The organism is Shewanella electrica, assembly GCF_022321485.1.
GTDB classification, from domain to species: domain Bacteria; phylum Pseudomonadota; class Gammaproteobacteria; order Enterobacterales; family Shewanellaceae; genus Shewanella; species Shewanella electrica.
Map to the genome: position 1 here is coordinate 1 of NZ_JAKOGG010000008.1, position 57,671 is coordinate 57,671.

Annotated in this window: 46 protein-coding genes (1 of these 46 running past the window's edge); 24 read left to right on the forward strand and 22 right to left on the reverse strand. The window is 50.8% G+C overall.

Going from position 1 to position 57,671, the window contains the following annotated elements; genetic code table 11:
• Nucleotides 1-678: 678 nt before the first annotated feature.
• Entirely contained in the window at nucleotides 679-3,018 is a 2,340-nt protein-coding gene (locus tag L9G74_RS12205) for a putative bifunctional diguanylate cyclase/phosphodiesterase (RefSeq protein ID WP_238896691.1), read from the forward strand.
• On the opposite strand, the gene L9G74_RS12210 is transcribed toward L9G74_RS12205, so the two are convergent.
• Nucleotides 2,992-3,936 carry an alpha/beta fold hydrolase gene (locus tag L9G74_RS12210; RefSeq protein WP_238896692.1) on the reverse strand — a complete coding sequence of 315 codons (945 nt, stop codon included), beginning with the start codon at nucleotides 3,934-3,936 and terminating at the stop codon, nucleotides 2,992-2,994. The genes L9G74_RS12205 and L9G74_RS12210 overlap by 27 nt on opposite strands.
• A 254-nt stretch (nucleotides 3,937-4,190) precedes the next feature.
• On the opposite strand from L9G74_RS12210, the gene add reads away from it, so the two are divergent.
• Entirely contained in the window at nucleotides 4,191-5,186 is a 996-nt protein-coding gene (gene add / locus L9G74_RS12215) for an adenosine deaminase (RefSeq protein ID WP_238896693.1), read from the forward strand.
• A gap of 70 nt (nucleotides 5,187-5,256) precedes the next feature.
• Here add and hemN read toward each other — a convergent pair whose 3' ends face one another.
• The 5 genes from hemN to L9G74_RS12240 all read right to left on the reverse strand — a co-directional run bounded on the left by hemN (nucleotide 5,257) and on the right by L9G74_RS12240 (nucleotide 9,586).
• Entirely contained in the window at nucleotides 5,257-6,633 is a 1,377-nt protein-coding gene (gene hemN / locus L9G74_RS12220; protein ID WP_275297392.1) for an oxygen-independent coproporphyrinogen III oxidase, read from the reverse strand.
• A 194-nt stretch (nucleotides 6,634-6,827) separates the two neighbouring features.
• Nucleotides 6,828-7,295, reverse strand: coding sequence for a DUF2489 domain-containing protein (locus tag L9G74_RS12225; protein WP_238896695.1), 468 nt, complete (start codon nucleotides 7,293-7,295; stop codon nucleotides 6,828-6,830).
• Between the two features lie 9 nt (nucleotides 7,296-7,304).
• The gene (gene yihI / locus L9G74_RS12230; RefSeq protein ID WP_238896696.1) at nucleotides 7,305-7,844 is read right to left on the reverse strand and encodes a Der GTPase-activating protein YihI; all 540 of its coding nucleotides are present in this window, start codon (nucleotides 7,842-7,844) and stop codon (nucleotides 7,305-7,307) included.
• 92 nt (nucleotides 7,845-7,936) lie between these two features.
• Nucleotides 7,937-8,575 (reverse strand): class I SAM-dependent methyltransferase, encoded by a 639-nt coding sequence (locus L9G74_RS12235; protein WP_238896697.1) that lies wholly within the window; start codon nucleotides 8,573-8,575, stop codon nucleotides 7,937-7,939.
• 387 nt (nucleotides 8,576-8,962) lie between these two features.
• Nucleotides 8,963-9,586, reverse strand: a complete 624-nt coding sequence (locus L9G74_RS12240) for a c-type cytochrome (protein WP_238896698.1) — start codon at nucleotides 9,584-9,586, stop codon at nucleotides 8,963-8,965.
• A 135-nt stretch (nucleotides 9,587-9,721) separates the two neighbouring features.
• On the opposite strand from L9G74_RS12240, the gene yihA reads away from it, so the two are divergent.
• Nucleotides 9,722-10,375: a ribosome biogenesis GTP-binding protein YihA/YsxC gene (gene yihA / locus L9G74_RS12245; protein WP_238896699.1), complete on the forward strand. Its 654-nt coding sequence runs from the start codon at nucleotides 9,722-9,724 to the stop codon at nucleotides 10,373-10,375.
• A gap of 504 nt (nucleotides 10,376-10,879) precedes the next feature.
• Here the strand turns inward: yihA and polA are convergent.
• Nucleotides 10,880-13,639, reverse strand: a complete 2,760-nt coding sequence (gene polA / locus L9G74_RS12250) for a DNA polymerase I (protein ID WP_238896700.1) — start codon at nucleotides 13,637-13,639, stop codon at nucleotides 10,880-10,882.
• 386 nt (nucleotides 13,640-14,025) lie between these two features.
• Between polA and elbB the strand changes: the two genes are divergently transcribed.
• A complete protein-coding gene (elbB, locus tag L9G74_RS12255) occupies nucleotides 14,026-14,679 on the forward strand; it encodes an isoprenoid biosynthesis glyoxalase ElbB (RefSeq protein WP_238896701.1) in 654 nt (217 codons plus the stop codon).
• A 73-nt stretch (nucleotides 14,680-14,752) separates the two neighbouring features.
• On the opposite strand, the gene L9G74_RS12260 is transcribed toward elbB, so the two are convergent.
• From L9G74_RS12260 to L9G74_RS12285, 6 genes are all read right to left on the reverse strand, one after another.
• The gene (locus L9G74_RS12260; protein WP_238896702.1) at nucleotides 14,753-16,495 is read right to left on the reverse strand and encodes a M1 family metallopeptidase; all 1,743 of its coding nucleotides are present in this window, start codon (nucleotides 16,493-16,495) and stop codon (nucleotides 14,753-14,755) included.
• Nucleotides 16,496-16,613: 118 nt separating this feature from the next.
• Nucleotides 16,614-17,444 (reverse strand): rhomboid family intramembrane serine protease GlpG, encoded by an 831-nt coding sequence (gene glpG / locus L9G74_RS12265; RefSeq protein WP_238896703.1) that lies wholly within the window; start codon nucleotides 17,442-17,444, stop codon nucleotides 16,614-16,616.
• A complete protein-coding gene (gene glpE / locus L9G74_RS12270; protein ID WP_238896704.1) occupies nucleotides 17,437-17,745 on the reverse strand; it encodes a thiosulfate sulfurtransferase GlpE in 309 nt (102 codons plus the stop codon). The genes glpG and glpE overlap by 8 nt, the downstream gene beginning before the upstream one ends.
• A gap of 105 nt (nucleotides 17,746-17,850) precedes the next feature.
• A complete protein-coding gene (gene tdh, locus L9G74_RS12275) occupies nucleotides 17,851-18,876 on the reverse strand; it encodes an L-threonine 3-dehydrogenase (protein ID WP_238896705.1) in 1,026 nt (341 codons plus the stop codon).
• 20 nt (nucleotides 18,877-18,896) lie between these two features.
• Nucleotides 18,897-20,090, reverse strand: a complete 1,194-nt coding sequence (locus tag L9G74_RS12280) for a glycine C-acetyltransferase (RefSeq protein WP_238896706.1) — start codon at nucleotides 20,088-20,090, stop codon at nucleotides 18,897-18,899.
• 162 nt (nucleotides 20,091-20,252) lie between these two features.
• Nucleotides 20,253-20,891 carry a TetR/AcrR family transcriptional regulator gene (locus tag L9G74_RS12285; RefSeq protein WP_238896707.1) on the reverse strand — a complete coding sequence of 213 codons (639 nt, stop codon included), beginning with the start codon at nucleotides 20,889-20,891 and terminating at the stop codon, nucleotides 20,253-20,255.
• A 91-nt stretch (nucleotides 20,892-20,982) separates the two neighbouring features.
• Here L9G74_RS12285 and waaA point away from each other — a divergent pair, with 91 nt between their 5' ends.
• Nucleotides 20,983-22,257 carry a lipid IV(A) 3-deoxy-D-manno-octulosonic acid transferase gene (gene waaA / locus L9G74_RS12290; RefSeq protein ID WP_238896708.1) on the forward strand — a complete coding sequence of 425 codons (1,275 nt, stop codon included), beginning with the start codon at nucleotides 20,983-20,985 and terminating at the stop codon, nucleotides 22,255-22,257.
• Between the two features lie 3 nt (nucleotides 22,258-22,260).
• Here the strand turns inward: waaA and L9G74_RS12295 are convergent, their stop codons facing one another.
• Nucleotides 22,261-23,001 carry a 3-deoxy-D-manno-octulosonic acid kinase gene (locus L9G74_RS12295; protein WP_438944567.1) on the reverse strand — a complete coding sequence of 247 codons (741 nt, stop codon included), beginning with the start codon at nucleotides 22,999-23,001 and terminating at the stop codon, nucleotides 22,261-22,263.
• A 73-nt stretch (nucleotides 23,002-23,074) separates the two neighbouring features.
• On the opposite strand from L9G74_RS12295, the gene L9G74_RS12300 reads away from it, so the two are divergent.
• From L9G74_RS12300 to coaD, 6 genes are all read left to right on the forward strand, one after another.
• The gene (locus L9G74_RS12300) at nucleotides 23,075-24,121 is read left to right on the forward strand and encodes a glycosyltransferase family 9 protein (protein WP_238896710.1); all 1,047 of its coding nucleotides are present in this window, start codon (nucleotides 23,075-23,077) and stop codon (nucleotides 24,119-24,121) included.
• A 281-nt stretch (nucleotides 24,122-24,402) separates the two neighbouring features.
• Complete coding sequence (locus L9G74_RS12305; protein ID WP_238896711.1) at nucleotides 24,403-24,681, forward strand: hypothetical protein; 279 nt, start codon at nucleotides 24,403-24,405, stop codon at nucleotides 24,679-24,681.
• A gap of 66 nt (nucleotides 24,682-24,747) precedes the next feature.
• Nucleotides 24,748-25,404, forward strand: coding sequence for a YjbF family lipoprotein (locus tag L9G74_RS12310; RefSeq protein WP_238896712.1), 657 nt, complete (start codon nucleotides 24,748-24,750; stop codon nucleotides 25,402-25,404).
• The gene (locus tag L9G74_RS12315) at nucleotides 25,401-26,132 is read left to right on the forward strand and encodes a capsule biosynthesis GfcC family protein (protein WP_238896713.1); all 732 of its coding nucleotides are present in this window, start codon (nucleotides 25,401-25,403) and stop codon (nucleotides 26,130-26,132) included. The genes L9G74_RS12310 and L9G74_RS12315 overlap by 4 nt, the downstream gene beginning before the upstream one ends.
• 24 nt (nucleotides 26,133-26,156) lie before the next feature.
• Complete coding sequence (locus tag L9G74_RS12320) at nucleotides 26,157-28,250, forward strand: YjbH domain-containing protein (protein ID WP_238896714.1); 2,094 nt, start codon at nucleotides 26,157-26,159, stop codon at nucleotides 28,248-28,250.
• Nucleotides 28,251-28,402: 152 nt separating this feature from the next.
• Nucleotides 28,403-28,885, forward strand: coding sequence for a pantetheine-phosphate adenylyltransferase (gene coaD, locus L9G74_RS12325; RefSeq protein ID WP_238896715.1), 483 nt, complete (start codon nucleotides 28,403-28,405; stop codon nucleotides 28,883-28,885).
• 62 nt (nucleotides 28,886-28,947) lie between these two features.
• On the opposite strand, the gene L9G74_RS12330 is transcribed toward coaD, so the two are convergent.
• From L9G74_RS12330 to L9G74_RS12345, 4 genes are all read right to left on the reverse strand, one after another.
• Entirely contained in the window at nucleotides 28,948-29,112 is a 165-nt protein-coding gene (locus L9G74_RS12330) for a hypothetical protein (protein WP_238896716.1), read from the reverse strand.
• A 65-nt stretch (nucleotides 29,113-29,177) separates the two neighbouring features.
• The gene (locus L9G74_RS12335) at nucleotides 29,178-30,314 is read right to left on the reverse strand and encodes an ABC transporter permease (RefSeq protein WP_275297401.1); all 1,137 of its coding nucleotides are present in this window, start codon (nucleotides 30,312-30,314) and stop codon (nucleotides 29,178-29,180) included.
• Entirely contained in the window at nucleotides 30,311-31,045 is a 735-nt protein-coding gene (locus L9G74_RS12340; RefSeq protein WP_238896717.1) for an ABC transporter ATP-binding protein, read from the reverse strand. The genes L9G74_RS12335 and L9G74_RS12340 overlap by 4 nt, the downstream gene beginning before the upstream one ends.
• Nucleotides 31,045-32,520 carry an alpha/beta fold hydrolase gene (locus tag L9G74_RS12345; RefSeq protein WP_238896718.1) on the reverse strand — a complete coding sequence of 492 codons (1,476 nt, stop codon included), beginning with the start codon at nucleotides 32,518-32,520 and terminating at the stop codon, nucleotides 31,045-31,047. Before L9G74_RS12345 ends, L9G74_RS12340 begins: the two co-directional genes overlap by 1 nt.
• Before the next feature lie 524 nt (nucleotides 32,521-33,044).
• On the opposite strand from L9G74_RS12345, the gene L9G74_RS12350 reads away from it, so the two are divergent.
• From L9G74_RS12350 to L9G74_RS12390, 9 genes are all read left to right on the forward strand, one after another.
• A complete protein-coding gene (locus L9G74_RS12350) occupies nucleotides 33,045-34,499 on the forward strand; it encodes a circularly permuted type 2 ATP-grasp protein (protein WP_238896719.1) in 1,455 nt (484 codons plus the stop codon).
• A gap of 2 nt (nucleotides 34,500-34,501) precedes the next feature.
• The gene (locus tag L9G74_RS12355) at nucleotides 34,502-35,446 is read left to right on the forward strand and encodes an alpha-E domain-containing protein (RefSeq protein WP_238896720.1); all 945 of its coding nucleotides are present in this window, start codon (nucleotides 34,502-34,504) and stop codon (nucleotides 35,444-35,446) included.
• Nucleotides 35,443-38,787: a transglutaminase family protein gene (locus tag L9G74_RS12360; RefSeq protein ID WP_238896721.1), complete on the forward strand. Its 3,345-nt coding sequence runs from the start codon at nucleotides 35,443-35,445 to the stop codon at nucleotides 38,785-38,787. Before L9G74_RS12355 ends, L9G74_RS12360 begins: the two co-directional genes overlap by 4 nt.
• 23 nt (nucleotides 38,788-38,810) lie before the next feature.
• Nucleotides 38,811-41,381, forward strand: coding sequence for a circularly permuted type 2 ATP-grasp protein (locus tag L9G74_RS12365; protein ID WP_238896722.1), 2,571 nt, complete (start codon nucleotides 38,811-38,813; stop codon nucleotides 41,379-41,381).
• Complete coding sequence (locus tag L9G74_RS12370) at nucleotides 41,378-42,259, forward strand: transglutaminase family protein (RefSeq protein ID WP_238896723.1); 882 nt, start codon at nucleotides 41,378-41,380, stop codon at nucleotides 42,257-42,259. The genes L9G74_RS12365 and L9G74_RS12370 overlap by 4 nt, the downstream gene beginning before the upstream one ends.
• 286 nt (nucleotides 42,260-42,545) lie before the next feature.
• Nucleotides 42,546-44,333: an AMP-dependent synthetase/ligase gene (locus L9G74_RS12375; protein WP_238896724.1), complete on the forward strand. Its 1,788-nt coding sequence runs from the start codon at nucleotides 42,546-42,548 to the stop codon at nucleotides 44,331-44,333.
• A 519-nt stretch (nucleotides 44,334-44,852) separates the two neighbouring features.
• Nucleotides 44,853-45,806 (forward strand): TAXI family TRAP transporter solute-binding subunit, encoded by a 954-nt coding sequence (locus L9G74_RS12380; RefSeq protein ID WP_238896725.1) that lies wholly within the window; start codon nucleotides 44,853-44,855, stop codon nucleotides 45,804-45,806.
• 84 nt (nucleotides 45,807-45,890) lie between these two features.
• A complete protein-coding gene (locus L9G74_RS12385) occupies nucleotides 45,891-47,912 on the forward strand; it encodes a TRAP transporter permease (protein WP_238896726.1) in 2,022 nt (673 codons plus the stop codon).
• Complete coding sequence (locus L9G74_RS12390; protein ID WP_238896727.1) at nucleotides 47,912-48,343, forward strand: DUF1850 domain-containing protein; 432 nt, start codon at nucleotides 47,912-47,914, stop codon at nucleotides 48,341-48,343. Before L9G74_RS12385 ends, L9G74_RS12390 begins: the two co-directional genes overlap by 1 nt.
• A gap of 59 nt (nucleotides 48,344-48,402) precedes the next feature.
• On the opposite strand, the gene L9G74_RS12395 is transcribed toward L9G74_RS12390, so the two are convergent.
• The 3 genes from L9G74_RS12395 to mtnC all read right to left on the reverse strand — a co-directional run bounded on the left by L9G74_RS12395 (nucleotide 48,403) and on the right by mtnC (nucleotide 53,655).
• Entirely contained in the window at nucleotides 48,403-51,843 is a 3,441-nt protein-coding gene (locus L9G74_RS12395; protein ID WP_238896728.1) for a hypothetical protein, read from the reverse strand.
• 51 nt (nucleotides 51,844-51,894) lie between these two features.
• On the reverse strand, nucleotides 51,895-52,824 hold the full coding sequence (gene pbpG / locus L9G74_RS12400; protein WP_275297407.1) for a D-alanyl-D-alanine endopeptidase: 930 nt from the start codon (nucleotides 52,822-52,824) through the stop codon (nucleotides 51,895-51,897).
• A 150-nt stretch (nucleotides 52,825-52,974) separates the two neighbouring features.
• Complete coding sequence (gene mtnC, locus L9G74_RS12405; protein WP_238896730.1) at nucleotides 52,975-53,655, reverse strand: acireductone synthase; 681 nt, start codon at nucleotides 53,653-53,655, stop codon at nucleotides 52,975-52,977.
• Nucleotides 53,656-53,911: 256 nt separating this feature from the next.
• On the opposite strand from mtnC, the gene L9G74_RS12410 reads away from it, so the two are divergent.
• Together L9G74_RS12410 and L9G74_RS12415 are read left to right on the forward strand one after the other, a co-directional pair.
• Nucleotides 53,912-54,373 (forward strand): (2Fe-2S)-binding protein, encoded by a 462-nt coding sequence (locus L9G74_RS12410; protein WP_238896731.1) that lies wholly within the window; start codon nucleotides 53,912-53,914, stop codon nucleotides 54,371-54,373.
• 11 nt (nucleotides 54,374-54,384) lie between these two features.
• Complete coding sequence (locus tag L9G74_RS12415) at nucleotides 54,385-56,556, forward strand: xanthine dehydrogenase family protein molybdopterin-binding subunit (RefSeq protein WP_238896732.1); 2,172 nt, start codon at nucleotides 54,385-54,387, stop codon at nucleotides 56,554-56,556.
• A gap of 48 nt (nucleotides 56,557-56,604) precedes the next feature.
• Here the strand turns inward: L9G74_RS12415 and L9G74_RS12420 are convergent, their stop codons facing one another.
• Nucleotides 56,605-56,769, reverse strand: coding sequence for a hypothetical protein (locus tag L9G74_RS12420; RefSeq protein ID WP_238896733.1), 165 nt, complete (start codon nucleotides 56,767-56,769; stop codon nucleotides 56,605-56,607).
• Nucleotides 56,770-57,040: 271 nt separating this feature from the next.
• Between L9G74_RS12420 and L9G74_RS12425 the strand changes: the two genes are divergently transcribed.
• Nucleotides 57,041-57,403 carry a hypothetical protein gene (locus L9G74_RS12425; RefSeq protein ID WP_238896734.1) on the forward strand — a complete coding sequence of 121 codons (363 nt, stop codon included), beginning with the start codon at nucleotides 57,041-57,043 and terminating at the stop codon, nucleotides 57,401-57,403.
• A 70-nt stretch (nucleotides 57,404-57,473) separates the two neighbouring features.
• Nucleotides 57,474-57,671, forward strand: the 5' portion of a protein-coding gene (locus L9G74_RS12430) for a DUF2057 family protein (RefSeq protein WP_238896735.1). The gene runs 243 nt beyond the window's last position; 198 of the gene's 441 nt are visible here — the first part of the coding sequence; the start codon lies at nucleotides 57,474-57,476; its stop codon lies off the right edge, out of view.

A 57,671-nucleotide genomic window follows, 5' to 3' on the forward strand; every position in this document is an offset into this window, starting at 1 on the left:
AGAAGTGAAACACAATCGCGCCGATGGTAGTGTGGGGCTTCCCCATGTGAGAGTAGGTCATCGCCAGACGCCTAATTAGAAGAGGCCACCCAAGCGGGTGGCCTTTTTGCTTTTGAATTTATTTACATGGGGAAGCCCACCTTTGTGTGTGGCTCCGAGACGTCGGACCGCCCCATGTGAGAGTAGGTCATTGTTGTAGTGGAGCATAACGACACGACACCTCACCTGCCTTGTCTAAAACCCGCACTGCCCGCTGTAAAAATAACCAGCAAAGACAAATAGCCCCTTGGCACGTTGTGCCCACCTTCGCTGTAGGTGTATCTATCAATAATTGATGTTTTTATTGAGGCTGAGTTCGCTGTCGCGTAGATCACTAGATGCTTTGCATGTTGGCTACGATGAGGGGTATGGAGAGATGCGACAGAGATCATCCTTAGCCACTAAAACATGATTACAGATATTCTTGGGCGCTGCCATAATATATGCTGTAAGCTCCCTTGACCTAGTATGTCCGCTCAGCAACGGAGGGCCAGCTTGACGTTATCTTGGCTTCGTAAACCGTATTTAACAGCATCGCTTGTGCTTTGCTGTTATTGCTTGTTGTTGGTCGGCGCTTATTTTGGCGGAAGAGTCCTAGCAGCATCTACTGCTGTTACCGAAGCTAAGCAGCAGATTTTTTTGGCGCTTGAGCATACCGCCGATGCGATCAACAAGGCGACTATTAGTCAAGATGAGCGCCGTACTGGTGATGAGTTACGTTATTTAGCGGCGAATGAGAATGTTATTTCCATCGCATTTATCGATAGTAACAATACTATTCGCTATGCTAACCATTCTCTGTGGCTAAATACCTTTGCTCAGGATGTATTCGATCAGTATTCCCCCGCTGTCGCCCAAGCGGTGAGTCAATCTGCAGCGCCCAGTTATCAAGCCGATACTGAGCGAGATCTATTGCTCATTTATTTTCCGATTGCGTTATACAACCCTCAAAGCGATGCCGATATTAGCACCGTATTTGTTGAATATGACCTGTTCCCACAGGTGTCCGCAGCTACCAGTACTTTCAATCATCTATTTATTGCTGTTGCTGTGATTAGCTCATTGTTATTTCTTGGCATCGCCTTGCTGATTTATCGCTTGTGCATCAACCCCTTGTCACTGCTTAAACAGCGCTTAGCCCAGCGACATTTAGTGCCTGAGCCACAATGGCCGATTGAATTTTATCAGCAACTAGATGCTGACATACAGGCGCTGTACCTGCATACGGATAGGTTGCTTGAGCGTATCAAGGAAAACGAGCAACGCTGGTTGTTTGCCGTGGATGGCAATAACAATGGTTTGTGGGATTGGGATATGGTGACCGGTGAGGTGTTTTTATCTGACCGCTGGCAAGAGATCGTCGGCTATGCGCCCGGGGAGCTAACGCCAGAGTTTGCTACATGGCGTAAGCTGTTGCACCCAGAGGATCTGCCAACGTCGCTGGCGCTGCTACAAGACTACCTTGATGGCAAAGCCGATGAGTATGTGTCGTTACATCGTTTGCTACATAAATCGGGAGATTATGTTTGGGTCCGTAGCCGGGGCATGGTGGTGGCGTGGAATGCACTGGGGCGGCCCACACGCTTAGTTGGCATTCAAACCGATGTTTCTAACGATATTGAAAATCAACATACACTGGCATTTTTGGCGAGTCATGATCCACTGACTCACCTACCGAACCGTGAACACTTGATTAACGGTTTGCAGCGTCTCTGTGCGGCGAATGAACAACAGCTGAGTTTTAGTGCGCTGTTTGTGATCGATTTAGATAACTTTAAAGTGATCAACGATGCGTTAGGGCATAAGTCTGGTGACAGTTTGCTGCTGCAAGTAAGTAAACGCTTGGCCGATGCCACTAGCCCGCACCTCCTAGCGCGTATGGGCGCCGACGAGTTTGCTTTGGTGGTTGAGAATATCGCGGATAACCACGATGCGGCCACCAAGAGCGTATTTGCCATTGCGGGCGATATTCGTCAGAGTATTTCACAGAGTTTGGTGATTAATGGTCATAAGCTCAATGTCTCTGCCAGCGTTGGAGTGCATCTCATTAAACCTCGGGAGACAACGACTTCCGGTGAGTTACTGCGCTGTGCCGATATGGCGATGTTTGATGCCAAAGAGCGTGGCCGCGATAACTGTGTCATCTACTCTCCGGAGATGGAACGGCAGGTTAGTACCCAGTTAATCATTCAGAACGACCTGCGTGATGCCATCGACAAGCGTCAGCTAGAGATTTACTACCAACCGATTGTTGATGAATATGGTGTACTTGCTGGTGCCGAAGCGTTATTGCGTTGGCGCCATCCGATGTTTGGCTTTATCTCTCCTGCCGAGTTTATTCCTGTCGCTGAGCGTTCCGGGTTGATTGATAATTTAACCCGTTGGCTGATTAAGGATGTTTGCGAGTTTTTGGTCATCAACGCCGACAAACAGTTACCGAAAATTTCGCTCAATATCAGCGCACGTCAGTTTAACGATGTGGACTTTGTCGAGCGTTTACTGTCTGAGATTAAAGGTCGGCAACTGGTGGCGTCAGCCTTTGAATTAGAACTCACCGAACACCTGTTTTTAACCGATATCTCCCTCGTGAAAACCCGCTTTAACGAGTTGAGACAGGCCGGCTTCTCAATTGCTATTGATGATTTTGGCACGGGCTATTCATCGCTGAGTTATCTACAGCATCTGCCGTTGTCACGATTAAAAATCGACGCGTCGTTTGTGCGCAACATCGGTGAAAATGATAGAGGCAATGCCATCGTCAATGCCATTATTGAGATGGGACATGCGTTGAAGTTAGATGTTGTTGCCGAAGGCGTGGAAACGCCAGCGCAACATGCCTATCTCAAAGCCCATGGCTGTGATTGGTTTCAAGGTTATTTGTGGAGTAAGCCGTTACCGGCGGCAGAGTTTGCGCGACTCCTGCCGCGCGCTGGTGAAGTGCGCCAATTACGCTCAACTGCTGAACCAGTCCATTATTAGCGCCATCGTTTGCTTACGGCAGCAATCGTGCTCGATCAATAACTCGTGGCGTGCGCCTTCAATCTGCTGTAGCTGAGTATTTTCCCCACAGGCGCGCCATTGCGCACTGTTGTCGACCACGCGGTCATTGGTGCCCTGCAAAATTAACGTGGGGATCGCCAACTTCTTGGCTGCTTGCAATGCTTGTTCCGCTGCTGGTAGAGATGCTAATAACCACTGATTACTCGGTGAGCCCAGCTGGATTTGCGGTACTTGTTGGTATAACGCTAACAAGCGGCTGTAGCGCTGGCGGCTGTGCGTTAGTGGATTGCCATAAAAGGGCTTGGCGTGATAATCCTGCCCACCCAAGATGTAATTGGGTTCATTATCGCCAGAGTAGCGGTTCATCTTATTCGCTAACCAACTTACCCACGACTTAGGCAGTGGCAACTTAATGCCAAACATGGGGGCGCAGAATACTGCTGCTTCAAAGTGCTCACTGTGTTGTGCAAGATAGAGCGCAGCAATAGCTCCCCCCATCGAATGTGCTAACAAGTAACGATGCTGATGTTGTTGCGGTAACACCACCTCCGCCACAAATTGGCTGAGATGGTCAACATAACGGTCAAAGCGATCGATATGGCCAATGTGGGAATTGCGGCAAAGTCGGCTTGATAACCCTTGTCCCACATGATCAACGGCATACACACTAAAGCCTTGCTCATACAATTCGTAGATCACTTCAATATATTTGAGATAGCTTTCTACGCGGCCATTACTGATGACGACAACTTTGTTGTGATTCGGATGCTCAATATAGCAATAAGCCATGTGGTGACCATCGGCGAGCGTGAGGCTGCTTTCTGAAACGTGTTGCCAGAATTGCTCTAGCTGCTGCTCTGATAGCGGATGGTCATATTGACTGCGAAATCTACCCACGAGACCTCCTAACGCTGCGACTTCATCGCTAAAGCATACCAGTTATTGCCTCGCTGTGGTTGTCACTTAAGTCGATAAATCATTGGGGCTAAGGGATTTTGCAGCTGGAGATTGCCCCAGCCGATTGCCGCGATTTGGTAAAGTCGGCACTTTTGTAACATTCACATTGAATGAGAAGCGTCTCGCGCATGCTAGAATAAGGCAGTTACCACTACCAATTCCGAATAATGCAGGTAACGCGAACGAGGCTTTTTATGATTGATACTTCTATCCCGTTGGTGGATTTGCACCGACATTTGGACGGCAACGTCCGTATACGAACGATTTGGGAACTCGGTCAGCAGCACGGTATCGCGCTGCCAGCAAATTCGGCCGAGTTACTCGCTCCCCATGTGCAAATTCAGGGAAAAGAAGCCGATCTCTTAGGTTTTTTAGCCAAGCTAGACTGGATGGTGGCCGTCTTGGCTGATTTGGACGCGGTGCGGCGTGTCGCTTATGAAAACGTCCAAGATGTAGCTGACTCCGGCATTGATTACGCAGAATTGCGGTTTAGCCCTTATTACATGGCGATGAACCACAAATTGCCGCTACAAGCGGTAGTCGAAGCGGTGATTGATGGCGTTAATGCTGGTATGCGTGACTTCAACACCCAGGTGAAATTGATCGGTATTTTGTCACGCACCTTTGGTCAACAAGCCTGTTTAGATGAGATGAATGCGCTGGTGAGTTGTCACCAAGGTTTGGTCGCGGTGGATCTGGCTGGCGATGAGTTGGGTTTCCCTGGCGAGCTGTTTAATGATCACTTTAAAAAAGCGCGTGATGCGGGCTTGCAAGTCACCGTGCATGCCGGTGAAGCAGCGGGGGCTGCTAGTATCTGGCAAGCGATTAACGAGCTTGGCGCGGTGCGGATTGGTCACGGCGTCAAGGCGGTAGAAGATGCCAAGTTGATGGATTATTTAGCGAAACAGCGTATCGGCATTGAATCTTGCCCAACCAGCAATTTGCACACCTCGACCGTAGCGTCTTACGCCGTACATCCGCTGAAACAGTTTATCGATGCGGGGTTGTTGGTGGGCTTGAATACCGATGATCCGGGCGTGAGCAACATCGATATTGCCCATGAATATTGTATCGCGCAGCAAGAATTGCAACTGACGGCAGCGCAACTGCAGCAACTGCAACGTAACGGTATCGAGATGGCCTTCCTGTCAGATAGCGAGCGCCAAGCGCTGTATGCGAGTAAAGCGTAAACGCTATTTGATCATCTTAAGCCAATAGAAAAGCCGACGAAATGTCGGCTTTTCTGTGCATTGAAGCGGCTTAGATAACGCGAGAGAACTGTTGTTGACGGGCTTTTTCGCGATAGTACACGTCAAAACAGATACAGATGTTACGGATCAACAGACGACCAGTTTCACCAACGTGGATTTTGCGGTCAGCCACCGTCACTAGCTTGTCATCGATGAAGGTTTGCAGCAGTTTCAAATCTTCTGCGAAGTATTCTTCAAAGTTGATGCCCAGTTTCTCATCCATTTTTGCCATATCTAAATCAAAGTGGCAGATCAGCTGTTTGATTACCGCACGACGGATTTCGTCATCACGGTTCAATTTGCAGCCTTTCCACAATGCATGACCGTGGTCATCAATCGCTTCATAGTATGGGCGAATATCTTTTTGGTTTTGCGCGTAACAATCGCCAATTTGGCTGATGGAAGACACACCCAAACCTAACAGATCGCACTCTTCTTGGGTGGTGTAACCTTGGAAGTTGCGGTGCAGGCGACCTTCGCGTTGCAGTTTTGACAGCTCGTCATCTGGCTTAGCAAAGTGGTCCATACCGATGTACTGATAGCCCGCGCCAGTCAGGGTTTCGATAGTATGCTGCAGGATCTCCAGCTTTTGCTGCGGTGTTGGCAGATGTTCATCTTTAATCTTACGCTGCGCGGCAAAGCGTGCTGGCAAGTGGGCGTAGTTGAACACTGACAAACGGTCTGGCGATAGATCCAAAATGCGTTGAATGGTCTGCGCAAACGTCGCTGGGGTTTGGTGTGGCAAGCCGTAGATCAAATCCACGTTGGTTGACACAAAACCCATCGCTTTGGCTTTGTTGATCAGCGCAAAGATAAACTCTTCATCTTGTTCGCGGTTAACGGCCTCTTGCACTTCTTTATTGAAGTCTTGCACGCCGATAGAAATCCGGTTGAAACCGGCTTCTTTGAGCGTATCCAGCATGGTCAGTTCAATTTCGCGTGGGTCAACTTCAATCGAGTATTCACCTTCGTCGGCAAAATCAAAGTTGGCTTTGAGCAATTGGGTCAAACGCAGGATCTGCTCAGGATTGAGGAAGGTCGGGGTACCGCCGCCCCAGTGCATTTGGGTCACTTTGTAACGCTTAAACAGTGGTGCACGTTTAAGAATTTCGCTTGCCAAATATTCGATATATTGGTCCGCTTTGTGCTGATGACGGGTAATAATCTTATTACAGCCGCAGTAATAGCAAAGCTTGGCACAGAATGGCACATGGATATACAGCGACAATTTATCGCTTTTGCTGTGTTCAATCGCCGATAGCAGATCGCCCTCAGTGAAGGAATCATCGAACTCCAGCGCCGTCGGATATGAGGTATAACGCGGACCGCTGTAGTTGTACTTCTCGATCATTGACTGATCCCAGCTGATTTTAGTGGGCTGCTCCAAGACGCGTCCTCCGACATTAAATTAGCAACAGGCGAAGTATGCAATGTTACTCGCCAAATAACCTTGATCCAGTTTGAAATTCTTACATGGATATTTAAGAAACAGCGAATATCTATGAAAAAGTTACTAATGTCTGCCCAAGTGGCTCGGATTTGTGCACCGACTCACGTCAAAGCGCCCAACTTTAGCCAGTTTTAATGGGTCGGCTTGAGCTCAAACTTCGCTAAGGTCTTCGCTTCGCTGAGGATATCATCCTGTAATGCCGCTTCAGATTTCATGCGGGTGAAATCCAACTGCATGCGTTCCTGTTTGGGCAGCGCCTTACGCTGTTCCAAAATCGGATGGGTTTTGATCAACTCATAATGTTGATAGGTGGCGGGGTAGTCATCAACAACACGCTCGGTGAGTGATAACGCTTCAAACAGTTTAGCAATGCGCAGCACGCCCTCAGATATCTCACAACGGTCTTCGGTCATTGCCAAAGCGATGTAGCGGATATCGTCGAGTACGCGCTGCTGACGTTGCTGTATGGCTTGCTGTTGTGCGGCAATTGCGGCTTGTTTGGCTTGTGTCTGCTTGCGCAAACGGATGAGTAACATAGTGGCGTAGGCGGCAAGGCCGACCACAATGACAAGCGCTACAACTACCAGCAATATCTGCACAACGGCTCCTTACTTATCGTCTTCTTGGTACTGCTTCAGCAGATCTTCGCCAGCATCGAACTTGGCCAGCAGATCTTCATCATCAGTAAATTCATCGTCGTCGGCATCAGCAAGATCATCAATACCGAGCTTAGCCATCAAACGTTCAAGTTCGTTCAATTGCTTATCTAACCATTGCTGGTCTGCCGCTGACAAGGTTTTACCTTCTTCCAGCAGATCCAACAGGTTGTTCAGGCGTGGGTCGTTTTCCAACTGTGCCAGCTTTTGCTCATCTGTTAACGGCGCTTGTTTCACTGCGCGAACCGCGGCAATCGGCGCTTCTTTGGTGGTTGGCAGCGTCAAGGCTACCGGCTTTTTACTGCCGATACGTGGGTCTTTCTTCGCTTTGCCGCCATTGCTTTGTGGCTGCGCCCCAACGGATTGACGGCTACCAGATTTGTTGCCGTTATCTTGTTTTTTGCGAGCGATAGTGCGCTCAGCTTTTTTGGTTCGCGGTGCACGCTTGGCACCATTTTCATTGGTGTTGCGCGACTTTTTAATTCTGGTCATATGGCTCTCATTTGATGAAATTGCTATCAGGGTGCAAGCGCTTTCATCCTAGTTTACTGCAGCTTTGCAACCGGGGCGCGATTTATAGCAAATTACGCTGCTTTTTGCATCAATACAAAGTCGCCTTCGGCAAATAAAAGCGATAAACCGGAAATTTCGGCCAAATAAGCAAAAGTCCGTGGCTGATAAAAGCTCACATGGGTGGGATTATTCTTAAAGTGCCACTTAGCAAATGCATCGACGGAGCGTAGCAACGGTGTCGAAATTGCCAGCCAAGCGCCGGGTTTTAGCAACTGATTGAGCAACTGCCACTCACGTGCTGGCGTGTGAAAATGCTCAAATACCCGATAGCTACAGATAAAGTCGTATGGTTGATGTAGCCATTGGCGTTCGGGAGCAAAGAAAGGATCAAACTGACGGATTTGGTAGCCCGCTTCAGCAACTCGGGCTAGTGCCGTTGCTGATAACACCCGGCCGAAATTCAAGCCTTCCAGCGGCTGGCTACCCAGGCTGGTGAGTTGCGTCATCAACACATCGATAAACGCTTCCAGTTGTTGCTGTTTGCTGTGCTTTTGCGCGCGGCCATAACGCTGCCGCTGAATCGGTGGGGGGAGTACGCTGTTGGGATCGGCAAACACTAGTCCGCAGCAATCACACAAAAAGAAACTGCGTTTCTTATCGTGATAGTGTGGTTTCGTTGCTAAGGTACGGCACAGAGGACAATTCGGCATCTACTTCATATTCCAATAAATTTAGAGAAATACAGAAATAAAAAAGCGGCAGACGAGCTGCCGCTTGATGATGACACTTTGTGCCCAATTCTGCTAGTTGCATTCCATGCGAAGCGAACGACTCTCCCGGTCATATCCCTATTTTTATTGACGCATTCCGTGCTTTGTCGTTTGTGGCCGTCCAGACCTTTTTATTAGTTAGGCATCATGCCCACTATAGCGAGGAGTGATTGCCGCACTCCCATAAGCTGAGAGTCCCCCAAATGACTCTGCAACCGCTATTGCTCCCAGAAAATTATGGTTTTTTTACTGACTGGGAATCATAAAACGTCGACATTAAAAAACATTTAGTGATCTGTGTCAACTATTATCAAGTTTACGTAAACGTCAATTTGTTGCTTTTGGTGGCGCTAAAGTGGCGATATAGGCGGCTAGCGCGGTAATTTCTGCGGGAGTAAGTTTGCGGCTGATATCGGTCATCATATTGTTGATGTCGTTATGGCGCTGCCCTTGTTTAAACTTAGTCAGTTGTTGCTCGGTATACAGTGCGTGTTGCCCAGCTAACGCGGGAAAGCCTGCGGCCGCCAGCCCTTGACCATTAACACCGTGACAGGCGGAACACGCGGCAATATCGCGTGCCATATCGCCGCCGAGATACAGCCGTTTACCGGTGTCATCCTCAAGCGGTGCACTGGGTTTACTGGGCGGCAGGCTGGCGTAGTAGGCGGCAAGCTGGGCAATATCGGTGGCAGATAACGGAGCGCTAAAACTCGACATCATCGGATCGTCGCGGCCTTGGCCGGCTTGTTTAAAATCGTGCAATTGCTTGGTGAGGTATTTGGCGGATTGGCCAGCCAAGTTAGGAAAGTTGGCGCTGGGGGCAATCCCTTGCGCACCATGGCAGCCAGCACAACTGGCCGATTTTTGTTGTCCGGCCTGAATATCGTTGGGCGTTGCTAATGAGTATTGGGTCAGTCCGCACCACAGTGACACTAGGGCCACGACTCGCATAGTGAATTTGCTCATGATGATTTTCGGTGTAAACGCTTAGGCATGTTAGAATGACGGGCTAATGAGCGCATTTTTACATAAATTTGACCGCAACGCATGTTAGCTGCGGTGTTTTTAGGCAACGGAGAGTTTCACTTGACTGACTCAAGCATCGATTTTCGCAAAACACACTTTGTGATCAGCGCGCCGGATATCGACCACCTCGAACAGCACATTCCCGGTAATGAAGGTATTGAAATTGCCTTTGCTGGCCGCTCGAATGCGGGTAAATCCAGTGCACTTAATGCATTGACTGAACAGAAAAACTTGGCCAGAACCAGTAAAACACCGGGGCGTACACAGCTGATCAACGTGTTTGAAACTGCACCAGGTTGCCGTTTGGTGGATTTACCGGGTTACGGTTTTGCGCAAGTGCCATTGGCGATGAAGCAAAAATGGCAGCAAGCGCTGGGTGAATACCTGCAACATCGTGAGTGTTTGCACGGTGTGGTGGTATTGATGGATATTCGGCATCCATTGAAAGACTTAGACATGCAGATGGTGCAATGGTCGGTTGAAAGCCAACTGCCAGTGCTGGTATTGCTGACCAAGTCTGACAAGCTGACCCAAAGTGCACGGATGAAAACGGTGAATGACGTGCGTAAGGCGCTTGCCGATTTTGGTGATGCCGTGCGAGTTGAGAGTTTTTCATCATTGAAAGGCACTGGCAAACCTAAAGTGCTGAGCATGTTGACAGAGTGGTTTGTTGGCCCAGCAACTGCCGATGAGAACGTTGCTGCCGCAGAATAATCTGCCCTTCCTTCCTGCCGTTCAGGCAAAAAAAAGCCGAGGACATTTTGTGTTCTCGGCGTAAATTCATTTAGCCCCTTTTGGGGAGAAGCCAAATTCAACAAGACTCAAGAACCGTCAAAGCTGTGATCCAACGGTTCTGCGCCAGAATAGCGCATCTTTTTAGCAAATTAAAGTAATTACTCTAAATGTTAGGCAAAAAAAAGCCCCAGCCTTGTGTGGAGGCTGGGGCGCCATTATTTGGCTGATCACTAAAAGTGAAATAAAGGTCTGAAAGATAGAACATCTTAACCTCTGTACCCTACGCCGCGAATAATAGCCCATTTATCTGTATTTTGAAAACAGTTTTTTATTTTTGCGTTCAATAATCGCGTCTATGATCACAATTGTGCCCAGCGATCGCCGACATGAATTTCCAGATTTGTAGTTATCTTACTGATTATAAATAAAAAGCCATCTTTCGATGGCTTTGGGGTAGTTAACACGATTGTTGTGCTCAGTGGGCTAGTGCGCTTGTTCCCAGCTGTCACCTAAGCCAGCTTCGGCTAACAATGGCACTTTAAGGTCGGCCGCGGTTGCCATCAGTTGGCAGATTTTCTCTTTTAGCGCCTCGGCGTTGTTTTCATCAACTTCAAACACCAGTTCGTCGTGTACCTGCATCACCATGGTGATATCAGTACGTTGCTCGCTACTGATCCACGCATCAACGGCAATCATCGCTTTTTTGATGATGTCGGCGGCGGTGCCTTGCATTGGCGCGTTGATTGCCGCGCGCTCAGCTGCTTGGCGGCGCATGGCGTTGCGGTCTTTGATCTCTGGCAGATACAAACGGCGACCAAACAGCGTAGACACGTAGCCTTGCTCGGCAGCTAATGCGCGGGTTTCTTCCATGTAACGCATCACACCCGGATAGCGTTTGAAGTAGGTATCGATATAACTTTGGGCTTCACTGCGTGGAATATCCAACTGACGTGCCAAGCCAAAGGCTGACATGCCATAAATCAAACCAAAGTTAACCGCTTTGGCGCGGCGGCGTTGCTCTGAGGTTACAGTTTCAAAGGCGACGTCGAACACTTCGGCGGCGGTAGCGCGGTGAATGTCTTTACCTTCGGCGAAGGCGGTTAGCAGGCCTTCATCGCCAGACAGGTGCGCCATAATGCGCAGTTCAATTTGCGAGTAGTCGGCGGCCAATACTTTGCGGCCGGTTGGCGCAATAAAGGCTTGGCGGATCTTACGGCCTTCTTCGGTGCGGATTGGAATATTCTGCAAGTTCGGGTCGCTTGAGGACAAACGGCCCGTGGCAGCATTGGCTTGGTGATAGCTGGTATGCACGCGGCCTGTTTTACCGTTGACCATCAGCGGCAATTTGTCGGTGTAGGTGCTTTTCAGCTTGGTCAGGCTGCGGTGCTCCAAAATCACTTTTGGTAGCGGGTAATCCAGCGACAGTTCGACTAACACCTCTTCGGCGGTAGATGGGGCGCCTTTTGGAGTTTTTTTGATGACCGGATAACCGAGCTTGTCAAAGAATAGCTGTTGCAGTTGTTTAGTCGAGCCGAGGTTGAACTCTTCACCGGCGATCTCAAAGGCTTTCTGTTCCAGCTCGTCAATTTTGCGCGCCAGTTCTTCGCTCTGCTGCCCCAGTAGCATGCTGTCGATCAGTACGCCGTTGCGTTCCATTTTCGACAAAATGGTGATCAGCGGTAGCTCGATGTCAGTAAAGACACTTGGCAGGCCGGTTTCTTTGCTCAAACGTGGCCACAGGTGCTGATGTAGGCGCAGGGTGATGTCGGCATCTTCCGCGGCATAATAAGCGGCGGTGTCTAGCTCAATCTGGTTAAAGGTTTTTTGTTTGGCACCTTTACCGGCGATCTCTTCAAAGCTGACACATTTATGGCCGAGATATTTCAGCGCCAAGCCGTCCATATCGTGGCGCGAGGCGACCGAGTTGAATACGTAAGATTCCAACATGGTGTCAAAGCGCGCGCCCTGGAGGGTGATACCGACGTTAGCGAAAATACTAATGTCATATTTGAGGTTTTGGCCGATTTTGCCGATGGTGGGGTCTTCCAAAATCGGTTTCAGTTTGGCGAGCACGTCAGCTTTGTCGAGTTGTGCTGGTGCGTCTATGTAGTCGTGCATCAGCGGCAGGTAGGCCGCTTTGCCTTGTTCGATAGCAAACGAGATACCGACTAGCTCGGCATCCATATAGTTCAGGCTGGTGGTTTCGGTATCCACCGCAAGCTCGTCCGCCTTGCGGAGTTGCTCCAGCCAACTATCGAACTGCTCGTGGGTGAGAATGGTGTCGTAGGCGATTTCCACTGCGGCGGTTTCTGCCACATCTTCGGCACTTGCGCTTTCTTTGTGGGCATTTTGCGGCGCTTTGTTATCCAGCACTTCGCCGAGCCAGCGTTTGAACTCCATTTCGCCGTAGAGTTTGATCAGTTCATCGCGATTGGGTTGCTCAATATTGAGCGCATCCCATTGGATATCCAACTCACAGTCGGTTTTGATGGTGGCTAGCTCGTAAGACAGCTGCAACATTTCAGCGTTATCACGGATCTTTTGCGCCATGGTTTTAGCACCACGGAAACCTAGCGGCGTAACATCATCCGGATTTGCTAAAATCTTACTAACGCCACCGAGGCCGGTGAGCATCGCTAGTGCTGTTTTTTCACCCACCCCCGGCAGGCCGGGAATGTTATCGGCTTTGTCGCCCATCAGCGCCAGCAAATCGATGATTAGCTCAGGGCCGACGCCAAACTTAGTGGTGACTTCTTCTGGCCCTAAAATGGTGTCAGTCATGGTGTTGATCAGTGTGACGTTGTCGTCCACCAATTGCGCCATATCTTTATCACCAGTGCTGATTAAGATGGCACGGCCATCTTTGCTCGCTTGGCAGGCCAGTGTGCCGATGACGTCGTCAGCTTCTACGCCAGACACGCACAACAACGGCAGCCCCAGTGCTTTAATGATTTTATGTAGCGGCTCGATTTGGCTGCGTAGATCATCGGGCATCGGCGGACGGTGCGCCTTGTAGTCGGCATACATCTCGTTGCGGAAAGTCGGCCCTTTGGCATCAAACACCACCGCCATTTGCGACGGCGTATAGCGCGACAGCAAGCTACGCAGCATGTTGACAACCCCATACACGGCACCCGTGGCCTCACCTTTTGAGTTGGTCAGGTGCGGCGGTGCATAATAGGCTCGGTAAAGATAAGACGATCCATCAACAAGGATCAGTGGGTTGTCGGCGATTTTTGGCATAGTGTCGAAATCGATTTTTTAGCTATTTGAATTAGCGGTAAAGGATGCCACATAAGGGAAATTTGAGCCACGACAAAATCCTCTCAGCCTGTGGATAAGTCTGTGAGTGAAAAAGTTAACAGCGTGGGTAACAGGAGAAAGGCTAACTCATCCTAACAGCTAACATACTGTTTTTAATTCGCTAATTATTTTTTTGTGCGTTGTGCTTTACTTTGGGTAAATTTTCCTGTCTGTGGATTTCTAAAATTCCATTTCCAGATTTACTGCAGAGGATCCGCTGAAGGGAGCTCGCTGGAACAGTTGGAATAAGTTAGCATGATTTTTGAGCGGATCAACAGTTTCATAACACTTTTGTTAAACTCAAATGACATAAGAGGAATTTTTTAATGAAGAAAATAGCGGTGCTACTGAGTGGCTGCGGTGTATTTGATGGTAGCGAAATTCATGAAGCGGTGTTGACCTTGCTGGCGTTGGCGAAAGCGGGCGCGAGTTATCAATGTTTTGCGCCAGATATTGACCAACTGCATGTGATTAACCATGCCGCTGGTGCAGTGGCACAAGCTGAAACGCGCAATGTGCTGGTGGAATCGGCGCGCATTGCCCGTGGCGATATCAAAGCCACTACCGAGCTGGATCTCAGCGAGTTTGATGGTTTGGTGATCCCCGGTGGTTTTGGCGCGGCGAAGAATCTTTGTGATTTTGCTGTCAACGGTGCGGCAGCGCAGGTTGCGCCATTAGTGGCTGAGTTTATTGGTCAGTTTATTGCGGCAAAGAAAGTGGTGGGTTTTATCTGTATCTCGCCGGTGATGATGCCGTTGCTGTATGGCGCAGGCGTTAAAGGCACGATTGGTACGGATGCGGATACCGCGGCGGCATTTAATGCGATGGGCGGCGATCATCAAGCGGCACAGGTCGATGAAGTGATAGTGGATGCCGAGCATAACGTGGTGAGCACACCAGCTTATATGTTGGCGGGCAACATTGTTGAAGTGCATAACGGCATTGAGAAACTGGTGACTAAGGTGCTAGAGCGCGCTTAACCGCCCATCAAGCCTAATAGAAAATGCCGTGCGCAGCGTTAGCTGCCACGGCATTTTTATGGTGTGGCAGTTGTTACTGCTTTTTCTTTGCCTGTTGCGCTTTTGCTCGTTCCTTTTGCGCCTTGGTCCACGCTTGGTACTCGGCAAAATAAGGTTCATCTTTGAGTAACTTTTGCTGTGGGTCGAGCTGAATATGGTCAGCGTTGCCGACGATCAGCTCACCGTGCCCTTGCGGCATCGGTACCGTACGCAGCTTGCCATCGACCAACACTTCAACCGGCAACGAGAAATCCCCTTGGGTTTGTGTCCAGCTGATTTTCAATACATCGCCTTGGCGTTGGCTCATCAGTTTGGGCAGCTGCGCTTGGTAGAGGTAGGTGTTAAAAAAGCCTGACAGGTCTTGGCCGCTCACGCGGTTGACGATGGCGATAAAGTTTTTGGTATTGCTGTACAGCGGTTTGAAGTTACCTGGCAACGGATCGGCGGTGCCATAGACTAATTCACGAATAGCGCGGAAGAACTGCTCACCACCAAGGTAGTTACGCAGTGTGTGCAGCACCAGCGCGCCTTTGTTGTAAATATCTTGGCCGGGGCCGCGTTTTTCATCGTAGACACCTTCTTCGGTTTTAGATTCACCCGATACCATTGGTGCCTTATTGCTGATCTTGGCGCGAATGCCATACAACATCGCATCGTAGGCCATTCTGCCATGCAGATATTCGGCATACAGCGGCTGCATATAGGTGGCAAAACCTTCGTGTAACCAGAAATCATCCCAGTTTTCATTGGTCAGTTGATTACCAAACCATTCATGCGCCAGTTCGTGCTGCAGCAGGCTGTCGTAGCCAAACAGTTCTTTGGCGTAGTGGTTGCCATAGGCGTTGATCGTTTGGTGTTCCATGCCAAGGTGCGGCGTGTTTACCGCCGCCATTTTGTCTTGCCAAAACGGATAAGGGCCGATGTAGCGCTCAAAAAATTCCAACTGTTTGGGAAACTCAGCAAACAATCCTTCGGCCGCTTTTTTATCGCCTTTGAGGTACCAGTAGTGCAGTGGATATTGATGACCGTAGCGGCTGTGATAAGCGGCTTGTAGCTCTTCATAGGGGCCGATATTAAGTGCTACGGCATAAGTATTAGGTTGGGTAACTTGCCAATGATAGGTGCGCCAGCCATCTTGTTCAGTCATACCGAGCAATTTGCCGTTAGATGGCGCGACCAGCGGTGCTGGCACTTTGATAAACAGCTCGGCAATTTCTGGCTCGCCCATCGGTTGGTCGATACACGGCCAGAACAGATCGCAGCCTTCGCCTTGTACGGCGGTGGCAATCCACGGTTGGCCGTCTTCAGTTTTGCTCCACACAAAGCCGCCATCCCACGGGGCATGTTTGGCTTGATGAGGTTTACCAGCGTAATCGATGCTGACCGTAAAGGCGGTTCCTTGCGCAAGTGGTTGCGGCAAATTAATAAACACGCGGCCTTCGGGATTACGCCATTGCTCTGCAGTTAGCGGCTTGCCATCAATGTCGATGTGGCTGATAGGCAGTTCGCGGTCGAGATCGACGGAAAATTCTGTTAACGGCGCTTTGGCTACAAAGCTCAATACCGCATGACCTGCAATAGTTTCCGTGTCGGGAAACACTTGCCAATGCAGCTCGGCTTTTTTGAACAACAAGTCCCGTTGTGTCGCCGGCATCTCGCCGCCGGATTCTTTGGTAAGCGCGGTATATAGCGGTTTTTCGGGCGTGTTATTAAGGTTGCTACAACCGGCGCTGGCAAGTGACAGCAACGGCGCGAGCAAGTAAACGTAGGATTTCATCGTGGCTAAGTATCATTATTATGCGGAAACCAGAGCGCCATTGTGCCGTGCAATAGCGGTGGTCACTACGCCTAAAATGTTGCCAATCGTTTCAATTCTGTGAAGAAATCAGCTGAGGCTAGCTTTTACGGCGGCTATCGAGCCAACCTTGAACTAAACCCGCCAATAACCCTGCTAAGTGCGCGTTGTTAGCGATGTTATCGCCCATCACGCCACTAAACCCCAGTACCAGTGACAGCAGCATAAAGCCCATCAGCGCTGGGCGTAACACTAAACCGCGTTGCGGCGCCCATTGGCTCATGACCCAGCTGTAACCAATTAAGCCATAAACCACGCCGGAAAGTCCGCCAAAGTTGGGGCCATCAAAGAAAAACTGCACCATGTTGGGTAAGGTACCCGCGACGACCAGCAGCAGTAATAAACGGCCACTGCCGAGGCTGTTTTCAATGCGACCACCGAGGTACCACCACCACAGCATGTTGAAGGCGATATGCATCAGGGAAAAATGCAACAGACTCGGAGTAAACAGACGCCAGAATTGCCAATGGCTCTCCGATGTTGCCCCAAAAAATGACAGTGCGCTGAAGATGGCTTCTGGCATAAACAGCATGGCGATATAGATAGCCACGCACGCAATTAAGGTAATTAACGTGACGGGGCCTGCGCCGGTAATGATTTGACTCAGGAGTTGTAGCCCCGGCGCGCCGTAATCGAGTTTGGTGCGGTTATCACCCACATCCCACGAGGCTTGTAAGTATTTGGCATCCATTGGGTTATGGATAAAGGCGGCGAACTCGCGCTGCGCCGCGGTGGCGTGACTGTCATCGACCACGAAAATTGCCGTACCTTGGGCCACATGCTCAAGGTGGGTTTCAATCCCTTGGCTTTTGAGATAATCGGTCAGTGCCATGACGGCACGGGGTGATGCCAGTCGGCCAATTTCAACCATTGGCGGCGGCCCAAGCGGTGTAACCACCTTCGAGGCTGTAGATATCGTCAAAGCCTTGTTGGTGTAGGTATTCAGCGGCGCCTTGGCTGCTGATGCCGTGGTAGCACACCACCACTAAAGGCGCGTCTAAATCGGCCTCGGTCATAAATTGGGCGATATTGTCGTTACCCACGCGCATAGAACCGGCGATATGGCCCTGCTCAAAACTGGCGGGATCGCGGATATCGATGATTTGTAATTCGTCGCCTTGTTGCAGACGTTGTTGCAGTTCAGAAATGTTCAGAATCTTATAAGTCGACATAGTGATACCTAATGTGTCGGAGCCTAATTTGTTGATGCTGATCACATTTTGCCTGAGGGCACTGCATGAGTACAGTGCCCAGCAAGCACAGTCCTGATTTGGGCGTTATTCCCAGTTCAGAATTACCTTGCCTGATTGACCAGAACGCATGGCATCAAAGCCTGCTTGGAAGTCATCAATAGCAAAATGGTGGGTGATAATTGGCGAAATATCTAAGCCAGATTGGATCAAACTGGCCATCTTGTACCAAGTTTCAAACATCTCACGGCCGTAAATGCCTTTGATCACCAAACCTTTAAAGATCACCTTGCTCCAATCAATCGCCATTTGGCCGCCAGGAATACCCAGCATGGCAATTTTGCCGCCGTGGTTCATGGTGTCCAGCATGGCGTGGAACGCAGAGGGTACGCCAGACATCTCTAAGCCAACGTCAAAGCCTTCGGTCATTTTCAGCTCTTTCATGACGTCTTTGAGGTTGTCTTTGCTGACATTAACCGCGCGGGTAGCGCCCATTTTACGCGCCAGATCTAAGCGGTATTCGTTGACGTCGGTGATCACCACGTGGCGTGCGCCCACGTGTTTACAGATCGCCACCGCCATGATGCCGATAGGGCCAGCGCCAGTGATCAACACATCTTCACCAACCAGATCAAACGACAGTGCCGTGTGCACTGCGTTACCGAATGGATCGAAGATAGACGCTAAATCATCACTGATATCATCTGGGATGCGGAAGGCGTTGAACGCTGGAATTACCAGATATTCGGCAAAACAGCCTTCGCGGTTCACGCCCACACCAAAGGTGTTGCGGCACAAATGGGTACGACCCGCGCGGCAGTTACGGCAGTGGCCGCAAGTGATGTGGCCTTCGCCTGAGACGCGGTCACCGAGGTTAAAGCCGCGGACTTCGCTACCCACGCCGACCACTTCACCGACATATTCATGGCCAACCACCATAGGTACTGGAATGGTATTTTGTGACCATTCGTCCCAGTTGTAGATATGCACATCGGTACCACAAATGGCGGTTTTGCGAATTTTGATCAGCAGGTCGTTCGGGCCCATTTCCGGCTTTTCAACATCGACCATCCAGATGCCTTGTTCAGGCTTTAATTTGCTTAGTGCTTTCATGATGACTCTCAATGCTCGCCTTAGATAATGCCCATCTCTTTACCGATACGGGTAAAGGCGGCAATGGCGCGGTCCAGCTGCGCTTTAGTGTGCGCGGCCGACATTTGGGTACGGATACGTGCTTGGCCTTGTGGTACTACCGGGAACGAGAAGCCAATCACGTAGATGTTTTCTTCGAGCAGTTTGTTAGCAAAATCGCCCGCCAGTTTGGCGTCGCCAATCATCACCGGCACGATAGCGTGGTCGGCACCGGCTAAGTTAAAGCCCGCAGCGGACATTTGCTCACGGAAATATTTAGCGTTTTCATGCAATTGGTTACGCAACGCGTCGCCGTCTTCCAGCAGCTCCAATACTTTGATGGAGGCCGACACAATCGCTGGTGCCAACGAGTTAGAAAACAGATACGGGCGTGAGCGTTGACGCAGCCAGTCGATCACTTCTTTTTTACCGGCAGTGTAGCCGCCAGATGCGCCACCAAGGGCTTTGCCGAGTGTGCCGGTGATGATGTCTACGCGATCCATCACGTCACAATATTCGTGCGTGCCACGGCCTTTGTCGCCGACAAAACCTACAGCGTGCGAGTCATCCACCATCACCAGTGCGCCGTATTTGTCGGCCAAATCGCACACGCCTTTGAGGTTGGCAATTACGCCGTCCATCGAGAATACGCCGTCGGTGGCGATCAGAATATGGCGCGCGCCAGCGTCTTTGGCGGCAATCAGTTGTTGCTCTAAATCCGCCATGTCGTTGTTGGCGTAGCGGAAGCGTTTGGCTTTACACAAACGCACGCCGTCGATGATGGAGGCGTGGTTCAGCGCATCAGAGATAATCGCGTCTTCAGCGCCGAGTAGGGTTTCAAATAAACCGCCGTTAGCGTCAAAACATGATGAGTACAGAATGGTGTCTTCGGTACCCAAGAACGCCGACAGTTTGGCTTCCAACTGTTTATGAATATCTTGGGTGCCACAAATAAAGCGCACTGATGCCATGCCAAAGCCGTGATCATCAAGCCCTTGTTTGGCTGCGGCAATCAATGCTGGATGGTTAGCTAGCCCTAAATAGTTGTTGGCGCAGAAGTTAATCACTTCGGCGTCGTTAACTGTGATGGCGGTTTGTTGTGGTGACACGATAACGCGTTCGCTCTTATAAAGACCGTCCGCTTTGGTTTGTTCTAGTTGTTGTTGGATCTGTGTGTAGAATGCAGAAGATGCCACGTTCAGTCTCCCTTTTGTGATTATGCTGACTTGTGGAATTGGCGGCATTTTAACCCCAATTAAACTGCCGCCACAGTGATTTTTAGCTCAGCCAGTGCGCTATTAGCTAGATTTGGGCATGGTGACGGCAATGATAAATAATTCTAATCCGTGATGGCTCGGCTAATCGTGGGCAAGCACTGCGTAGTGCTGTTCCAAACGGGTGATGGTTTCCAGCGAACTGCTGGTGGCATAAGCGCGAAATAACATAAGCAAGCGCACAACACCTTCGTAGATGCTGCTTTTGGTGATGCTTTTCATGGTGGATTGGGTCAACTGATAGCTGATCCAGAAACTCACGAGCATTTTTACCGTATCAGCTAATGCAGGAATATTGGCGGGTTCAATCTGCAAAAAACCGTCGTTGCACAGCTGCGTGAGCAACTCACACACATGGTTTTGCAGTCGAGTTTGTACTTGCAGATAACGTGTTTTCAACGCCTCGTCGCGGCTTAAAATGTCCGCCAAATTGGTGTAGATAAAGCGGAACTGCCACAACGCATAAAAGATAGCATCAAAGTATTTTATCAGCAGTTCGATGTTGAGCGGCTCATCGTTGTAGGGTTGAAACGCCGATTCCAGATGTTGCTCATATTGCTGAAAAATACTGAGGATGATGTCCTCTTTATTACGAAAATGGTAATACAGGTTGCCAGGGCTCATGCCTAAGTGGGCGGCAATATGGTTGGTGGTGGTGCTGCGCTCACCGTGTTCATTAAAGAGTTGGAGACTCGCTTGAATAATCCGGTCACGGGTTTTCATGGCAATCCTTGAATCAATGGGCCTTGCTTATGCAGTGGGCGCGTCTATGTTAACATGACCGTTTTGGTGATGGACTTGACTGACAACGCGCATGAACCGCATTTGCTACTCGTTTTTATTGTACCTGCTTACGCCAATATTGCTGATTTATTTGACGATTCGCGCCATCAAAAGCGCGGATTATCGTGGCCGTTGGGGCGAACGTTTTGGCTTAACCAAGCTGCGAGCAACCGATATTTTGCTGCATAGCGTGTCGATGGGGGAAACCCAAGCGGCGATTCCGTTTATCAAAGCGATACAACAGCAGTACCCCCAGTTTAGCATCACCGTGACGACCACTAGCCCTACCGGTTCGCAACTGGTGCAAAAAGCACTGGGCGACAGTGTGCAACACTGTTATCTACCGTTCGATCTGCCGCTGTGCATCCGCCGTTTTCTGCGACAAGTGCAGCCTCAATTGCTCATCGTGATGGAAACCGAGCTGTGGCCTAATCTGCTGCATCAAGCCAAACAACGCGGCAGCCACATTGTGCTCGCCAACGCACGATTGTCGGCGAAATCTGCCGCAGGTTACCAGAAATGGGCCAAGCTCAGTGGCCCGATGTTGCAACAGTTAGATGCTATTGCGGTGCAAACGGCAGAAGAAGCTGAGCGTTTTATCCGCTTAGGCGTCGCTGCCGACAAGGTGCAGGTGTGTGGCAGTTTGAAGTTTGATTTAAGCCTAGATAGCGCAAAATTGGCGCCGTATTTGGCGTTGAAACAGCAGTGGCAACGTTCAATTGTGTGGGTGGCTGGCAGTGTGCATCCGGGCGAGTTCGAGGCGGTATTGGCCTGTCATCAGCAAATCTTACAGCGTTGGCCTGACGCGTTATTGATCATGGTGCCACGTCATCCTGAGCAGTTTGATAACGCCGCCAATACGATTAAAAATACTGGATTGAGCGTAGTGCGCCGCAGTGCGCAGCAACCGGTCATCGAAACTACTCAAGTATTACTCGGCGATACGATGGGCGAAATGCTCGGCTGGTATGCCTGTGGCGATTTAGCGTTTGTCGGTGGCTCGCTGATTGTAATGGGCGGCCATAATTCGTTGGAACCCGCCGCATTGGGATTACCAATTTTACAAGGGCCGAACTATCGCGATTTTCTGGAGATCAGCAACTGTTTACAACAGCAAGGTGCGATGCAGATTGTCGCTAACGGTGATGAGATGGCTCGCGCCGCGCTAGCACTGTTGAGTGATCCGCAGCAGCAAGCGCAAGCGGGCAATGCTGGGCTGGCGGTGGTTGAACGTAACCGTGGCACGCTGCAGCGGCAGTTTGCGGTAGTTGCGCCGTGGCTGGAACAGTTGGCGCAACATCACTAACGATCAATCCCGCAGAGCTAGCGGATTAATTTGCTGGTAGCCAACCATGAGTTGCTGCCAGCAAGTGTCATCAAATGCTAGCGCGGGCTGCTTGGTTTTTTCTTTTCTAAATGAGCGCAATAGTCGCTCGATATTACTGCGTTGCCAGTCGGGCGCAGCATCGCGCAATTCACCGCGATCGAAATCAATCAGATAGAATTGCCCTTCGCTCAACAGAATGTTTTTGGCGTTGAGATCGGCATGGTACACGCCGCGCTGGTGGAACTTGGCAATCAGTTGACCGAGGTTTTGCCACTCGTCACCTGTTAATGCACGCTCAGCCAGTAAGCCAACCAAATCCTGCGCCTGTGGCAGCAGTGTGGTCAGAATATCGGCGCGATAAACAAAACCGCTACGCACCACATGGGCCGCCACCGGTTTAGGCACCGCAAAGTCTTCGGCATACAGTTGTTCTAGCAGTTGTAGCTCGGCAAAGGCGCGGGTGTTTTCATAGCCCGCAAATGGGTAGGCATCTTTGATCAGCTTGGCAATCAAACCGCCACGCCAATAGTGGCGCAGTGCCCAACGTTGATGATTGTGTTCAACAAACCAGGTGATATTGCGGCCACTGGAGCTGCCAATAACACAGTTTTGTCGACGCCAAAAGGCTTCGGTGAACCATTCTGGGCTGATCTCAGCGGGGGTGTCGGCACAAAATGCGATCTGGCCATGGGCGGTTTTTTTTAACTGCATGTTAATGTGTATCTAAAGCGTTAGCACCTGACGCCATTCTACATTAAGATTTGTGCCTTGCACTTAATAAGCCTCGATTAATCCCATGCGTTTTGACCCAAGCCAAATGAAATCTCTCTGTATTTTGCGCCTCTCAGCTATCGGTGACGTATGTCATGCGGTGGCAATGGTGCAGGCCATTCAACGGCAATATCCGCAACTGCCGATTACTTGGATAGTGGGTAAAGTGGAATATCAACTGTTGCAGCATCTGCCCGGCGTCGAGTTAGTCATTTTTGATAAATCCTTGGGTTGGAAGAGCTACGGCGATTTGAAACGCAAACTCGGTGGGCGTAAATTCGATGTGCTGTTGCATATGCAGGTGGCGGCTCGAGCGACCATTGCCTCATTGATGATTAAGGCCAAAGTGCGTATCGGTTTTGATCGGGCGCGCGCTAAAGAAGGTCAATGGCTGGTGACCAACGAACGGGTAAAACCGTTAGCAACGCCCCATGTGCTAGATGGCTTTATGGGCTTTGCCGAAAAAATCGGCGTGACTGATTTAACACCTAAGTGGCATATTCCGATCCCTGAATCAGATATGGCCTTTGCCGAGCAACAACTGCCTGACGGTGAAAAAGCCTTAGTGATCTGCGCTGCCGCCAGCAAAGCAGAACGCAATTGGTTGCCAGAGCGCTATGCCGCCGTGGCGGATTATGCCGCTGCCAAAGGTTTTACAGTTTATCTGTGTGGTGGTCCGGCACAGTTAGAAAAGACGTTGGCAGCCGATATCATTAAGCACAGTCAATCTGAGTTGACCAATCTGGTGGGACAAACTTCCTTGGTACAACTGCTGGCGCTGCTAAAACGCGCCACGATTGTATTGGCGCCCGACACCGGCCCCGCACACATGGCGGTGACTCAAGGCACGCCTGTCATCGGTTTATATGCCCATTCCAACCCCGGTCGCACTGGGCCGTATCTGTATCGCGATTATGTTGCGAGTGTTTATGAGCAGGTGATGGCTGAGCAACTGCCTAACCAACCGATCCCGTGGGGCAAGCGCGCCAAAGGCGGTGACTTGATGAGCCGTATTAGCGTGGCACAGGTGTGTGGATTGTTCGATAACGTTGAAATTGCCTTGAAGAAATGAATTTTTATTACTGTTTATTAACATGCTAAATGTAAGGGAATTTATTTGTTCTTAGAGATCTCTAAGCGGTTTTTGGGAATAAATTCGATAGTTTTTAGCTGGTTACTGTATCAACTTTTAGCATGTTAACTGGTGTAAATAGCGAAGAATGACTTGACCACGTATTGATATCCGATTACATTTAGAGCAGTTTTTGCTGTGCCGAATAGTGTCAGTACCCGTTTCGCGGCCTCACTAGTTTCGTTTGCACAACTTTTATATCCGTCTACAAGGAGTTTGCTATGAAAAAAAGTGCAATTGCGATGTTGACCGCATCTTTGCTGTTTGCAGGTTCTGCAATGGCTGCTGAACCTGCTGGTTCAGAAGCTTCTACCACTAGCTTTGGTGGTTTAGGTACTGCAGGTATGGTTGGCGTTGGTGTTGCAGCTGCAGCGGCTGTAGCTGTTGCTGTTGATAATAACAACAACGATACAGATGACAACACAGGTACTGGTGGTACTGGTACTTCAGGTACTGGTGGTACTGGTACTGGTGGTACAGGTACTACAGGTACTAACTAAGTTGTTGTTATTCAAATAAAGGCCAGCCGATGCTGGCCTTTTTTATCGGTTCAACATAAGCAATCTATGAACAAAAAACTCTTATTCGCACTGGTATGTGCTGTTGGATTAACAGGATGTGGTTCTAAGAGTTCTCTGGTATACCAGACCTTCAAAGAGGCGATCTCTGCCCCTCCTAGCTACGACATTTCTGCAGCAGATTTAGAAAAATTTCCCTATCCTGTGATCTATGGTCAATTAGGTGATGGTTCTCAGGCCGTTATTGTGCTTGCCTACGTTAAAGGCGATGAAAGACAGTGGCTGACGGCTCAAAAAGAAAGCATGACCACAAAGTATGGGCGCTTAGTTCGTACCGCTGGATTAAAGCACGATCTGGCCGCTATAACATTTGATGGCGTCGATCCATTGTCTCGCCCGCTAGCTGAGCTGAGTGGGGCAACGGCAACAGGGCGGGTCGATCTGCTGCCAAGCTATAAGTTTGGTTTAAAATTTGAGAGTCGGTTTGCAGTAAAAGAACAGCAAACCGTACAACTCGGTCCATTGAGCAAACAACTGACGTTGGTTGAAGAAACTTTTTCTATTCCAGAGATTGATTATCACGTCATTAATAAGTTTTGGCTCGATGATCATGGCTTAGTGTGGAAGTCTGAACAGGCGCCATCCCCCGACTTACCTGTTTTTCGCGTGACATTGCTTAAGCCGTATAGCGGAGATGAATCATGAAACCGCTCAGATATTTTTTATTGACTGTTGCCTCATTCCTTTGCGCTGATCACGTCTTTGCCGCGCAACCCGTAAATGTCACTGCCATGGGGCAGGTGCAGCTACCCTCATCTGCCACATTTTCTACTGACGATAGGATCGGCAAAGTTGTTGCCGCTGCAATTTATCAGCAACACGCCTATCTCACTGGTGCTGCATGGATTCGTCAATCTTTTGTACTGCATCAAAGTGCGCGTCGACTGTTGTTGTTAAATGAATTGCCGAATCTGCAACTTGACCCTGCACTGACAAGTTCTTTAATGCAACAGATAAAGCAACTACGTGCTACCGGTCGTGTTGATGTGAAATTTGATTGGGACTTGCTGGAATTAACGTCATCCCAGAATCGTTATTTGCAGCAAGAAGATCAGTTTTATGTGCCAACTCGCCCAGATACGGTGCGGGTGGTCGGGGCCGTGGCCCCGTATACGGTAGCATTTGTGGCGAATAAAACGGTGGCTGATTATGCGGCGGAACTGCAACGTCTGCCAGGAGCTGACCCTAGTTATGTTTGGGTGATTGAGCCTGATACCAGTATCCGTAAGGTAGGCATTGCCTATTGGAATACAGAACAGGCATATCTAGCGCCTGGTAGCTACATTTACGTTCCAATTGCTGATGATGACCAACGACTGGAACAGTTCCAGCAGTCATTATTACAACTTTTCAGCGCACAGCTATTACCGTAAATTTGTCGGATCCATGGACGATATATGCAATTTTCTAAACTGTTAACCTTGACTGGTTTACTTCTGCCCTGTTCAACATCTTGGGGGGCATGGTATGACCAAGTGACGCCGACACGTAATGATTTTGGTGGTATTGGCTTAATGCAGATGCCCACGGCGCGCATGGCGCCAGAAGGCGACATGAGTATCAACTACTCGCGTAGTAACCCCTATATTTTTGGCGCAGTTAATTTTCAGCCACTGCCGTGGATGAATGCTTCAATTCGTTATGTCAGCGTAACTAACCGCCTTTATGGGCCAGAAGAGCTTTCTGGTGACCAATCTTATAAAGATAAAGGGATTGACGTAAAATTTCGGTTATTAGAAGAGGGATATTATCTACCCGAAGTTGCCGTCGGTTTTCAAGATATTGGTGGTACTGGATTGTTTTCTAGTGAATACCTAGGAGCAACAAAACGGGTTGGACCGTTAGATTTTACTGTCGGTTTAGCTTGGGGGTACCTAGGCAATGCGAGGGATATTGATAACCCTTTCTGTAGCGTATCCGATTCTATGTGTAACCGTGATGGTTATGACGGGAATATTAATAACACTGGGAAAGTAAGTTTCAATAGCTTCTTTCGAGGTGAGAGTGCCGGGATTTTTGCGGGGGTAGAATACCAAACGCCTTGGGATCCGCTTACGCTAAAGTTAGAGTGGGATGGTAATGACTATCAACACCAGCCGCAGAATAACAACCAACCTCAGGATTCAAGATTTAATGTCGGCATGGTGTTAAAACCTACCGATTATCTTGATTTAAAGCTGTCTTACGAACGGGGTAACACCTTGTCTTTTGGGGTGACGCTGCACACTAACCTCATCAACGATGTCATGTTGTATAAAAAAGACCCGCCAGTGAGCAAACTTGCGAAGCAACCCGCCGAGAAAGATTGGGATGAAGTGGCAAAGGATTTGGGCCGCAATGCTGGTTTCTACCCGCGTAAAATTTATCAAAACAATCGCCAGGTTATCGTCGAAGGTGTGCAAGGAAAATATCGTGATCGCCAACAGGCCGATGTGCGAGCCGCGGCGATTATGTACAACGTTACTGAGTTAGGAACTCGTGAGTACCGTTTTGTTGAAGAGTCTGCTGGGATGCCAGTGGTTGAAACCACCGTAGAGCGCAAGACATTAGAGGATAAGTTTAATTACAACCTCGATTTCAATGATAACCCACAGCTGGTATCGGTTGATTCGCCTAGCGATCCTATTGGTAAACAAGTCTGGCAGAGAGAGTCAACGAGTGGCTGGAGTTATGGTTTTAACCCCGGTTTTACCCAAAGTATAGGTGGACCAGATGGCTTCTTGCTTTACCAAGTAAATTTGCGCGGCAGTTTGAAATATAACTTCAGTGATAATTTTGAAATTGGTGGCAATTTAGCACTTAACCTATTCAATAACTTCGATAAATTTAAATACGATGCGCCGAGTAATCTGCCTCGTGTGAGAACCTATATTCGTGAATATTTGACCGAGTCAGATGTTGGTATCAGCGACCTACAAGCTACATGGTTTAACCATTTGGGCAGTAGCTGGTATAGCCAAGTGTATGCGGGTTATCTTGAATATATGTATGGTGGCGTCGGTGGCGAATTGTTATATCGGCCATTTGGTAAAGATTACGCCTTTGGCGTTGATCTTAACGCGGTGAAGCAACGTGATTTTAACCAGTTGTTTGGTTTTAGAGATTACGAAACCGTCACTGGTCATTTCAGTTTCTACTATCAACTGCCTTGGTATAACTTGCATACGCAAATTGATGTTGGCCGCTATCTGGCTAAAGATAAGGGAGCCTCTTTCACCCTCTATCGTGAGTTTGATAACGGGGTTCGATTGGGCGCTTATGCTACATTTACGGATGTAAGTTCTGAAGAGTATGGTGAAGGCAGTTTCACCAAGGGAGTTTTCCTGTCGATCCCATTTGATGCCTTCTCGACTTCAAGCTCGTTGAGCCGCGCAGGATTTGGGTGGACACCGTTGACACGTGATGGCGGACAGAAACTTGGTCGCAAGTATTCGCTGTATTACATGACTGAACAACGTGGTAAACATGAGATAAAAGTGCGTGAGCAGTAATTGTTAACGTGTGCATCTTATGCAGAAAAAGCCCTGTTCGCAGGGCTTTTTGCTGTTATGATTTTATTATTGATTCGGCGAATACTGCTGGAAAAAGCTGGGCTAAGGCAGTTGCAGCATACAGATAAAGCCAATATTTTATAGAGATGATTATGCATACAACCGCAGTTTATCCCGGTACTTTTGATCCGGTGACCAATGGTCATACCGATTTGATTACGCGCGCCGCCGCCTTATTTCCCAAGCTGATTATTGCGGTAGCCGCCAACCCGTCTAAACAACCTAAATTTAGTTTGGCGCAGCGGGTAGAATTGATAACGTCAGCCATTGCGGCACTCGACAATGTTACTGTGGTTGGCTTTAGTGGTTTGCTGGTGGATTTTGCTAAGCAGCATCAGGCGACGGTGTTAGTTCGAGGGCTGCGCGCGGTATCGGATTTTGAGTATGAATTTCAATTGGCGAGTATGAATCGCAAATTGTATCCAGCGCTAGAAAGCGTATTTCTTACCCCATCAGAGGACAATCGTTTTATTTCATCAACCTTGGTGAAAGAGGTTGCGTTACATGGTGGCGATGTCAGTCAATTTGTACCTCCGCAAGTTGTGGCGGCCTTAGCAAAGCAATTGACTAAGTGATACAGAATTGGCGGCGATGGTAAAAAATGCTGGCATCGCCAGCATTTTTTATGTCTGCAATATTAGCGTTTTAGTACTAAACGAGACCAAAACACCATTTCGAAACTACAACCGATGACCACCAACAGCTGTGAGCTATCTCGGGCGCCCAGCCAATAGCAGATAAGCGCCGCGATAAGTATCAGTAGCGTTAGCACCGCATGATATTGTCTCAGTAATCGCATCATCGTCCCTAATCCGTTAGTTGAGGAACAACGGATAGCTGCGCTAGCGTATCCGTTGACTCCATACTTTATAAACCAAACACTACTTTTTCACTGCGCAGCATGCGGGTCAACGCTAACGCCAGTAACAAGGTGATTGCCAGTGTGGCGCCAGAGGAGATTAACAACTCCTGCAGCGGTAGCGCCTTACCTTTGATCACTTCCATCAGTGCACCTTGCTGACCAGACACCGGCAGCCATTTAAGCACATCAGGGGCGATGTTATAGCTGGCGCTCATTGCCAGCGCTAACGGAATAAACATCACCATGGTAAGGTAGGATTGCGCCTCTTTAAAGGTTTTCGCCATAAACGATACAAACAGCTGCAAACTCGCCGCCAGCATGGCTACCGGTAAACCAATCACCAACACGGTGGCCATAAAGCTTGGCGTGATGGTGATGCTAAAGCCAAGTTCTGGCCATGGCACCATGGGATAGGCAAAGTGGCTGATGGCGAGGATCAATACTAATCCGAGCATGGCAAACGCGGTGACTGCCAACAGTTTTGATAATACCAATTGGCCGGTAGTGACTGGATGACTCAGCAACAAACCTAACGAGTTACGTTCCCGCTCACCGGCGCTGGTATCAATGGCTAAGTTCATGCCGGAGATAAATACTGAGTACAGCATGGTGAAGATGGCAATGCCCATGATCATGCCGCCCTTGGAATCTTGGGTGGCTTGGTCATGTAATTCAACCTGTAGCGGCCGCAATACCCGCGGGTCGATACCACGTGCTAACAGCCGTAAGCTGCCCATCTCCATTGAGTAGTTTTGCAATGCCAGTTGTAAGCGACGAATCGATTTTTGCAGCTGTTCTTCCGAGTTATCCGCCACAATGATCACTTCGGCGCTTTTGCCTTGCGCCATCTGCTTAGCGTAATCATCACTGATAATCAGTTGGATTTTCTCTGCCTGCTCGCCGGTGTCGTTGTTAATGCCTTTTTGGCCGAGATAGCGCACTAAGTCGGGCGCAGTGTCGGCATTGGTGATTTTGATCGGTAAGTCATCCGGGCTCGACAACTGGTTGATCAGCACCATAAACAAACCGCACATGATGAGCGGTGTGCCGATGGCGTAATACAATCCGGCGAGCACTGAGCGCTTATCGCGGCTGGCGTCGATGAGTTCTTTGCGCAGCAAAGTGAGTGTTTTACTGATCATGCGGCAATCCCCTCATCGGTACCGATTAATTGAATAAAGGCTTCTTCCAGTGAGTCTTGCCCGGTGCGCTGACACAACTCTTGCGGGCTACCGATGGCGGCGACTTTGCCGTTAGCCATCACAATCACCCGATCACACAAGGCGGCGACTTCCTGCATCACGTGGCTAGAGAACAGCACACAGTGGCCTTGGTGTTTTAGGTCGAGCAGTAAATCACGTAATACGCGGGTGCTCATCACATCTAAGCCGCGGGTAGGTTCGTCGAGGATAATATTGGTCGGCTGGTGGACTATCGCCTGTGCCAAAGCGGTTTTCATCCGTTGTCCCTGGGAGAACCCCTTGCAGCGACGGTCGGCAATATCATCCATGCGTAATTTGCTCAGTACGGCGGCAGTGGCTTGTTTAGCGTCGCTGCTGTTCATGCCGGATAGTTTGGCAAAATATTGGATATACTCCCGCGGCGTTAAGCGCTCATATAAGCCGAACGGATCGGGGAACAAGCCCAATTTGGCTTTGGCAGCAACCGGATGTTTGGCGACATCAATACCGTCAATTTCGGCGTTGCCGCTGTCGGGTTTTAACAAGCCAAAAATAGTGCGTAAACAGGTGGTTTTACCTGCGCCATTAGGGCCGAGCAGACCTGTGATCATGCCGTCCTCTGCGCTAAAGCTTAAATCATCCAGCGCCTGCACCTTGCCGATTTTCTTGCTGATATTGGATACGTTAATCATTACTTTTCCTCCGGCAATGGCTCGACGGTGCTGGCATTAAGATAGAAGCTGCGGCGGACATCCTTTTTCAAACATTCGCCGTCAATCGCTTTAACATCATCGGTTTCCACCAACTTGGCAATCAGGTCGCCGCCACAGGATTGTGCCACAACATTGTGGGTGGCATACGGCGACACCAGATGTCGTGCATTGGTCATTTTTTGCATCGCCATTTCAGCCCACTTAGGTGGTGTAGCAGGGTCTTTCTCGCCAGAGAGCAACAGCGTTGGAATATCGCTACTGATCGGCGCACCAAACGCTTTACTCACCGCGGGGATTCCCCAAATCGGGCAGCTTTCATCCATGGCTTTTAACATCATCTGTCCCATGACACTTTGCGCCGCCTCCTCACGTAGCGCAGGCGTTAATCGCGGCCAATCTTCACCACACACCACCGCAGCGTGCATGCCCATGGCTAAGTCCATCGAGCCATCTTGCATGGCTAACAATCCCAGAATCGGTTGGTAGTTTTTGCGGTACGCTTGATGGATGGCAAACGGCAGTAACGAGCGCACCGCCGGTGAATACAGCGCCAGTCGCAGCGATCCTAAAAACTTATTGCGCGTGAGTGTTAATAGTGCTGTTTTGCCCGAGACCGGATGGTGCACTTTTTCCATCACCGGATACTCGCTCAGTGATTGCTGCACGTTCTCAAACTCTGTGCGCAGCTTAGGGTAGGTTTGCTGGCAACTGGGGTCTTTTTCACAATCCTCTAGCACTAACTCTTGCGCTCTGGCTATCGCGCCGCCAATCGCAAGTACGCTTTGGCTCATCGGCACCACACCGTCCAGCGTCACGGTTTTTAGCACTTGCGGATAATCGCGCATATACAGCTGTGCCATGCGGGTGCCATAGGAAACACCGTAGAGATGCAGCTTTTGGTAACCCAGATGCTTGCGCACCACTTCAAAATCACCCAGTGCTTGCTCACTGCCGTATTGGGTGACATCAGCATCCAGTTTCGCTTTGCATTCGCGCGTTTCTTTGGCGCTATCATAGGCATCATCATTGAGCTTGATAATATCGGTCAGGTCTTCCCCAGCGCAGGCGAGCTTGTTTGATTGACCCGTACCGCGCTGATCAATCAACAAAATATCGCGATGTTGCCGCGCTTTACTCAACATGCGTTCGAACGATGCCGCCGACTCAATGGCGGATTGTCCAGGGCCGCCAGCAATGCCCAAAATGGCCTCTTCTGGGGCGAGGTTTTTAATCGCCGGGATCACTACATAGTGGATGTGGATCTTGCGGCCGTTGGGCTTTTTAGGGTTTTCAGCCACTTCAACGCTACCGCATTTAAGTTGGTCTGACAGACCTTCGGCGTAGCAACTACTGCTTTTGCTGCTTTGTTCTGCCGCGTGTGCTGGCAGAGGTAAAGCGTGGCATAGCCCTAATCCGAACAATAGGCCTATCCAGCGAGAGTAACGCTGCGTCATGCGAATTTCCTTTTGCAATTAATAATCTGGAGTAATTTTGCGCAACTCAGTGTACCAATCTATCGCGATGCTGAGCAGTCAAATGTGCAGTTAAATCGACAATTTGTTGTGCGTTTGTCTTTTAGTCATGAGAACTAGGTGAGGATTCGACACTTTTATGCATATCAGTGAATGTTGCTGCCGCCACCCGTTTTGCGTAAGCGTTAACACACCGAGTGCTGATTACTTTCTATCCTTATATCTTCGTTTTTTCGCTACTAATCAATGTTGTTATCTATGCCGTTATCACTGATTGCTGTGGTATGGAATTTGCTGGCGTCAGCATCGCGGTGGATGAATCCTCCTCTTTTTGCCGTATAACGGGGAGTTCTGCTTGCTAATAGCACCATTTTGGTGCGTAGAGAATTGGGGCTGTTGACCTTTGATGTTTAATTTTTGTTCAGATTAAACGTATTATGGATGCGCTGGAATAATGCACAGCAGCGATAACCTGCACCAAGGTTGTCAGAGAGGACATACGGTTTATGGATAAGCTAATAAAAAACTATGATTCCGGTGACTTTTTCGATGAACTCATCGACCAATCAGGCACCCCTCGGCCGCCCGCCAAGCAACTGCTTAAATATCTTGACTCATTAACCGCAGAAGAGTTGGAAAAGCGCCGCCTCACCGCCGAGGCGACGGTGCAGGAGATGGGCATCAGTTTTACGGTGTACACCGAGGAGGGCAATATCGACCGTGCTTGGCCGTTCGATATTATTCCGCGCACCATTGAAGCCAAAGATTGGGCGATTACTGAGGCGGGCTTAAAACAACGGCTCACTGCACTGAACCGCTTTATCGACGACCTCTACCACGAGCAAAACTGCATCAAAGACGGCATCATTCCCGAGCATATTATTAAGGATTCGAAAAACTTTCGGCCAGAATGTGTCGGCGTGTCGCCCGCTTTTGGGGTGTGGGCGCATATCTGTGGCACCGATTTAGTGCGTGATCATGATGGCAAGTTCTATGTGTTGGAAGATAACTTGCGGGTGCCATCTGGCGTGTCTTACATGCTGGAAAACCGCGCCATCACCAAACGAGTGCTGCCAGAGCTGTTTGAAAACGATGATATTCAGCCCAATGCCTCCTATCCGGCGCAGTTATTTGAAACCTTAACCGCGTTATCGCCACGGCAAATCGCCCGGCCTGAAATCGTGGTGCTCACGCCGGGCATTTACAACTCCGCCTATTTTGAACATGCGTTTCTAGCGCAGCAGATGGGCGTTGAGCTGGTGGAGGGCAGCGACCTGTTCGTCAGTGATGATCACTGCGTCTACATGAAGACCATTTACGGCCCCGAGCGGGTGGATGTGATTTATCGCCGCATTGATGATCTGTTCCTCGACCCTGAAGCGTTTAATCCCGAATCGGTGTTAGGCGTGCCTGGGCTGATGCGTGCGTGGAAAGAGGGCAACGTGGCGTTGGCAAACGCGCCGGGCGCTGGTGTGGCAGACGACAAAGTGGTGTACGCCTACGTGCCAGAGTTGATCCGCTACTACCTCGACGAAGAACCGATTTTGCCCAACGTGGAAACCTATCTGTGTGACGATCCGCAGCAGCGCGAATATGTGCTGGCCAATCTGGATAAGTTAGTGGTTAAGCCAGCTAACGAATCAGGCGGATACGGCATGTTAGTTGGGCCGCACTCAACAAAAAAAGAGCAACAAACCTTTGCTGAGCTGATTAAAGCCAATCCGCGCAACTACATTGCTCAGCCCACCTTGAAGCTGTCCACCGCGCCGACCTTGATTGGTACAGGGGCGTTAGAGCCACGCCATCTGGATCTGCGGCCGTTTATTCTGCAAAGCCGCGATACCTACGTCACCACCGGCGGTTTAACGCGAGTGGCGATGAAAAAAGGCTCCTTGGTCGTTAATTCGTCACAAGGTGGTGGTAGTAAAGATACATGGATCGTTGAGACCAAAGGAGAGTAAACATGTTATCTCGAGTAGCTGAGCGGCTGTACTGGAGCGCACGTTATCTGGAGCGGGTGGAGAACATCGCGCGTTTGGTCAGTGTTTACGACGATCTGCTGTACGACCTACCGCGCGATATCGCCGTGTCTTGGTACAACTTGGTGGAGATTAACAGCGGCGTCGATCTCTACAACCAGCGTTACAAGGTGCGTGACGAACATAACGTGCTGAAGTTTATGTTGGGGGATGACACTAATCCGAGTTCGCTGCTGTCATCGTTGAAAATGGTGCGTGAAAACATCCGTACCACCCGCGACGTAGTGCCGGGTGAGATGTGGGAGTTGATCAACGAGTTAGATTTGTACGCGCGGCAAAACATCAAACAGGGGATCAACCGCTCGGTGCGGCACGCTTATCTCAACACCATTATTGAAGGTTGCCAAAAGATTATCGGCCTGCTGACGGGCACTATGGATCGTCACGCTGGCTGGCACTTTATTATGATGGGGCGGTTCTTGGAACGCGCCGACATGAACACCCGCATTTTGGATGCGGCCAACTTCCAGATGCAGCACTCGCAAGAGGAAGAGAACGTTAAACTCGGTCAGGTGGTGTGGTCCAAAGTGCTTAAATCACAGAGTGCTTATCTGAGTTTTCGCCGCACCATGCGCTGCTCGATCAGCGGTGCCTCGGTGGTGACGTTTATGCTCACCGATCCCTGCTTTCCGCGTTCGCAACGTTACTGCTTAGAGCAAGTGAAAGCGGCGGCGGCCACATTGCCACGGTTTGGCATTATCGCCGCCAATGTCGATAAGTTATTGCAGATCACCAACGGTGTGGAACACTCCACCGATCTGAACGAAAAGTTCAGCGACTACCTCAACGAAGTGCAGCTGGGCATGATCACCCTGCATCACCAAATCACTGAAAACTGGTTTCATTTTCAGCAAGGGGATGCCGCATGACCATTCGGGTTGCCATTCAGCATAAAACCACTTATCAGTTTGACCGTTACATCAATGTGTCGCCGCATATTTTACGGTTACGGCCAGCGCCGCATTCGCGTACCCACATTCACGGCTACTCGCTCAAGGTGACGCCAGCGGAGCATTTCATCAACTGGCAGCAAGATCCGTTCGGTAACTGGATGGCGCGGTTAGTGTTTCCAGAAAAGATGAAAACGCTGGAATTTGCCGTTGAAGTGATCGCCGATATGACGGTGATTAACCCGTTCGATTTCTTTATTGAAGAATACGCCGAAAAATTCCCGTTCAACTACGCCGATGGCTTGAAAGAGGAGCTGACGCCGTACCTGAAAACCGTGGAAGATTGCCCCGAACTGGATGCTTGGCTGGCGACTATCGAGCGTAAACCGCAGGCGATTGTTAGCTTTTTGGTGGCGCTCAACAGCCGCTTGTCACAAGAGATTGCCTACGGCATTCGGCTAGAAGCTGGGGTGCAAACCTGCCAACAAACATTGACGCTGAAAAAAGGCTCCTGCCGCGATACCGCTTGGCTGCTGGTGCAGATCCTACGGCGCTTAGGGCTGGCGGCGCGCTTTGCTTCCGGTTATTTAGTGCAGTTGGTGGCAGATGTGAAAGCGCTGGATGGCCCATCGGGCACCGACCACGACTTTACCGATCTACACGCGTGGTGCGAAGTCTATCTGCCAGGCGCTGGCTGGGTCGGGCTTGATCCAACCTCAGGCCTATTTGCCGGTGAAGGTCATATTCCGCTGTCTTGTACCGCTGATCCCGTGTCGGCCGCGCCGATCACCGGTTTTACCGACCCGTGCGAGTGTGAATTTAGCTATGAAAACGTGGTCACGCGCATTCATGAAGATCCGCGCGTGACCAAACCTTACTCCGATGAAGAGTGGCAACACATCAAAGCGCTTGGCCGCGCGGTGGATGCCGAATTTATCGAACACGATGTGCGCCTGACCATGGGCGGTGAGCCGACCTTTGTGTCCATCGATGATATGGATTCGGCGCAGTGGAACACCGCCGCGCTCGGTGCCGATAAGCTCACCCTCGCCAAAGATTTGTTGCTACGGATGAAGCAGCAATTTGGTGGTAACGGGTTACTGCATTATGGCCAAGGCAAATGGTATCCCGGCGAAGAAGTGCCGCGCTGGGCGCTTGGTTGCTTTTGGCGCACCGACGGCGAAGCGCTGTGGCATGACCCAACACTGCTGGCTCGCGTGGATACCAATTACGGCCACACCCTAGCGCAAGCGCAGCAGTTTGGTGAGTTGTTATGTGCCCAACTTGGCGTGGCGAGCCGTTATCTGCAACCCGCCTATGAAGACACGCTGTATTACTTGTGGCTCGAGCGGCAACTGCCCGAAGGCGTTGACCCGCGTAAAGCCGATCTCAAAGATGATTTGGAACGGCGCCGGTTGGCACAACTGCTAACGCGCGGTCTAGACAGCCCTACTGGCTTTATTTTGCCGGTCGAATTTAACGGCGTGGCGTGGCAAAGCAGCTTGTGGCCGATGCGCGCTGAGGTGATCACTCTGATCCCCGGTGACAGCCCGATGGGCTTCCGGCTGCCGCTTAACTCCTTGCCGGCAGTCACCGAAGAAGAGCAGGAAGCAGAGCGAGACCCATTTGAACCGCGTGAGCCGCTACCGGTATTCAGTATCGATGCTGACGCGCCCGCAATTGCGGCGCAGCAACAAGCCGCCGGTAACTGCCAACCGCAATACAAAATCGTTAAAAACGTGGTGCGCACTGCCATCTGTTTAGAAGTGCGTGATGGCCGCTTGCAGCTGTTTTTGCCACCGGTGAGCTATTTAGAAAACTACGTCGCGCTGATCAACGCCATAGAGGCGGTCGCCAGCAAGTTGCAACTGCCAGTGGTGATTGAAGGCTATGAACCGCCGAAAGATTATCGGTTACAGAAATTCCTTATCACGCCAGATCCGGGGGTGATTGAAGTGAACATTCATCCCGCGAAAAGCTGGGATGAATTAGTACACAACACCGAAACCTTGTATGAGCAAGCTTATCTGTCACGGCTCGGCACCGAGAAATTTATGCTCGATGGCCGCCACACCGGCACGGGCGGCGGTAACCATGTGACCTTGGGCGGCGTTACGCCTGCGGATAGTCCGATGCTGCGCCGTCCCGATCTGCTGCGCAGCTTGGTGACTTACTGGCAGCATCATCCGGGGCTGTCTTATCTGTTTTCTGGCATGTTTATCGGTCCAACCAGCCAAGCGCCACGGGTTGATGAAGGCCGCGACGAAGCGTTATATGAGTTGGAAATTGCTTTTGACAACATGCCCGATGGTGAAGTGAATACGCCGTGGCTGGTGGATCGCTTGATGCGCAATCTGCTGGTGGATATTACTGGCAACACCCATCGCTCGGAGTTCTGTATCGACAAACTCTATGCTGCCGGTAGCGCCAGTGGCCGCCAAGGGCTGCTGGAGTTTCGTGGTTTTGAGATGCCGCCGCATGCGCGCATGTCATTAGTGCAGATGTTGCTGCTGCGCTGTTTGGTGGCTCGCTTTTGGCATAAACCGTACAAGAAACCGCTGGTGCGCTGGGGCACGCAGCTGCACGACCAATTTATGATGCCGCACTATGTGTGGCAGGACATTAAAGCCGTGGTGGATGATCTCCAACATCACGGTTATCCGTTCAAATTGGAGTGGCTGGCACCGTTTGAAGAGTTCCGCTTTCCGCATTACGGCCGCCAACAGTTAGGCGATATTCAACTGGAATTGCGCTGGGCGATTGAACCGTGGCATGTGCTTGGTGAAGAGATCACTCAGCACGGCACCGCGCGTTTTGTCGATTCCTCAGTGGAACGGCTGCAAGTGCGTTTAACTGGCATGACCGATGGCCGCTACGTGCTCACCTGTAATGGGCGGCGGGTGCCGTTGTCTGCCACGGGGACGAAAGGCGAAATGGTCGGTGCGGTGCGTTATCGCGCTTGGTCGCCGCCGTCAGCGTTGCACCCAACGTTGGGCGTTGATTCGCCGTTAGTGTTTGATTTGGTGGATAGCTGGAACGGCATGTCGATTGGTGGTTGTACTTACCAAGTTAGCCACGCAGGAGGCCGCAACTACGATACGCTGCCGGTGAATAGCAACGAGGCCGAGGCGCGCCGAGTGAACCGTTTCTTCGATCAAGGCTTTAGCCAAGGGCCGCTGATGCCACCACCGGAATTTAACGCGTTGCGCGAGTTTTATGAAAATAAAACGCTGCCAAAACAATTAGCTCCAGCCACTGAGGAACCGACGCAAGAATATCCCCATACGCTGGATCTCAGAAGAAAGTATACTAGGCTCTAATTTTCGACAGTTAGCAGTAAAACATGACATCAACAGGTTCTCTGTCTGCCGCTGTAAGTGATGCTCCATCGCAGTCTCAGGCACCATATGCGCAGCCGCAGGGCGCTTTTGACGAAGCGTTCGATAATGCACGCGTGGTGCGGCCTCACTGGCAATTGGTGATGGAGAATATCGCCCGTTTGGGCGACGATGCCATGCAGGATCGCTATCGTCGGGCGCAACGTATTTTGCGTGACGATGGCGCCACCTATAACCTCAATAATGACCCGTTATCGCCCGCCGTTTGGTCGTTGGACATCGTGCCCAATGTGATTGAACAGGCGGAGTGGCAACTGTTGGAGCGCGGCCTCAAGCAACGCTCCAAACTGTTCGATTTGATTTATCAAGATCTCTACGGCGAACAACGGCTGCTGAAAGAGGGCATTATTCCGTCCGAGATTATCTTTTCCCATCCGGGCTTTTTGCGCCAATGTCATGGCGTGAAGCTACCTAGCGTGCACCAGTTGATCTTTCATGCGGTTGATATGGTGCGTAACCAAGATGGGCAATTTATTGCCATTGGCGACCGCACTCAAGCGCCTAGCGGCACCGGTTACGCGCTCGAAAACCGCACCGTGGTGTCGCGGGTGGTGCCGAGCATGTTCCGCAATGCCAACGTGATGCGGCTGTCGAGCTTTTTCCACACCGTGCGACAGACGCTGGCCAATCTTGTCAGCCACAAGACCGATACGCCACGCATCGTGGTGTTAACGCCGGGCGCCTACAGCAGCACTTACTTTGAACATGCTTATCTCGCCAACTATCTCGGCTTTCCGCTGGTACAAGGTGGCGACTTAACCGTGCGCAACGGCAAAGTGTGGATGAAATCGCTCAACGGCCTCAGCCAAGTGGACGTGATTTTGCGGCGCATGGATGACAGCTATTGCGACCAAAGCGAATTGCGCGCTGATTCGCGCCTCGGTGTTCCCGGTCTGCTGGAAGTGGCGCGTAACGGCAATGTCGTGCTGGCCAATCCGCTCGGCAGTGGCGTGTTAGAAGCGCCCGCCTTGTTAGCGTTTTTGCCGGAAATTTGCCAATTCCTGCTGGATCAGCCGTTGCAGTTACCGTCGGTGCGTACGTGGTGGTGCGGCAATCCACAAGAAAAAGCGTACGTGTTGGCCAATCTTGAGCAGTTGATCATCAAACCCGCCTATCGCAGTTACAACAGCCGCAGCGTGTATGGTCATAGTTTAGATGCCAAAGCGCGGCAGCAGATTATCGAGCAGATTGAACAGCAGCCGCACGCCTTTGTGGCGCAGATTTATATTCCCGGTGCCATTGCGCCGATTTGGCACAACGGTGCGCTTGAAGGGCGGCCGAGCATTTTCCGCAGTTTTACCGTGGCCGATAAAGAAGGTTATTGCGTGATGCCCGGCGGCTTAACGCGCGTGGCAGAATCCACCGCCGAGGCGATTGTCACCAGCCTTTCTGGTGCCATGAGTAAAGATACTTGGGTGGTCAGCAATAAACCCGATAACAGCAGCTTGCCGATTTTAGATGCGCAGCCGCGTGATCGCGCTGAAGTGAGTAATCTGCCGAGCCGTGTTATCGAAAACCTGTTTTGGTTTGGCCGTTATGCCGAACGGGCGGAGCTGAGTCTGCGCCTGATGCGCACCATCTTCAAACAGCTCAACGGTATTGAACCTTTTCCGCCAGAAAGCCGTGACGTGCTGCTGACCGCGATGTCGCAACTGACAGGCTGTTTGCCAGGCTTTACCGAAGACGCAGAACTGCTGGAAAACCCTAATGATGAACTGGCGGCATTGGTGATTGATGCCGAGCGCGTGGGCAGCATCAAATACAACCTGCAAGCGATGTTGGCCTGTGGCGAACAGGTCAAAGAGATGCTGTCGGCCGATACCCGCATTATTTTGAATGAACTGCGTGATCACATTCTGGCGGTCGATGCCGCTTATCAAGATGGTTTACCGTCGGTGCCAGAGGAGTCGCTCGACAGTTTAGTCACCTCGCTGCTCGCGCTGTCTGGCCTGACTCACGAAAGCATGCTGCGCGGCATGGATTGGATGTTCCAAGAGCTGGGGCGCCGTACCGAGCGCGCACTGCAAACTGCCACACTGCTGAAAGCAACCTTGACCACCCATCTGCCGAGCTTGCAACAGCAACAGGTGCTGGAATCGGTACTGCTCAGCGTTGAAGCGTTGATCTCGTTCCGGCGCCGTTATCGCACCCGTGCCCGTATCGCCTACGGCCTCGATTTATTGATGATCGATGCCAGCAACCCGCGTTCACTGATCTATCAGGTTGACCAACTGCGTAAGTACCTCAACGAGTTACCGCGCAACGTTAGCCAAAGCTCGGGGCTGACGCCGGAAAATCGCTTGATTATCAAGTCTCTCAACGACATTCAACTGGCGGATCTAGAAGCGCTGGCATTGATTGATGAACACACCGACACCCGCGTACAACTGGAGCAGTTGATGACGCAGATCAGCGAGCAGTTGGATCAGTTCACCACCCTGTTGAGCGATAAATATTTTGATCACACAGCTGGGCCACAGCAGCTGATTAAAGCGCAATGGAAGGCAGATATATGAGATATCGCGTACGGCACCTCACCGAATATCAATACAGCTCAGCGGTTACCTTGTGCTACAACATGACCCACCTGCTGCCGCGCAATACCGCTAAGCAACAGATTTTGAGCCAACGTATTTTGGTGACGCCAACGCCTATCTATCAAAGTGCTGGCGAAGACTATTTCGGCAACGAAACTTTCTATTTCTCTATTCAAGAGCCGCATAAAAAGCTGGCGATTGAAGTGGAATGTTTTTTTGAGCTTGATGAAGCGGACTTGCCCAATCAGTTGCAACTGCATGACATCACCTGTGGCGAATTACGCCAACTGCTGGCCCAGCCAACCACAGCGGAACTGCGTATGGTGAAAGAGTTTATGCTGGAGTCCACTCATATCCAGTGTTCGCCACGGCTACGAGATTATGCCGCCACCACCTTTGCCGACAATGTGCCCGTGTTGCAAGCGGCGCTGGATTTTACCCATAAGATTTTTAACGAATTCACCTTTGATGCCACTGCCACCGATGTGACCACCCCGGCGGAAACCGTGTTGCAAGAAAAACGCGGCGTGTGTCAGGACTTTGCCCACTTCGCCATAGCCTGTATTCGTTCGGTGGGTTTGCCTGCGCGTTATATCAGTGGGTATCTGGAAACCTTGCCGCCACCAGGGCAAGAAAAATTGGTGGGAGCCGATGCCTCTCATGCGTGGTTCGCCATTTATGTGCCAGAATTGGGCTGGGTAGAGTTCGACCCAACCAACGACTTGATGCCCAATGGTCAGCACATTGTCACCGCTTGGGGGCGTGATTATGCCGATGTTTCACCGCTGCAAGGGGTGATCTTTGATGGCGGCGACAATCACTCACTGTCAGTTTCTGTTGACGTTCAACGTATCTAACGCGTCACAATTGTTTATATTTGTAATCAATAATACGCATGAGTAACACCTTGATTAACTCGTTGTTAAAATAGAGCTTTTATTCTATATTGCGGCACAGTTGTACCGCTTGTCTTATCTCCTCCAAATCTAATTATTCGCTATATCAGTAAATTATGAACTGGTCTAACCAGCTTGAGCTGGTGTGAGTCATCGCCGAATTGAGCTAAAAATCTTCCAGCTACGCTGTGGCATGAGTTAAAATGTCAAAAGCGAAACAGCTGTAAGCTAAAAGGTGAGTTACATTATGTCTCTTGAGCAATACCAAATTATCAGCCTGCTGGAGCAACAGGTGCGATTGCAGCCTGATAATATCGCCCTGGAAGGCTTTGAAATGGCAGCCCCTTGGGATAAGGTCAGCTGGACTCAATTCAAACACTACAGTGATCTACTGGCGGCGGCATTTATTGACCACGGCCTTAACGTACAAGATCGCGTAGCTATTTTGTCTAACAACTGTCCACAATGGACAATTGTCGATATTGCCACCAACAAAGCGCGTGGCGTGTTAGTACCTATCTATCCTACTTCTACGCTGGAACAAGCGGCTTATATCATTCGTGATGCGGGCGCTAAAGTGTTGTGTGTGTCTGACGCTGCACAATATCACTTGGCCTGTAAGTTACTGCCCTTGTGTCCATCACTGCAGCAAGTGGTGGTGTTTGATAGTCAGGTTGAATTGATCACTGACACCCATTTCCATCTAGATACTTTGATCGCAGAAGAGGAAGGTCAGGCACATGCTGAATTAGCACAGCGCTTGGCAGATCGTCATCTGGATGATTTGTTGACGCTGATCTACACCTCCGGCACCACCGGTGATCCGAAAGGGGTGATGTTAGATCAACGCAATTTTGCCTCGGCCATGCGCCAACACCATCTGCGGATACCATTTGAGCCGGGCGATGTGTCGTTAGTGTTCCTGCCGCTGAGTCACGTGTATGAACGTGGTTGGAGCTATTACGTGATGAGCCGTGGTGGCCGTAACGTTTATCTGGCCGATACGCCGCGAGTACAAGAAGCTATCGCCGCCGTCAAACCGCATACCGTATGTGTAGTGCCACGCTTCCTTGAAAAGGTCTACAGCGCGGTGCAGGACAAGGTCAGCAAAGGTTCGGCCTCACGCCGTAAACTGTTTGCTTGGGCGATGTCGGTTGGCAGACGTCAGTTTGAAGTGGACCAAGGTCGCGCCAAAGGCAACGCGCTGTTGAAATGGCAATGGTCACTGGCGAACAAACTGGTGTACAGCAAATTGCATAACGCGCTCGGTGGCCGCATCAAATTTATGCCGTGCGGTGGTGCTGCGTTGGACGCCGAAGTCGGCGCTTTTTTTGCCGCGATCAACATTCCGGTGCTGGTGGGCTACGGCATGACCGAAACCACCGCTACCGTGGCGTGTTGCTCGTTAGATAACCGCGTGAAAGGTGCCAACGGCTTGCCACTGGATGACGTCGAAATCCGTCTTGGTAAAGATGACGAAATTCTGGTGCGTGGCGAAACTGTGATGCGCGGTTATTTTAACCGTCCGCTCGAAACGGCCGAAGTGTTTGAAGATGGTTGGTTAAAAACCGGTGACGTGGGTCGCATTGATGACAAGGGCAACTTGTTTATCACCGACCGCTTGAAAGAGCTGATGAAAACCTCTAACGGCAAATATATTGCGCCGCAGCGGGTGGAAGGCAAAGTGGGTTGCTGCCCATTGATCGAACAAGTGGCGGTGATCGCCGATGCGCGTAACTACGTGACCGCGTTGATCGTACCTGCATTTGGTGCGCTAGAAGCGTGGGCGAAACAACAAGGCGTGCGTTACGAATCAACCCTCGACTTGGTGCGTAACTCGGAAGTGCTGGCGCACTTTGAGGAACGGCTGAAACAGCTGCAACATGAGCTGGCTGGCTTTGAACAGATTAAAAAGTTCACGCTGCTGCCAGAAGCATTTTCCATGGAAGCGGGTTTGATTACGCCAACACTGAAACTGCGCCGTAAACTGATTTATCGCAAGTACGAGCGTGAAATCAACGCCATGTACAACTAAGCGTAACGTCGATTGAACAGGCTGCCTCGTGCAGCCTTTTTTTTCGCTATCGTAAGCGGCTTCAGCTACTCACTCACCACTGTTAACAAATCTATAAATATTGAGATATTTTAGCGAGTTGCGCTAATACAGGGCGCAGTTTAGAAAATACTCGCTCCCCCTGCCTCGATAACCATACTAATTATCTGTTTTTCAATGACTAAACGGGTTGTTAGACCATTGTTCAACTGGCGAAACGCGCAGAAGCGCGCCAGTATATTCTTGTTATCTTATGTATTTGTGCGTATTTCACATTTACTACTCATTAACAATCGTGGTTATTGAATAAGCAGAAATAACCGATTATTAATGGAATACCTCAGCAAAGCGCAACAGCTTGTCGCAGTCGTCAATGTCGATAGTTGGCGTGCGGCGAGCAGTGATGTTTAGCGCCTTTGCTAACAATGCGGGTCATTACAGCTGTTCAAGATGGGGTGGAGCAGTCGCACCGATCTGGCAGCGCTAACAAGGAAAGCAACAATGAATATCTATAAAAAACTGGGTGTGTTAAGCGCTGCGGCGCTGGTGACTGTTAGCTCGGCTGTGTGGGCGGCACCGAAATTTATCAATATCCTCACTGGCGGCACCAGTGGCATCTATTACCCGATTGGCGTGGCGTTATCGCAACTTTATGGCAATAACATTGATGGCGCCAAAACTTCAGTACAAGCCACTAAAGCCTCGGTGGAAAACCTCAACTTACTGCAAGCTAATCGCGGTGAGCTGGGCTTTGCGCTGGGCGACTCAGTAGCGGCGGCATGGAAGGGCGACGAAGAGGCAGGCTTTAAAAAGCCGCTGGATAAAATCCGTCTGATTGCCGCCATTTACCCGAACTACATTCAGATTGTGGCTAACAAAGATGCGGGCATTAAAAGCTTGGCTGATCTCAAAGGTAAGCGTGTGTCTGTTGGAGCGCCTAAATCAGGTACTGAGCTGAACGCGCGGGCGATTTTTGCTGCCGCAGGCATCACTTACGATGATCTGGGCGCGGTGGAATATCTGCCTTATGCCGAATCGGTTGAACTGATCAAAAACCGTCAGTTGGATGCGACGTTGCAATCTTCTGGTTTAGGGATGGCCGCATTCCGCGATTTGGCGTCAACCATGCCAGTTAACTTCGTACCCATTCCTGCCGATGTGGTGGCTAAAATCGGTAATGCGGCGTTTCAACCTGGGGTGATCCCAGCCAATACTTACGATGGACAAGACACCGACGTGCCAACCATCGCCATTCAAAACATGTTAGTGAGCCATAAAGATGTGCCCGATGATGTGGCGTACCAAATGGCGAAACTGATTTTTGAAAACTTGGATTACCTCAGCAATGCCCACGCTGCCGCTAAAGCGATCAAGCTGGAGAATGCGGTTAACCCAACCATTCCGCTGCACCCAGGTGCGGAGCGTTATTACAAAGAAGTGGGTGCCATCAAATAGTACTCGCGCAAGCAGTACCACCTCAGAGTTCTCTTCGGCGTGATGCCGAAGAGATTGGCTGTTTCTGAATGTTGCGAGGACGAGATGACTGATTCTCCCCAAGGGCTTAATGCCGCCACCAAAGATTGGCCGTTAGCGCTGTTTGTTGTGGCGCTAACGTTTTCTGCATTCCAATTGATTACTGCGGCGTTCCATCCGGTATCGACCCAAGTGTTGCGGGCGGTACACGTCGGCTTTTTGCTGTTAATTGTGTTTATCACTTATCCCACCAGTAAGCGCCATCCGCTCAAGCCTTTTGGCTGGTTGCTGGGGATTTTGGGCTTTGGCACCGCGATTTACCAATGGGTGTTTGAAGCGGATTTGATCTACCGCTCTGGTGAACTCACCACCGAAGATTTAATCATCGGCACCCTGCTGATTGCGCTGGTGTTTGAAGCGGCGCGGCGGGTGATGGGTTTTGCGCTACCGTTAATCTGTACCGTGTTTTTGGGTTACGGTTTGTTTGGTCAATATCTGCCAGGTGAGTTGATGCACCGTGGCTACGGCTTCGACCAGATAGTGAACCAACTGTCGTTCGGCACCGAGGGCTTTTACGGCACGCCGACTTATGTATCTGCTACTTATATCTTTCTGTTTATTCTGTTTGGCGCTTTTCTCGAACAGGCGGGCATGATCAAACTGTTCACCGATTTTGCCTTGGGCTTGTTTGGTCACAAGTCGGGCGGCCCCGCCAAAGTGTCGGTGGTGTCATCGGCGTTGATGGGCACCATCACTGGTTCGGGTGTAGCCAACGTGGTGACTACCGGCCAATTTACCATTCCATTGATGATGCGTTTTGGCTATCGGCCAGCGTTTGCGGGCGGGGTGGAAGCGACTTCCAGTATGGGCAGCCAGATCATGCCGCCGATCATGGGCGCCGTGGCGTTTATCATGGCGGAAACCATCAACGTTGAATTTATTGAGATCGCTAAAGCGGCGTTAGTGCCAGCGATGTTGTACTTCGGCTCAGTATTTTGGATGGTGCATCTGGAGGCAAAACGCGCTGGCTTGAACGGCCTTGCCAAAGAGGATTGCCCTAATCCGTGGCGCGCGCTTAGCCAACGCTGGTATCTGCTGATCCCACTGGTGGTGCTGATTGGTTTGCTGTTCTCTGGCCGTACGCCATTATTCAGCGGTACTGTCGGTTTGTCGCTCACTGCGCTGGTGATCCTCGGTTCAGCGATTGTGATGCAAGTGTCGTCTAAATGGCTGCGGCTGGTGTTCTGGATTGCCTTAGGCATTCTCTGCGCTGGCTTTTTCCAAATGGGCATTGCGGTGGTGTTTGGGGTGATTGCCGCGTTGGTGGTGGTGTGCTGGTTTATTAAAGGCGGCCGCGACACGCTGCAAATCTGTTTGCATGCTTTGGTTGATGGTGCGCGCCATGCGGTGCCGGTGGGGATTGCCTGCGTATTGGTTGGGGTGATTATCGGCATTGTGTCGCTCACCGGTGTGGCATCAACGGTAGCCGGATACATCCTGCACGTGGGGCAAAATAACCTGTTCTTGTCGTTGGTGCTGACCATGATCACCTGTTTGGTGCTTGGCATGGGCATTCCGTCGATACCGAACTACATCATCACCAGCTCGATAGCGGCGCCAGCCTTGCTTGACCTTGGTGTGCCGCTGATTGTGTCGCACATGTTTGTGTTCTATTTCGGCATCATGTCGGATTTAACACCGCCTGTGGCGCTAGCGTGTTTTGCTGCGGCACCGATTGCTAAAGAGCGCGGTTTGAAGATCAGCTTGTGGGCGATTCGTATCGCCATTGCTGGGTTTATCATTCCGTTTATGTCGGTGTATTCCCCCGCCTTGATGCTGCAAAGTGACAGCGTACTGGCCATCATCTACGTGGTCTTCAAAGCAGCGTTGGCGATTGGTTTGTGGGGCGCGGTGTTTACCGGTTATTTGACTAAACCACTGCATTGGTGGGAGCGTATTTGGGGCTTTGCCGCCGGCGGTTCCCTGATCCTCGCTACGCCGATGAGTGATGAACTGGGCTTTGCGTTGGTCGGTTTGTTCCTGCTGCAACATCTGGGACGCGACGTGTTAGCGCGTCGTAAAGCCTGATGTTGGGACTATGTTTGGGCTTGGCGGGGCAGCTGTGGGCACAAGTAGCCGTTGATAACCCGCCTGCTCAGTTCACCTTGAGTTGGCGTCATACGGTAGAAAAAATCCTCTGGCAAGAGGACTACCAACTGACGCCGCAAGGGCTGCAAATTGTGCAAGCGCGGGTCAAAGGCACCGGCGCGGGTATGGAGATCCCCGACGATGCCAAGTTCTACGATGACAGTTGGCATTATCAGCCGCAACTGGCGCCGATCCCGCTGCTGCGTTTAGGTCGGGCGCCGGAAGCTGGCGATTACCAGCTGTGTTTTGGTGGTAACTGCCAGCCGATGAGCCACTGGATTGGTGCGCCGAATCATCAGGTAGAAGCCGTAGAACTATGGTCTTGTCAGTTGTCGCCTAGCGCTGACAACGAGCAAACAAATGACCAATAAAAACGGCGTGAGGTTAACCACTCACGCCGTTTTTTTATGCGGTTGCCATGTAAGCCGAATTAGGCGAACGCTTCATTCCAGCGTTCGCGCACGCGGCGCGAGCGGTCTTCTGCCAGCGGCGCTAATAAGAAGGCGGCATCGTCATAATCGCCTTCGAGCGCATCAATCAATTCCACCCGCCGGTCGGCACTGAGTTGGCTCAATAGCGGTGCGAGTTCGTTTTTGCGCGCTAATGTGACCAGCCAATCGCAAGCGCTTTCATATTCGCTATATTGCAGCGCGAATTTGACCAGTTGCAGTGGCGCGATGTCCAAATAACTTAGCCACTGCACTGTGGCGCCGATTGAGGCATTTTCCAGTTCTTCGCTGTCATGCTCATAGGCATATTGGCGTTGTTCAAGGTATTCGCTGTAGCTAATGCGCTGATAACGCAGTTGTGTCGCGCGCCAGAAACGCAGCATAAATTCGCTATCCAGCAGTTCAAACGTATCAGTATGGAAGTTAAACAATAAGCTCAGCAGCCGTTGCTGTTGCTCGGTTTCCAATAGCGGCAATAGCTCAGATATTTTGGCCCGCGAGTAAAGTCTTGGCAGGTCAAATCGGTCATGGCGCAGATAGCGCTGCATGAGCCGCAGGGTGTCTGCCAGTGCAGCGTGACCGTTGATGTAGGCCAGCACCTGTTCAACCAATTGCTGCAAGCGGCCATGAACATCGGGCAATGCGGCGATGGCACGATAAATTTCGCGACGATCTAAGGATTCGGCAAACAGTAATACGGTGCCGTCTTTGGCGCCGTCAGCAAGTCCAGCGGCCGGTACGGGTTCGCGGTAGTACAGTAGTTGCTGGGTTTCACCTTGCTGCTGACTGATGCTGATGGCGTACCATTGGTGATGATCATGCGCCAGCCAAGCTTGCTGCATGTTGGCATCGGCAAAGGCGGGCAACTGCTGTTGTTCTTGGTAATCGAGCATTTGGCAGTTGCCAGTAAAATCGTGCAGCAGCACTTCATCCCACGAGCGCAGGTTGTAGCCCAGCGTGAGTTTGAGGGTGTGGGCAAGGCTGTGGTCAATCTCCGCTTGTAGCTGTGGTCGCAGTTTAGGCGAGCGCAGCAGTAACTCTTCATAAAAGCCGAACTTGCGGGCTTCATCAATCCATTGCAGTTGCTGCTGTAGTGCTTTGGCTTTGCCCTTCAGCAGCGGATGCCGTAGCCGCTTCATTTGCTCTAGCCAGTGCTGATATTGCTGCGGCTGCTGGTCGAAATGGCAAATGCTGATCTGAAACGCATCAAGCAGCGCGCTGCTAACGCCAGCATCTTTAGCGGCGACACAAAATGCCTGCTGTGCTTCAGCTTCCCACTCCACACGGTACTGATAATGACTATAAAGCAATGCCACTTGATTGAGTGTGCGCATCGGCGCGACTTGCAGTAGCGCCTGCCACAATTTTTTGAGGCGCGGGTGGTGCGCTTGCTGCCAAAAACATAGCAAAATCAGATGGCTGGCGCTGGAATGTTCAAATAATTCATAGCGTGGCTGCTGTGCACTGAAATAATAATAGGGGATAAGGTCGCCGACCGTTGGCGTGTCCTGTTTCAGCCGTGTTTGCAGCAGTTGGGTCAATGTGGCGACATCGCTACTGGCGGCATCCAGTTGCTGCAATAGTTCGGTTCGCGATGCATCTTCCACATGGCAGTGATTAGCAATGAGTGTCAGTAGTGTTTGCCAGCACTCGTTGCTGCTCAGCTGTTGTTGCAACCGCGTTGCCTCGCTGGCGTGGCCGCTATGCAACAGCCACGCGCGTAAACTGCTATAGGCAAGTTGAGTGGCTAGCAGCTCGGCTTCGTCAACCGCGTCGACATCGGCTTGCGGCCAATAGTCGTCACACGCCAACTGGGGTGCTTCACGCAGTAACTGTGTGAGACGGTTGAGGGTTTCTTGATGGATTTCATCGGCGTCTTGTTGCCAATCTTTGAGCAATACTTTGAAGCGCTGCTGACGCGCGGCCTCAGGCTGATCGGCATTTTGGTTGTAACGCTCAAAAAATGCCTGCTCAGACAGTAACTCATGGCGTTCACATAGATGAACTCGCCATTCATCGGGCGCTTCTTCAAGCCCTGCAAGGCGAAACCACAGATCGAAATGACGTAATAGTTGCTGTTGCCCGTCGCTGGGCTGTTGTTGTGGTACGAGGTCGGTTAAGGCGGCTGGCGCTGTTTCCGCAACTAAACTGTTAATCACTGGCGCAAGGTGATAACAGAGATCGCTCAACAGGCTAGCATTGTCGCTGCTGATAAAACTCCAATCTTCTAGTATGCGGTACAACTCGGGTGCAAGTTGGCGGCTCTGTTCTAGTAAATCAACGCATTGCAGCTGCTTAAGCTGTTCAGCGTCGCTGCCGTCACGCCAGTAGCGCCACAGTGATTCACCTTGTGGCTGCGCCAATATCAGCGTTTTGAAGCCGCTAAGCAGTTGCAGTGCGTAATCAAACTCAGCTTCTTCGTTATCGGGATAAATCGTTTCTTGCTGATAAATCAGCGGCTGGTCAGTCAGTGCGCTAATCGCTTGCTGTAGCTCATAAGCGGTGTCTTCCACGCTGGCATCCACAAAGAGCTGCTCAAGCACGGCATCGCGGTCGAAGTCCCAACGTTCAGTTAACGGTAGCGCCGACAACAAAATATTCAACACCGGTTCATTGGCTTCAAATTGCTCGTCATCGCGCGCCAACATCTGCCCATTGAGAAAACGTGCTTGCAGTATCTGCTTAAACCACTGATAGAGGTTAGCATCTTGCCGCAGTGCGTCGATAAGTGGCGGGTTGTAACACTCGTCACTCTCACCATCCATAAACATCTGCCAGCGAAACTCGCTATTATCACACCAGATAAAGGCGGCAATATTGTCCAGGTTCCAACCTTCGCGGCTGACATAATCGGCTAAATATTCTTGATAGCCGCTGGTGTGTTCATCATCCCAGTAGGGCACCAGCAACTGCGACAGATAACGGCGTAAACTCGGCTGATAACAGCCCAGCAGATACAGCGCTTCCACGCCGTAAACGCGCATATCGTCAATCCACATATCGCTGGTGTCGTTGTAATAACGTGCATGTTCGCACAGGGCACTGGCGGTGTGGCGCAAGGCGATTTGGAGTGGCGTGCTGTTATCGGCGTGACCGATAGCGATGGCAAACAGCAGTGCTTCGGAGACGTGCGTATCGTCATCGTCGGCAATGTGTTCATCGATTTCAAATGGTTCAGGCCCCATGCTGTACGCACGTTGCAGCCACGCCACATGCTCAGGATTGGGCACATCGCTCAGTTGTAAGCGGCGCGGCTGCTGCGTGGCATCCAGCGCCATAAATTCCACATCATAGTGGCGGTCGCGGGTGGCTAAGATGCGCCGTTCGTTAAGCAGAGTTTGATATTGGCTGAGCGCAGCAATCACGCTGTCGGCGCTGGTGGGGTCGAAGCTTATCTTGGTATTTTTAAAGTAATACATCATCGTCCTGATCGGTGTATTGCAGCTGACTAGGTCAGAAAGAATTGCGGCGCCTTATGGCACCGCTAACATGTTCTCTTGCGGGGCGGCTAACTGCTCGCGTTGCAAGCGTTTTTGCCGTTTATAGGTTAACGCGTCATCGGGCACTTTGGTGGTTTTGCCACTGGTGAGCCAGCGTTTCAGCCGCGTGGCGTCGGCAATGTGGGTATATTTGCCAAATGAGTCGAGCGCCACAAAGGCTACGTTACGAGCGCCCATTTTGGTGATCATCACCAAACAGTGACCGGCATCATCGGTGTAACCGGTTTTGGTCAGCTGAATTTTCCAACTCTTACGGTTCACCAGTGGGTTGGTGTTGTAAAACGCCAAACTGTAGCGCGGTTGCTGAAACGTCACACTGCGGCTCGAGGCGGTGCTCAGTTCGCCGATCAGCGGATAGTGCTGAATCGCTTTGACCAGTTTGATCAGGTCGGCAGCGGTCGAAATATTATGAGAAGACAAACCCGTCGGCTCTTCAAAATGACTGTTGTGCATGCCGAGTGCTTTGGCTTTAGCATTCATCGCCGCCACAAAGCCCTTAAAGCCGCCGGGATAGTGATGTGCCAGCGTGGTGGCTGCGCGATTTTCTGAGGCCATCAACGCCAGTGCTAGCGCTTCTTTGCGGGTCAGGGTGCTACCTAGACGAATACGCGACACCACGTTTTGCATGATCGGTGATTGGCTAACATCGACGGTGATTGACTCATTCAGTGGCAGGCCAGCATCTAACACCACCAAGGCGGTCATCAGCTTACTTACTGAAGCGATGGGCGTAATTAAGTTGGGGGCTTCCGCATAGATTGTTTTACCGGAGTCGAGGTCCACCAACATGGCACTTTGTGAGGCCATCGCTTGCTCGGTGGTGGGAAGCTTAGAAGCGGCTTGTATCGCTGTCGACACCAGTATCAGGCAACAAACTGTGGCAGTGAGAAGTCGTTTCAACATCGGCTATAAACTGGTCATCTGGTGGTGAGAAATCGAAGCTCAGTGTAATAAAAACCGCAGTGGTTGCAAGGGCACTATCGATTATTTTACTTAACCTAGAAACAAAACAGGATGCCACGTGAGCATCCTGTTAAGAGAACTTGGAACTGGCTAGTCGAGTTGCAGGTCGTTAAAGCTGCGAATGTGACGGAAGCTGCCAGAAGATACCGCCGGATCACGCAGCATTTGGCAGGTTTGCATGCCAGCCGCTTGCGCCGCTTTAAGTTCATCAGCCAGATCCGACACAAACAGTACCTGCTTGGGCGCCATGCTGATGGTGTTGATGATGTTGCTGTAGGCTTGTTTATCGAGCTTGCCACCCGTGCGGGTATCAAAATGGCCGTTAAACAGCTCCGTTAAGTCGCCGCCATCGCTGTGACCAAATAGCAGTTTTTGCGCTTCTACCGATGCAGAAGAGAAGCTATACAGGCGAATACCGCGTGCTTTAAAACGCGCAGCGGCATCAATAAAGTCGGGGAAGATATGGCCTTTAAACGCGCTTTTGCTGTAACCCTCTTTCCAGATTAACCCTTGCAAGGTTTTTAGCGGTGTGGCTTTGCGGTCTTCTCGTACCCATTGCTGCAAAATTTCAGCAACGCGTGGCAGCGAGGCATCTTCCTCTAGCGCCATTTCGCGCGTGTCACAGATGCAGTTATCAACTAATACATCCTGTTGATGCTGCTGCAAAAACTCAGGCATGGCTTCGATGGAATAGGGAAATAGCACATCGTGAATGAATGCGTGATCCGTAGTGGTTCCTGCTGTGTCAACAATAATGGCTCTGATGCCCATGAGATGGATACTCCCGAGACTCCTTGTGATCGCTGAGAGAATACTAAGCGTTATTGCCGCATTTGACCAGTGAATAACCCGTAAACGCCACAATCATGGACGATTGGCTGCAATGCAAAATGCTTCTATAACTCGCTGTATTTATTCTTTTAGGTTATTAATCGTTGTTTAATAAAACAGCAGCAATATTGTGGGTATTTTATTGTTATCTAAAGGATCGCCGTCTTAGAGAACAACGACAATAAGGAGAGCTGTCATGAAATACCCACTTAAGGTTAACGGTCAGCAACTGGAAGCGGACGTCGATGCTGATACCCCACTGTTATGGGTACTACGCGATACTTTAAAACTCAAAGGCACTAAATTTGGCTGCGGCATGGCGCAATGCGGCGCCTGTACCGTCCACCTTGATGGCGAGCCGGTGCGCAGTTGTGTCACACCCATCAGCCGCGTTGGCGATAAGGCGATTACCACCATTGAAGGCATCGGCACCGATGCGATTGGCGCTAAGCTGCAACAGGCGTGGAAAATCCTCGATGTGCCGCAATGCGGCTACTGCCAAGCGGGGCAGATCATGCAAGCCGTGTCGTTACTGCGGCAGTTTCCCAAACCCACCGAGCAACAGATTGGCGATGGCATGAAACGTAACTTCTGCCGTTGCGCGGCTTATCACCGCATCAAACAAGCCATTCAGCATGCTGCTGAGCAAGAAGCCTAGGAGGGCGGACTATGCAGATCGCTAATCCACAACGACGTCGTTTTCTGCAAGCTAGCGCCGCGCTGGGTGGTGGCTTTTTACTGAGCTTGTATCTGCCACCTTGGCGACAAGCTAATGCCGCTGAAACCGACGACATGGCGCACTTGAGTGCCCATATTCGTATTCACAGCAGCGGCATGATTGAGATCATGTCAGTGATCCCCGAGATTGGGCAGAGCATTAAAACCAGTTTGACTATGGTGATTGCCGACGAGTTGGACGCTGACTGGGCTAACGTTATTGTTGAAACCGCGCCTCTCGACAGTGCCACTTACGGCCGACAATCCGCCGGCGGCAGTCGCAGCATTCCCAGCCATTTTGACCAACATCGTCGCATTGGTGCTGCCGCCAAGCAGATGCTGATCGCCGCCGCGGCGCAGCAGTGGCAAGTGCCCGCCAGTGAATGTCGCGCCAGCAACAGCCGTGTGTTGCATCAGGCGTCCGGTCGCAGCAAAACCTATGGCGAGTTAGCCGCCGCCGCAGCCAAGCTCGATGCGCCTACACTCGACAAAGTTACCCTGAAAAAGCCGAGCGAATTTACCCTGATCGGCAAGTTCACCACCGGCGTGGATAATGACGCCATCGTCACGGGGCAGCCGCTGTTTGGTATTGATGTGGATCTGCCCGACATGCTGTATGCCGTATTCCACAAATGCCAGGTGTTTGGCGGCAAAGTGCGTCGCAGCAATGTGGCCCAAATCGCTAAGCTGCCGGGTGTACGGCATGCCTTTGTAGTTGATGGCGTGGACGATTTTCAAGGTATCAGCAGCGGAATCGCCATTGTGGCTGATAGCTGGTGGCAAGCCGAAAAAGCGCGACGGCAGTTAGAGGTGGAATGGGATGAAGGCTGGGCTAAACAGCAAAATAGCCCGTCGTTTGACCAACAAGCCGAGCAACTGTGGCAACAGCCGCCAGCGGCCACGCTCAGCCGTGAAGGCGATGTAACGCAGGGCTTTAGCGAGTGCAGCAAAGTTATTGAGGCCGAATATCGTTATCCGTTTATCGCCCACGGCCAGTTAGAACCAAACAACTGCACCGCCGTGTGGCAGCAACATAAACTCACCATGTGGGTGCCATCGCAAGCGCCAGATCGTGGTCGGCGCCAAGTGGCTGATGCATTGAACATCAACGAAGACGATATCACCGTGCATGTGACCCGCATGGGTGGCGGTTTTGGGCGGCGCTTGTTTAATGACTACATGGTTGAGGCAGCGTGGATTGCCAAACAGGCGCAAGCACCGGTCAAATTACTGTGGAACCGGCAGGATGATTTTCAGCATGACTATTATCGCCCCGGTGGTTATCACAAGTTTAAAGCGGGGCTAGATGCCAACGGCCAACTGCACGCGTTTAGCGATCACTTTGTCAGCTTTGGTCACAACGGCCGTCCCTTGTTAGCGGCGAGTATGCACGCGTCGGAATTCCCTATCGGCTTTGTGCCGCATTTGCAGTACGGCAGCTCGTTGATTGCAGCGCAAATTCCCACCGGCTGGCTACGCGCGCCCACCAGTAATGCCATGGGCTTTGTGTTCCAATGTATGCTGGATGAAGTGGCGCACGCTGCGGGGCAAGATCCATTAGCGTTTCAACTGGCGTTATTGCGCCGCAGTGATGCCAAACCCGCTAACGGCTTCGCGCCACAACGGATGGCAGCGGTATTAGAGCGGGTGGGGCAACTCAGCGGCTGGGGCAAAACACTGCCTAAAGGTCAAGGGAAAGGCATCGCCTGTTATTACAGCCATGCCGGTTACTTTGCCGAGGTGGTGCATGCCAGCGTTGACGCCAAAGGCGCCATCAGCATTGAAAAAGTGTGGGCGGTCGGCGATGTCGGGCAATTCATCGTCAACCCCAGCGGCGCGCAGCACCAAGTGCAAGGTTCGATACTCGAAGGTTTATCGCAAGCCTTGTATCAAAAGGTAGAAATTGATGGCGGCGCCCAAGTGAGCAACTACCATCAACACAAGTTGCTGACCATGGACGCCGTGCCGCCTGTAGAAGTGGAGTTTCTCCCGTCCGACAATCCCACCACCGGTTTGGGCGAGCCCGCTCTGCCGCCAGTGATCCCCGCCTTATGCAACGCGTTATTTGTGGCGACGGGCAAGCGGGTACGGCAACTGCCTATCAAGCCAGAGATGTTCGCATAGTCGCTACTGCGAAGTTTATGACTGAAAGCCGCTTGTCGAAGCGGCTTTTTATCGGGAACGCACCATCGCTGCTTTGTTAGTGAGTTGGCCTTTACCGACCAGAAAGTTGGTTAGGTATTCCGCGTACTTAGCGCGGTCGAGCGCGTCGGCTGGTAGAGTTTCAGTGAATTTATCAATTGTGACATCAACAGCTTGTGACCAATTCAAACGCATCTGTTTGTTATTCCTTAAAACACGATTTGTTCATCATGGGCCGTGGCTTTGCTGCTGGCAATATTCAAATGTGATTACAGATTTACTTAAGTGGCAGCGCTTATTTGCTGTTCTACTGCTGTAGTGGTTTGAGTCGGTCACCAAAAATGAGGTTGATTTTGCAAAATGTGAGCTAAGGCTAAGATCGGTTTTTTGGACATGATTAGCGCTTGAATCTTGTTTAGCACAGGTCTAGGGTAGACCACATAGTTTGCAGCGATGGCGAGTTTAGATGCGTAATCTGTTGTTGGTAATCACATTGATATTGACGCTGGTGGGGCAAGGCATTATTGCTAACCACAGCTTTGCTATGTCGATGCCACAAACAGCAGCTAGCATGGCTACCGCCAGCCAACATAGCGCGACCACAACCATGGACTGTTGCCAAGGTAGTGATGGTTGTCATTGTCAGATGTCTGCAGACCATTGTTCCTCTTTGGCAGGTTGCGCGGCACATTGCAGCGCGGTTTCTGCTATCACCGATTTTGGCGTTTCTGTGCCAGTCAACCAAGTGACTCAACGTATTAACGTACCGCTTTGGAGCGTACAAACTGCGTATAGTCATGTACAAACTCCTCCCCCAAATTTGGCGTAAATCACCGCACCTGTGCGGCTAATCTCTACGATTTAACTCATTTACGTTATTTAATTTGGGAATTATGACTATGTGTATCTCTCTGACTAAAACTGTTATTGCCGCTTCTTTGACTCTTACTGCTGTTGTTGCTCCACTGGCTTCTGCCGCTACGCTGAAGGTTCCAGATAGCATTGAAATTAGCAGCATCGACGGTCAAGCGGTTAGCCCGCTGGCTAACATTAACCTGAGCGCTGGCGACCACCTTATCACCCTGAAATACAATGAT

Coding starts and splice junctions, on each gene's coding strand:
- add (WP_238896693.1), top strand. CDS start 4,191: ATGATTGATACTTCTATCCCGTTGGTGGATTTGCACCGACATTTGGAC.
- yihI (WP_238896696.1), bottom strand. CDS start 7,844: ATGACCAGAATTAAAAAGTCGCGCAACACCAATGAAAATGGTGCCAAG.
- L9G74_RS12235 (WP_238896697.1), bottom strand. CDS start 8,575: ATGCCGAATTGTCCTCTGTGCCGTACCTTAGCAACGAAACCACACTAT.
- L9G74_RS12240 (WP_238896698.1), bottom strand. CDS start 9,586: ATGCGAGTCGTGGCCCTAGTGTCACTGTGGTGCGGACTGACCCAATAC.
- polA (WP_238896700.1), bottom strand. CDS start 13,639: ATGCCAAAAATCGCCGACAACCCACTGATCCTTGTTGATGGATCGTCT.
- elbB (WP_238896701.1), top strand. CDS start 14,026: ATGAAGAAAATAGCGGTGCTACTGAGTGGCTGCGGTGTATTTGATGGT.
- L9G74_RS12260 (WP_238896702.1), bottom strand. CDS start 16,495: ATGAAATCCTACGTTTACTTGCTCGCGCCGTTGCTGTCACTTGCCAGC.
- glpG (WP_238896703.1), bottom strand. CDS start 17,444: ATGGTTGAAATTGGCCGACTGGCATCACCCCGTGCCGTCATGGCACTG.
- glpE (WP_238896704.1), bottom strand. CDS start 17,745: ATGTCGACTTATAAGATTCTGAACATTTCTGAACTGCAACAACGTCTG.
- tdh (WP_238896705.1), bottom strand. CDS start 18,876: ATGAAAGCACTAAGCAAATTAAAGCCTGAACAAGGCATCTGGATGGTC.
- L9G74_RS12285 (WP_238896707.1), bottom strand. CDS start 20,891: ATGAAAACCCGTGACCGGATTATTCAAGCGAGTCTCCAACTCTTTAAT.
- waaA (WP_238896708.1), top strand. CDS start 20,983: ATGAACCGCATTTGCTACTCGTTTTTATTGTACCTGCTTACGCCAATA.
- L9G74_RS12300 (WP_238896710.1), top strand. CDS start 23,075: ATGCGTTTTGACCCAAGCCAAATGAAATCTCTCTGTATTTTGCGCCTC.
- L9G74_RS12305 (WP_238896711.1), top strand. CDS start 24,403: ATGAAAAAAAGTGCAATTGCGATGTTGACCGCATCTTTGCTGTTTGCA.
- L9G74_RS12310 (WP_238896712.1), top strand. CDS start 24,748: ATGAACAAAAAACTCTTATTCGCACTGGTATGTGCTGTTGGATTAACA.
- L9G74_RS12315 (WP_238896713.1), top strand. CDS start 25,401: ATGAAACCGCTCAGATATTTTTTATTGACTGTTGCCTCATTCCTTTGC.
- L9G74_RS12320 (WP_238896714.1), top strand. CDS start 26,157: ATGCAATTTTCTAAACTGTTAACCTTGACTGGTTTACTTCTGCCCTGT.
- coaD (WP_238896715.1), top strand. CDS start 28,403: ATGCATACAACCGCAGTTTATCCCGGTACTTTTGATCCGGTGACCAAT.
- L9G74_RS12330 (WP_238896716.1), bottom strand. CDS start 29,112: ATGATGCGATTACTGAGACAATATCATGCGGTGCTAACGCTACTGATA.
- L9G74_RS12335 (WP_275297401.1), bottom strand. CDS start 30,314: ATGATCAGTAAAACACTCACTTTGCTGCGCAAAGAACTCATCGACGCC.
- L9G74_RS12340 (WP_238896717.1), bottom strand. CDS start 31,045: ATGATTAACGTATCCAATATCAGCAAGAAAATCGGCAAGGTGCAGGCG.
- L9G74_RS12345 (WP_238896718.1), bottom strand. CDS start 32,520: ATGACGCAGCGTTACTCTCGCTGGATAGGCCTATTGTTCGGATTAGGG.
- L9G74_RS12350 (WP_238896719.1), top strand. CDS start 33,045: ATGGATAAGCTAATAAAAAACTATGATTCCGGTGACTTTTTCGATGAA.
- L9G74_RS12355 (WP_238896720.1), top strand. CDS start 34,502: ATGTTATCTCGAGTAGCTGAGCGGCTGTACTGGAGCGCACGTTATCTG.
- L9G74_RS12360 (WP_238896721.1), top strand. CDS start 35,443: ATGACCATTCGGGTTGCCATTCAGCATAAAACCACTTATCAGTTTGAC.
- L9G74_RS12365 (WP_238896722.1), top strand. CDS start 38,811: ATGACATCAACAGGTTCTCTGTCTGCCGCTGTAAGTGATGCTCCATCG.
- L9G74_RS12370 (WP_238896723.1), top strand. CDS start 41,378: ATGAGATATCGCGTACGGCACCTCACCGAATATCAATACAGCTCAGCG.
- L9G74_RS12375 (WP_238896724.1), top strand. CDS start 42,546: ATGTCTCTTGAGCAATACCAAATTATCAGCCTGCTGGAGCAACAGGTG.
- L9G74_RS12380 (WP_238896725.1), top strand. CDS start 44,853: ATGAATATCTATAAAAAACTGGGTGTGTTAAGCGCTGCGGCGCTGGTG.
- L9G74_RS12385 (WP_238896726.1), top strand. CDS start 45,891: ATGACTGATTCTCCCCAAGGGCTTAATGCCGCCACCAAAGATTGGCCG.
- L9G74_RS12390 (WP_238896727.1), top strand. CDS start 47,912: ATGTTGGGACTATGTTTGGGCTTGGCGGGGCAGCTGTGGGCACAAGTA.
- L9G74_RS12395 (WP_238896728.1), bottom strand. CDS start 51,843: ATGATGTATTACTTTAAAAATACCAAGATAAGCTTCGACCCCACCAGC.
- pbpG (WP_275297407.1), bottom strand. CDS start 52,824: ATGTTGAAACGACTTCTCACTGCCACAGTTTGTTGCCTGATACTGGTG.
- mtnC (WP_238896730.1), bottom strand. CDS start 53,655: ATGGGCATCAGAGCCATTATTGTTGACACAGCAGGAACCACTACGGAT.
- L9G74_RS12410 (WP_238896731.1), top strand. CDS start 53,912: ATGAAATACCCACTTAAGGTTAACGGTCAGCAACTGGAAGCGGACGTC.
- L9G74_RS12415 (WP_238896732.1), top strand. CDS start 54,385: ATGCAGATCGCTAATCCACAACGACGTCGTTTTCTGCAAGCTAGCGCC.
- L9G74_RS12420 (WP_238896733.1), bottom strand. CDS start 56,769: ATGCGTTTGAATTGGTCACAAGCTGTTGATGTCACAATTGATAAATTC.
- L9G74_RS12425 (WP_238896734.1), top strand. CDS start 57,041: ATGCGTAATCTGTTGTTGGTAATCACATTGATATTGACGCTGGTGGGG.